Genomic DNA, 56,017 nt, shown 5'->3' on the forward strand with positions numbered 1-56,017 from the left:
CCGCTCGGCAGCCAGCTGTTCATGCCGCTGCAGGACCGGCCCTGGCTGGTGCTGGTCTGCGACGACCCGCGTGATCCCGCGAGCTACCATGCCTTCACGGCCAGCGGACGCCAGGGCGTCAATTACGCCCGCAACGTCTGGCACCATCCGCTGCTGGTGTTCGATGAGGCCTCGCGCTTCATGGTGGTCGACCGCATCAGCCCCGACAATCTCGAGGAGCTGTGGCTCGAGCAGCCGCTGTTTCTAAGCATCCCCTGAATGGTGGCGCGCGCAGGCTGATCCGTGCGCAGGAGAGACGACGATGGACAAGCCGAACTACTTCGTGCCGCAGGGCGGCCACCCGCCGCAGACCGACCTGCTCACCGGGCGCGCCGTGTTCACTGAAGCTTACGCGGTCATCCCCAAGGGCGTGATGCGCGACATCGTCACCTCGGCGCTGCCGTTCTGGGACAAGACGCGGACCTGGGTGATCGCGCGCCCCCTGTCGGGCTTCTCGGAGACGTTCTCGCAATACATCGTCGAGGTCTCGCCCGGCGGCGGCAGCGCCCAGCCCGAGCCGGATCCGGAGGCCGAGGGCGTGCTGTTCGTGGTCGGCGGCGAGATCCTGCTCACCATCGCCGGCAAAGAGCATCGCCTGGGCCATGGCGGCTACGCCTTCCTGCCGCCGTTCTGCGAATGGACGCTGCGCAACGACAGCCAGGCGCCCGCGACCTTCCACTGGATCCGCAAGGCCTATGAGGCCGTCCCCGGCATCGCCGTGCCCGAGGCTTTCGTCACCAACGAGGCGACGATCGCCCCTGCCGCGATGCCGGAGACGCAGGGCCGCTGGGCCACCACGCGCTTCGTCGATCCGCTCGACGTCCGCCACGACATGCACGTCAACATCGTCACCTTCGAGCCCGGCGCCGTGATCCCGTTCCTGGAGACGCATGTGATGGAGCACGGGCTCTATGTGCTCGAGGGCAAGGCGGTCTACAAGCTCAACCGCGACTGGGTCGAGGTCGAGGCCGGCGACTTCATGTGGCTGCGCGCCTTCTGCCCGCAGGCCTGCTACGCCGGCGGCCCCGGCCGCTTCCGCTATCTGCTCTACAAGGACGCCAACCGGCACATGAAGCTGCGACCGTTCAGGTGAGAGGCGCGGTCGCGCAATCGGACCCGGACTTCGATCTCAACTCTAACGTCTCACGTCCCCGACACGACCTTCGCCGGCGCGTCGTCATCCTCCTCATCCGCCTCGCGCACCACGTGGCGTGTGCGCACCACCGTGACGGTGCAGCCCGCCTCCGCGGCGACCTTCGCCGAGACGCTGCCGAGCAGTGAGCGCAGTACGGAATCGCGGCGGGCGCCGATGATGATGTGGTCGACCTGGTTGGCCTCGGCGAACTCGATGATGGCGGCGGCCGGATCGACGGCCTCCAGCACGTGCACCGTCAGCCGGCTCGTGTCGAGCTTGAGCGGCGTCGCCCAGTGCTTCAGCGCGACCATGCGGTCGATGTGCTTGTTGTTGCCCTCCTCGTCCAGGGTGCGGTCGATGGTGAGGCGCCCGAGCTTCAGCACGTTGACGCAGGCGAGCCGCGCCGCGGGCAAGGTGGCGAGGATGCGCTGCGCGGTCAGCCGCAGCGCGCCGTTGAGCTCCTCGCCGCCTTCCACGGTGTCGATCGCGACCGCCACGATCGGGCTGGAGGCGATCTGCACCGCGACGTCGGATGATTTCTGTTCCGGCTGCACCAGGCCGCGGTTGAAGCGGCGGCGCCACACCGTGGTGATCGGATCGCGCGTCACCTTCGCCGAACGCGCCGTGAGCTTGACCTGGTCGGGATGGCCGAGATCGAAGGCGAGTTGCGCCGCGGTCGGATAACGCCACACCGGCTCGATCTCCAGGCAGCGCAGCACGATCTCCTGCAGCCAGGGCGGATAGTCCGGCTTCAATTGTCGCGGCGGATAGGGATCGCGCCAGAGACGCCGGCGCATGCCGCGCAGGGTCTCGCTCTCGCCGAACGGCCGCACGCCGGTGGTGAAGAAATAGAGCAGCACGCCGAGTGAAAAAATGTCGCTGCGCGGATCGCTGCGCGTCCCCATCATGCGCTCGGGCGCCATGTAGGGCGCGGTGCCGTAAGGCAGGCGGAATTCCTCCTGCAAGAGATCCGGCAGGTGCCTATGGCAGGACAGGCCGTAGTCGATCAGCACCGCCTCCCCTGACGGCCGGAACATGATGCTCGATGGCTTGATGTCGTGATGGATCACGTGCTGCCGGTGAATGTCGGCGAGCGCAGTCGCGATCTTCGCGACCAGCACCCGCACCTCCTCGTAGGCCAGCGGCAGCTCGGGCAGCCGCTTGTACAGCGTCTCGCCCGGAATCTGCTCGATCACGACATAGGCCTGGGTAGCGAAATCGCCGGTGCCGAAACATGCCGGGACGTGCGGTCCCGACAGTCTTGGCAGGATCATCTGCTCCATCTCGAAGCTGACGATCGCCGCGGGGTCCTCGCCCTCGGAGACGCGCGGCACCTTCATCAGGATCGGCCGGTCGATATCCGGACGCGTGACGCTCCACAACGTCGCCATGCCGCCGGAATGCACGCATTCGCCGACCGTGAAGCCGTCGATCACGACGCCCGGCTGGAGCTTTGATCTCGGCATGTTCTATCGCCCCATCGAGAGCCGCTGCGCCAGCCAGGGCGGCAGGCCGTTGTCGCGAATGCGCTGCGCCGCCGCCTCGACGTCATAGGGCACACGGCAATAGGTCAGCTCGCGGGTCTTGGTGTCGAAGGTCACGAACGACGCGGCAGGATCACCGTCGCGCGGCTGGCCGACCGAGCCGACCACGGCCAGCCATTGCCGGCCGCGCAACAGCTGAATGGGCATGTTGGCGGTCGGGGTGAAGCTCGTCATCTTCGCGGTCGCGGACATCGAATACAGCGCGGGACGATGGATGTGGCCGCAGAACGTCACCTGCGCCTCGGTCGCGATCATGCTGCGGGCCGCGTCGGCCGACGACTGCACATAGCGCCAGCGCGGCGGGCTCGAGGCCTCCGCATGCACGAACAACCGGTCGTCGTCACCGATGCTCATCGGCAGCTCGGCGAGAAAGCGGCGCTGCTCGGCGCTGAGCCGGCCGCGCGTCCACTCCATCGCAGCCTGCGCCTCGGCATTCATGCTCTCGCTCGCGGTCGAAACGGCATTGTCGTGATTGCCGCGCACCGCCAGCCCGCCACCGGCGACGATCTCCATGACGGTGTCGACCGACCATTCCGGATCGGCGCCATAGCCGACGATGTCGCCGAGACAGATGAGACGATCCGCGCCACGCGCACGCGCCGCCTCCAAGCAGGCCGCAAAGGCCTGCCGATTGGCATGGATGTCGGTCAAAATCGCCAGCAGCACCCGTTTCCTCCGGTTCTCAAGGCTAGCGGCCGTGGTCGCACAAGACTTGAGGAACATCAAACAAGATAGGCGGAGAGATGCGGAATGTCAGCGTTGCAGGTCCCCTGCGATGCGCCGGTGCGGCTTTCTTCCCTGGGTAAAGCTGAAGCCCAGGAAGTTGCGGTGGTTCGGTCTGGCGACCGCACTCTTGGCCTTGTTGACCTTGAGCTCGAGGCGCCGTGCCAGGAACGTCCCGATGCTCGCCATCATTCGCGCGCTCGCTTCACGCGGGAGGATACGGCTGCAGCCGCCTACTGCTCGTCCTTCGGCGGCATGCGCGGCGGCAGCAGTGGCGTGAACGAGACGCCGTCGCCGGCGGTCTTGGCGGCCTTGAACTCGCCAGTGGAGGGATCGCCGCCGGCGGTCTCGATGATCGTCTTCGGCAGAATGTATTCGCGCGCGGCATCGATGACCCCGCCGTCGCCGGTGCCGAAATCGGCGGCGCGGCCGCCCTGCGGATGGCCGGCCGCGATCTGGTCGGCGGCGTGCTGGGCCTTGTCGGCAAGTGTGTCGCTGTAGGGGATACGATAGGCGCGCGGCACGCCGCTCGGACGGTTGTCGTCGTCGAGCGCCTCGACCCACAGATAGACCGTGCCGGGATCGCCCTCGACGGAGTGCGGATCGACGATCCGCGCCTGCAGCACCTTGAAGCTCCTCGGCAGCCGGTCGACGCTGGCCCAGCCGAGCAGGCCGCGGGCGCCGACGAAGCTGCCGACATAGAACGCGCTGGTGATGACCACGGCGACCGCCTTGGCCTGCCACGGCAGCCGGGCATAGACCAGCACCAGCAGCAGCAGCGCGCCGATCAGCGCGTAGCACACGGACAGGGTGACGATGACGGTCTGCAGATTGCTCGTCATGGCCTGAGCATCCTGACGCCGGTCTTGGGATCGATATCGGCGCCGTTGCGCCAATTGCTGCGGAACGTCTCCAAGAGCGATTTCGGCCGGCGCTGCACGTCGATCACCTTGCCCTCGGCATTGAGCTTGAAGCGCAGCGCCGTCTTCTCGTCGCCGGAATGGTCGAGCACGACCTTGTCGTCGAAGATCACCTGCGCAGTCGGGTTGAGCTTCTGCACCTTCACGGTGGCCTCGACCGGCGCACCGCTAACGTTCTGGAAATGCGAGATGTTGACGGTGTATTCGCCGGCGACGATGCCTCTGACGGTGACGATCTCCTCGCGGATCGGCGACTGGATCTTCAGACCGTTGACCAGGATGAAATCGTTGGCGCCGCCGCGGTCGTCGCGGTCGAGCGTGAGGAAGCCGGCCTCGCGATGCCGGTACCAGGCGATGTTGCCGACGGGGTCCTGCACGAACAGGTCGAGATCATCCGGGTGATTGTCCGGCCAATCCATCGTGATCAGGAACTCGGCTTTCGAGTCGACCTTACCGTCCTTGGCGTCCGGCGAGATCGCGAGCACCGCGATGAAGAAGAAGAACGCGACGATCTGCAGCGCCTTGAACAGCATCACGCTGAACGGGTCGAACTGCTCCTCGCGCGGATAGAGTCCGAAATCGTCCATCATGCGACCTGCTCCGGCGCGCGATCCATCGCGCGCTCGAGCCGCGGCGTCACCCGCGTCTCCGTCAGCATGACGGCGTCCGAGAACATCCGTCCCGTCGCCGCATCGAGCATGTAGTACTGGATGCGCACCAGAATCGAGCCGACGAGCCCGGCGAGCGTCGTGTACATGGCAATCGCCATGCCGTCGCTCATCAGCCCCATCGACGATTTCATCGCGAGCTTATCGTTGACGTCGAGGCCGGCGATCGGCGCCAGCATGATGATGAAGCCGATGATGGTGCCGAGCAGGCCGAGCTTCATCAGCGTGTCGGAGGCGAAGCCACCGAAGCCGTTGGAGCCGCGCAGGCGGTCGGCCAAGGTGCGCAGTAGCAGCGTCTGGTCGAGCCGCCCTGCCCCTTGCGTTTGCGCCTTGGTGACGAGGCTGCGGATGTGGTTGGTGACGAGCCCCTTGGGGAGCAGTTGTGCATCAGGTTCGAGCGCGCGCGCCGCGTCGGGTCCGATCAGCACGGCGCGGCAGCGCCGCGCTGCATCCGCCTCGCGCGCGATCGCTCTGGTGCGCCAGAAGCAATGGCAGCACGTGGCGACGTAGAGCACGGCGATGACGCTGGAGATGTAGGTGCGGTCGGAGGCGACCATCAGGTGGAAATAGCCGTAGCGGGCGAGCACCACGGCGGCGAATATCGTGAGGCCGGTGAAGATCATCCAGAGCAGCAGCGGCCCGCGCTCGGCTGCGTCGCGCGCAGGTTCCACTCGTTCGGCACTGCTGACCACGCTCATGCATGAACTCCCGATGCGCGCCGTTTCGTTCGGCGCTTCGCAGAGGAGTTAAGCAGAGCGGCGGAACAGCGTCCAAAGACATCTGCCTCGAGGCTCTCGGGAAAATTTCCCAACCTGCCGCTTGCTGCAGTGCATTTGCTTGGCGGAGCACCATCCCATTGTTACGCTGCGGCAAAAGCCGTGGAGAGGATCGCATGCGTCTCGTGCTCCAACTCATTGCGCGCCTCGCGCTGATCGTGCTGCTGTGTCTGGCCGCCGCGGCCGTATGGGTCACCGTCGACGCCTATCGCAGCGTCGATCGCGCCACCGCGGCCTCGGCCGACCGGGTCTCGCAGGCGCTGGAGGCGTTGTATTGGCGTGAGCTGCTGCTGCGCAGCAACCGGTCGCGGGAGCGGCTGCTGCCGCTGCCCGACTGGCGCACGACCGAGACCATGAAGCTGATCGCGCCCGGCATCTGCGTCCAGCTCAAGCCCGAGGCAGCGTTCGAGAAGCCGCTGTGCGGCCAGAGCAAGGGCCTCGGCGCCGCGCCGCCGCGCTGGTTCTCAGGCGCCGTGGAAGCCATCCTCGGCGATCACGCGGCGGTCGCGCAGCCGATCAGCGCGCGCGCCACCACGGCGGGAACCGTCTCGGCGATCGCCGATCCCGATGCAGCGATCCAGCTCGCCTGGCTGCGCATCCAGGACAGCTTTGGTGTGGCGCTGGCGATGGCGATCGCGATCGGCGTGCTGGCCTCGCTGGCGATCGCGCATGCGCTGGCGCCGGCGCGCAGCATCGTCCAGGCGCTGCAGCGGATGGCCGAGGGCGACCACCGCCCTGCGCTGCCGCGCTTCCGCTCGATGGAGCTCGCCATGATCGGCCGCGCCGTCGGCGAGCTCGGCGACCGGCTGGCGCAGGCCAACGAGCAGCGCGCCGCGCTGACCGAGCGCCTGCTCGACATCCGCGACGAGGAGCGACGGGCGCTGGCGCGCGAGCTGCACGACGAGTTCGGGCAGAACCTCACGGCGATCCTCGCCTTTGCCTCGACGATCGAGAGCGCCGGCAGCGGCCGCAACGATCAGGTCGCCCAGGATGCACGGATGATTACGCAGTCCGTCAGCCATCTGATGGCGTGCCTGCGCGGCACCTTGAGCCGGCTGCGCCGTCCGCTCACCGAGGAGCTCGGCCTCGCCGCAGGCCTGATCGCGCTGACCGAGAACTATCAACATGCCGCGCGGCCCGCGATCCGGCTCGACCTCCACGGCGATCTCGCCGACATCCAGGGCCCGGTCGCGGTCACCGCCTATCGCATGGCGCAGGAATGCCTGACCAACGCGCTGCGCCACACCAGTGCGAGCGAGGTGTCGTTGCGGGTCGAGCGCCGTCAGGGTCCAGACAGTGCGCTCGTGATCTCGGTCGAGGACGACGGCGGCGGCGATGCGACCCTGCTGGCGCAATCGAGCGGCTTCGGCCTGACCGGAATCCGCGAGCGCATCGCCGCGGTCGGCGGCTCGCTGTCGATCGGGCCGGCCGCGCGCGGGCTCAGCGTCTCCGCGACAATTCCACTGGCCGCCTGAGACAACCGGGATGCCCGAGCGCACAGGCATTTCGATCCTGCTGGTCGACGACCACCCGGTGGTCCGGCAAGGCTATCGCCGCGTGCTGGAGAGCCAGGACGGGTTTCGAGTCATCGCAGAGGCCGACAGCGCCGCGGCGGCCTATGCCGCGTTCAAGGCGCATGCGCCCGACGTGGTCGTGCTCGACATCTCGATGAAGGGTGCCAGCGGGCTGGAGGCGATCCGCAACATCCGCGCCCGCGACAACCGCGCCTGCATCCTCGTGTTCTCGATGCATGGCGAGGCGCCGCTGGTGAAGGCGGCGTTCGCCGCTGGCGCGAGCGGCTTCGTCACCAAGAGCAGCGAGCCGTCGGCGCTGGTCCGCGCCATCCGCATGGTCATCAACGGCGAGCGCGCGCTCAGCGACGACGTCGCCCACGTGCTGGCCGCTGACAGTCTTGATCCGCAGCAGACCGTGCTCGACCGGCTCGGCGAGCGTGAGATCGAAATCCTGCGCCAGTTCGCGTCGGGCCTGACCACCGAGCAGATCGCCGCCAACCTGCACCTCAGCGTCAAGACGGTGCAGAACTATCATTATCTGGTGAAGGCCAAGACGGGATTGCAGACGGATGCGCAGCTGGTGCGTCTGGCGGTGACCAGCGGGCTGACGAATCTGTAGGCTGCCGTAGGGTGGGCAAAGGCGCTGCCGTGCTGTCGCCGCATGCGAGCCAGCAGTGGCGCCGTGCCCACCATCAAACTGATGAGTTCGCTGATCGACGGTGGGCACGGCGCGCGCGATCTCGGCCCAAGCCGATGTCGTGCAACGCGCCTTTGCCCACCTACGAGCTGTGTGAACCCGCATGTCGCTGCGCTCATGCGGGCTAGGCGCGCCTAGCGCGCCTGAAGTCCACGGAGCAGCAGGGTCAGCACGGCATCGACCCGGGCCTGACAGGTGCATTCGCCCCATTCGTCGGCATGGGCGGGATGGTGAAAACTTCTCGTCGCGTCGAAGATCGCCGCGGCCGCGGTCTTGGGATCAGTGACGTGGAACGTCCCCTGCGCGACCCCCTCCGCGATCATGCCCTCGACCTGGGCGATCAGGTGCTGCTTGTGCGCCTTGACCACCGAGCACGCCTCGCGCGCCAGGGTGAGATAGGTCGCGAACATCTCCGGATCTTCACAGACCCGCTTCTGCTTGGCGCCGAACAGCTCGCGCAGCCAGCGCTCCAGTTTCGCCGGCGCGGGTCCCGGCTCGGCCGCGATCTGCGCCAGCGGCGCGCTGACCCGCTCGAGCCAGCGCCTGGCAACCGCCTCGCGCAGCGACGCCTTGCTGGGGAAGTGACGATAAACGGAGCCGTGGCTGACATCGAGCGCTCTCGCGACGTCGACGACCGTCGCTTTGGCGAGCCCGTAACGGCGCAACACGTCCTCGGTGACTTCGAGGATGCGCTCGGATGTCAGAACCACGGCCTCATTCATGCGTGCACCATATCGGTGTCGGACGTATGCGCCTTGATCTGGATCGTCTCGGCCCGATCGGCGGACGACGGCGCGCGGAATTTGGCTGCCTGGGTCTCCAGGTGACGCGCGACCTGGTGATTCAGCCAGTCCTGAAATTGTGAGTGCAACAATCGCTTTTCAATCTTCATCGAAGCGGTCCTTCGCAGTTGAAACCGCTGAACCCATGGTCAGACAGTGCAAGTTGATCTTCAGCATGACAGCGGCAGAGACATACACCATCGCGCTGACAGATTTCAATATCTGTCAGCGCGATTTTTTCGAGCGGTATCATAATCCACCTCGATCGCACCGGCCGAGCGGAAAGACCGCCGTTTGTGTCGATCCGGCCGCTCTGGTAAAGCGCGGCGTAAAATGCTGGCGTGGACGCCCGGTCCCGCCCACCTTCCCTCCCGCCTCGGAGCGCCGTCGATGATCCCCCGCTATACCCGTCCCGAAATGGCCTCGATCTGGGAGCCGCAGACCCGGTTCAAGATCTGGTTCGAGATCGAGGCGCATGCGGCGGACGCGCTGGCGCAGCTCGGCGTGATCCCGAAGGACGCGGCCAAGACGATCTGGGCCAAGGCCAAGGACGCCACCTTCGACGTCGCCCGCATCGACGAGATCGAGCGCGAGACCAAGCACGACGTCATCGCCTTCCTGACCCATCTCGCCGAGATCGTCGGCCCCGAGGCGCGCTTCGTGCACCAGGGCATGACGTCATCGGACGTGCTCGACACCTGCCTCAACGTCCAGCTCACCCGCGCCGCCGACCTGCTGCTCGTCGATCTCGACCGCGTGCTGGCGGCGCTGAAGACGCGCGCCTTCGAGCACAAGATGACGCCGACCATCGGCCGCTCGCACGGCATCCATGCCGAGCCGGTGACGTTCGGCCTCAAGCTCGCTTATGCCTATGCGGAATTCTCCCGCGCGCGTGAGCGCCTGGTCGCCGCCCGGAAGGAGGTCGCGACCTGCGCGATTTCCGGCGCTGTCGGCACCTTCGCCCAGATCGATCCGCGGGTGGAGGAGCACGTCGCCAAGGCGATGGGCCTGTCGCCCGAGCCGATCTCCACCCAGGTGATTCCGCGTGACCGCCACGCGATGTTCTTTGCCACCCTCGGCGTGATCGCCTCCTCGGTCGAACGCTTTGCGACCGAAGTCCGCCACCTGCAGCGCACCGAGGTGCTGGAAGCCGAGGAATTCTTCTCGGAGGGACAGAAGGGCTCCTCCGCAATGCCGCACAAGCGCAACCCGGTGCTGTCGGAAAACCTCACCGGCCTCGCCCGCATGGTGCGCGCCTATGTGACGCCGTCGATGGAGAATGTCGTGCTCTGGCACGAGCGCGACATCTCGCACTCCTCGGTCGAGCGCATGATCGGTCCCGACGCCACCGTGACGCTCGACTTCGCGCTGGTGCGCCTCGCCGGCCTGGTCGAGAAGCTGCTGGTCTATCCCGCCAACATGGAAAAGAACCTCGACCGCCTCGGCGGCCTCGTGCACTCGCAGCGCGTGCTGATCGCGCTGACCCAGAAGGGGGCGAGCCGCGAGGACTCCTACAAGCTGGTCCAGCGCAACGCGATGCCGGTATGGCGCGGCGAAGGCGACTTCCGCACCCTGCTCAAGGCGGACGCCGAGGTGAAGAAGTATCTCACCGACGCCGAGATCGACGAGCAATTCGACCTCGGCTACCACCTCAAGCACGTCGACACGATCTTCCGGCGCGTGTTCGGCAGCGCCGAGTGACGGCGCGCGCCGTCACAGCTTCTTCAGCGAGACGGCCGCATTGCCCTTGTTGTTGAAATAGAATCGATACAACAACCAAGGAAACAGGATGGAGGTGTCGTTGACGTAGACGAACACCTCCCCATCGCTGCGTGCGGTGAACTCGGCCGTCCAGCGGCTACTGCCGGGGGCTTCGGGTCGGAAGGTGGGGAGATGCTCCTCCAATCCCGTGCTGCCCACCCGCACGATGGGCGCGAACCAGTTCGACCAGATCAGCCGCTTGAACGGCAGGCCCGGTAGCTGCGTCCAGGTCCCGTAACCGAAGCCGGCCGGGGATGCAGGGATGCTGCCGTCGCTCCATCCCTCTCCGACATCGAGCGTGATCTGATACGTCTCGTCCTGCGCCACGCTAAGCGCTGTCGGATAGCAATGGTGGCGCGTCTCGAACAACGGCCGGATACTTCCATTATGCCATGCCCCGATCTCTGTCTCGTTGACCTCGGTCGGCCTCAGTGTTGCCTTGCAGAACAGACCGGCCGTGTTGGCCGCGCCGAACGCCAGCCACCAGAACAGCCAGAACATGATGCCGGTCGGGAAGATCCACGATTTCAGGACGTAGAAACCGGCGATGTACCAGCCCTGGCGTCGCAGCGAATAAACCGTCGCGCGCCAGCCGGTCACCGGCTTGTGCCGGGATGGATCGTTCCAGGCGATGCGTGCGGCGTCGCGGATCGTTCGCTGCAGTGAGGTGCCCCACGCCGTCAAGCCGAGCGCCACGGCTGCCCCGATCAGCAGGAAGCCGGGCGAATCCCGGAACGCTACGAACCAGGGATCGAGAAATCTTGGCAGGAACGCAGCCGCCGCGTTGACCAGGGGATCGCCCACCACACGCAGGGGGTCATAGAGGAAGCGCGGCCGATAGATGACGGCGTACGGGATCGCCGCGACGAACAGCAGCGCGAACATGGTGGCGAAATAGACCACGCGGCGCAGCCAGACCCAGTTCCAGACATCGTCCTGCACCCGCGTCCGCGCGTGCCCGCGATCGAGCGGATGCGGCGCATCGACCGGCGTATCGGTCTCATCCGTGACGCGGTAGCTGGCGGGTACGACCACCGGTGCATAATGATCGGGACCCGACTGGATGCGCTCGAACACCGTGCGGTGAATGGTCGGCTTCACCGGCGGCAAGGGCGGCTGCGGAAGGCTCGGATGCAGATCGTCCTTCAGAAGTTCGGTCTGGGCCTTGAACGGCGAATGCAGCAGCCACTTGATGCGACTGACATCGTACCGGAGCGATAGCTTGTAGGGCGGCGCTTCATAGATTTCGCGCAGATTGCGCGGCTTGTAGCGGTAATAGGCAGCCAACCCCTTGCGTGAGTCGTTCAGCGTATCGAGCGGATCGATCTCGGGATCGTAGAGCAGCCTGCGCCGCCCGTCGAGATAGACGAGACCATAGGCCTGGGCGCGGTCGAGCATCCAATCGAGCGTCACATAGGAAAGGCCATCCTGCGGATAGCCGCCGCCGATGTCGGAATGCACGCCTGTAAACCACACCTGGCTGATGCGCTCGCGGTCACGTGGCGGCAGGTCGGTGCGCAGATGCGGCGGCGGGTCGGCGAGTTTCGCAGCTTCGCTGCGCGGATCGCGATCGATGCCGAACAGCCAGTCCTTCTTGTCACTGCGGCCCGGGACGGCATCGTCCCGTCCCCACACATAGCGCTCGTCCCAGATCACCGGGCGGAAGGCGTCACGCTCCTCCTCGATCGCGAGCGCGTGGCAGGCGCGATGGATCTTGGAATTCATGAACTGGTCCGGCATCGACAGCGGCCAGATCCAATAGTCGATGGCGCGGGTCATCTCCTCGATCGGCCCGCCATAGGCGTCGACGGTGTCCCAAATGCCGACGAAATGCACGCTCTCGACCTCGATCGACGGCGGCGCCTCGGGCGCAACGCCCTGCAGCCTGCGCAGCAGCTTGATCCCCCCATCGCGCCATTTACGGAGGTCCAGGCCGATCTTGCCGAGATATCTGAGAAGTCCGGTGTTGTAGCGGCGACGATAGCGGCGATAGGCGTCCGCAGCGAAGCGCGCGAGGTCGGCCTCATTGTTGTTGTAAGCGACGAGGCCCTGCCCCGCGATCATCGCCGCCACGATGCGGATCGTGAACGCGCCGCGGCTGAAGCCGAAGCAGTAAATGCGGTCGCCCGGCTTGTAGTTGCGACAGCAAAAGATGTAGATCGCAATCGCATTCCGCTTCAGGCCGAAGCCGAAGATGCCGCCGAGGGCTGCGAACAGCTTGAAGGAGGACGTGCCGACGCCATCGTCATAGAAGGCGACCTGCCGACGCGGATCGCGCAGGTCCAGCAGCTGGAACAGCCGCCAGACATTGGTCTTGAACACGGCCTTGGCGCTGTTGCCGGTCCCGTCCGACAACAGCACGATGTTCTTTGCAACAGGATTGGACACGAGGCCCCCCGACCAGAATGCCGGCAGGGAGATTGGTCCGCAATTGCAAGAAAATCAAGGCGCAATCCCTGCGCGAGCCTGCAGGACACCCGCTCAGTTCTCAGCACCGCCCGTCATCCGCAAGGCAACATCGTCGCTTGATCCAATGCAGACATCGAACGGGGGACGGCGTATCGAGCCCCCCGCAGGCCGGGTCGGCGCGCCCGAGGGATCACCGGAGGCGCGACTGACAGAGCGGCACGCATGGAATCACTCAAAAATGATCAGCAGATACCTTTGTGCGGTTGTCCGACATCTCGTCGTCGACCTCTGATCCTTCGACACCGACCAGACGAGCGCCTATGCAGGTCGTCCTGCTCCCCCATCGACGAGACACCCACATGCCGGCGACCTATGATCCTCTGCTGCGACGGATCCATTGGGCAACGGCGCTGCTGTTCATTGCAGCCATGCTGATCGGACTCTATTGCGGCCTGCAGCCGGCTGGGACATCGCCGCGGCGCGAGTTGCTGGAAATCCACAAGTCGCTCGGCGTCACGCTGTTTCTGCTCGCCATTCTCCGTCTGATCGTGCGGGCAAGCACGACGGCGCCAGCGGCACCTGCTGCGTTCAGCCCGCTGGTCCGCGCGATGTCACGGCTCAATCATTGGATGCTCTACGCGCTGCTGCTGGTCATGCCGGTGACGGGCTACATGTTCTCGTCGGCCGGCGGCTACTCGCTGCGCTACTTCTGGACGTTCAGCTGGCCGCGCCTGTTCGCCGGCGACAAGACGATCGCGCAGGCCGGCGAGATCACGCACGACGCGCTGGCCTATGTGGTCTATCTCGTCGTCGGCCTGCACATCGCCGCCACGCTCTGGCATGAGTTCGTCAAGAAGGACGAGACATTGGCCCGGATGTGGCCGCGACGGTAACCTCGTAGCCCGGATGAGCGCAGCGACATCCGGGTTCATCGCAGGCAGCGTTGGAGACCCCGGATATCGCTCCGCTCATCCGGGCGACGAGGTCAACGCGCTGCGCCTTCGTAGGGTGGGCAAAGCAGTCGCCGTCAGGCGGCAGCGTGCCCACCGTCGTGCGGCAGAGCAAGCGATCAGATGGTGGGCACGGCGCCTTCACGATCTCGCTCGTAGAATGAGCACGGCTGCGCCTTTGCCCACCCTACACAGCACCAACTACATCGGCTTCGCCGCCGCAACCAGATCGCCGGCGCGCTGGTCCTGTTTCATCAGCGAGGCCAGCTCGGTCTCGTCGAGCGTCTCCTTGACCAGCAGGCGGCGGGCGGCGCGCTCCAGCACGTCGCGCTTGTCCTGCAGCAGCTTGCGGGTCCGCTCCAACGCTGATGTCACGATCGCACGCACCTCGGCGTCGATCGCATCCCCTGCGGCCTCGCCATACTCGGCGCTGCGTGAGACGCCCGGCGCAAGAAACGACTGGTTGTCGCGCTCGTAGGCGACCGAGCCCAACTGCTCCGACATGCCGTAGCGGGTCACCATCGAGCGCGCGATGTCGGTGACGCGGCGCAGATCGTCGGCGGCGCCGGTCGACAGATGGCCGTAGACCACGAGCTCCGCGGCGCGGCCGCCGAGCAGCACCGCCATCTTGTTCTCCAGCTCCTCGCGCGTCATCAGGAAGCGATCTTCGGTCGGACGCTGGATGGTATAGCCGAGCGCGCCGACGCCGCGCGGAATGATCGAGACCTTGTGCACGGGATCGGTGCCCGGCAGGCTCATCGCGACGATCGCATGCCCCATTTCGTGATAGGCGACGATCTCGCGCTCCTTCGGGTTGAGCAGCCGGTTGCGCTTCTCCAGGCCGGCGACGATGCGCTCGATGGCGTTGTTGAAATCGTCGAGCCTGACCTCGTCGCCGCCGCGCCGCGTTGCCAGCAAGGTCGCCTCGTTGACGAGGTTGGCGAGATCGGCGCCGGTGAAGCCGGGCGTCAGCGCGGCCACCTTCTCCGGATCAACGTCGACAGCGAGCTTGGCCTTCTTCAGATGCACCTGCAGGATCTGGATGCGGCCCGGCTTGTCCGGGCGATCGACCAGCACCTGGCGGTCGAAGCGGCCGGCGCGCAGCAGCGCCGGATCGAGAATCTCGGGCCGGTTGGTCGCCGCCAGCAGCACCAGACCCGTCGAGGAATCGAAGCCGTCGAGCTCGACCAGCAGCTGGTTGAGCGTCTGCTCCTTCTCGTCATGGCCGCCGGCGAACGGGCCCATGCCGCGGGCGCGGCCGAGCGCATCGAGCTCGTCGATGAAGATGATGGCGGGCGCCTTGGCGCGGGCCTGCTCGAACAGGTCGCGCACGCGCGCCGCACCGACGCCGACGAACATTTCGACGAACTCCGAGCCGGAGATCGAGAAGAACGGCACGCCGGCCTCGCCGGCCACCGCCTTGGCGAGCAGCGTCTTGCCAGTGCCGGGCGGGCCGACCAGCAGCACGCCCTTCGGCATGCGGCCGCCGAGACGGCCGTAGGATTTCGGATCCTTCAGGAACGAGACGATCTCGCGCAGCTCGTCCTTGGCCTCGTCGACGCCGGCGACGTCGTCGAAGCGGACGCCGGTGTTGGATTCGACGTAGACCTTGGCCTTGCTCTTGCCGATCTGCATCAGGCCGCCGCCGAGCCCGCCGGCGCCGCCCATCATCCGGCGCGACAGCCAGTACCAGACGCCGAAGAACAGTGCGATCGGCATCACCAGCGAGAGAATGTCGCCGAGGATGTTGCTCTCGACGCGGCCGGTGAACGTCACGTTGGCCTTGCTGAGCTCCTTGGCGAACTCCTGGTCGACGCGCGTCGTCGCGAAGCGCGACTGGCCGCTGGGCAGCGGCTCCTTCAGCGTGCCTTCCAGATAGTTCTCGGAGACGCCGACCTCCTTCACCTTGCCGGCGGACAGGAGATCCTGGAATTGACTGTAGGGAATGACGGCGACCTGGCGATAGCTCGTCCACGCATTGTGGATCATCATCGCGACGAAGATCGCGACGATCGCGTACCAGAAATTGAAGCGGGTCTGCTTGGTCATGGGTCTCTCAATCGGGTGATCAGTCGAAAACGAGCGGCCGCAAACGGCGGATCAAGCGCCATCGCGTCAGGCGCGATCCTGCCCTCCGGCCTTGGGGACGAATACGGAGACGGCGCGCGGCAGCACGCCGAAGCGCGCCGGCGTGAAGGTGACGAGCTCGCCATCGGCATTGATCGGGCGCGGACGCCGCGTGCGGATCTCGAAGGATGTGTCGCGCGTGGCCCGCACCTCCTGCCACAGGCCGTGGCGACCCTTGCGGAAGTCATAGGCCATCGCCAGCAGCTTCCAGACGCGGCCGATCTCCAGCGAATAGAGATCCAGATGGGAATCGTCGATCTCCGCGCTGTCCTGGACGGCCATGCCGCCACCGTAATAGCGGCCGTTGCCGACCGCGATCTGCAAGGTCTTGACGCGCGCCGCGCCGTCGGACGACACGATCATGGCCCGGAACGGCCGCGCATTGGTGAGCACCTTGAGCGCCGTGATCGCGTAGCCGAGCCGGCCGAACCGGCGCTTGGTCTCCTTGGTCAACTGACGCGCGAGGTCGGCGCTCAAGCCGAGGCTTGCGACGTTGAAGAATGGATGACCATTGACCTCGCCGAGATCGATCTGGCGGCGATGGCCGGCGGCGATCACGTCGACCGCGGCCTCCATGTCATCAGGCAGGCCGAGCGTGCGGGCAAGGTCATTGGCGGTGCCGGCTGGAATAATGCCGAGCGGCAGGCCGGTCCTGACCAGTGCGGGCGCAGCCGCGTTCAGGCTGCCGTCCCCCCCGGCGACGACGACCGCCTCCGCATCGTCGGCATGGGCTTCGATCCACGGCGCCACCTCGCGCGGACTATGCGGCGCCGAGATCACGAGATCATAGCCGGCCGCACTCAGCCGCGACACGGCAGTGCCCGCGGCCTCGCCGCCGGAGCGGCTGCCGCGGTTGATGATCATCAAGAGACGGCGCGTTGCGACGGCCGATCGCGACGGCGGCGCCTTCGCGATCGATATCTGGTCACCCCCCGTGGTCACGATTGTCTCCCGTACACGAGATGCCCGTGCGCATCAGCGCACCGGTTCCATACAAAGTGACGAGCACGCGCTCCGGTTCCATCACGATCAGGGCCGCCATCCGAGGGATTGCGGGAGGTATGAGCGGGGTCATGATTGTTGGGGTGGTGATGTGGGGGGCGAGAGCCCCAAGGGCTTGATCGCAACAAGGGCTGATAGCAACAAGCGACGCGTGTGGCCGCATCTGGTCAAACTCCTCAGGAATACCGCCGGCATCGGTCATGAAAGAGAGTCCGACATCATAGTCGCATGGACTATCAGAGGGGCCCGGATCTCCGGCCCTCTGGAATTAGTTTGGAGCCGCACGCCCGCAAGACGGCTGCCGCGGCAGCAGACACTCTGTCGCACCTTCACGTTCATCTTGCTGAACGTGGACGCAAGGCGCTGGCTCTTGAAAACCGATCGGGACACACATACGTCCGTTCCCTACCCCTGGTCCGGGCCCCTCTGGTGAACCTGCCGGTGCGCTCACGATGTCGGACCTGACATCAATTTCACCGGCTAGATAAGAGGACCCGTCGTGGAATTCCTGTTCATCGCGTTTGCCGGCAAGCCCGTCTGGATGTGGCTCGCCTTCCTCGCAATCGTGCTCGCCCTCCTCGTCTTCGATCTCGGCATCCTCCATCGCAAGACGCGCGAGATCTCGGTGCGCGAGAGCCTCGTCATGAGCGCCATCTACATCATGCTCGCCCTGGCCTTCGGCGGCTGGGTATGGTGGCAGCTCGGCGGCGAGGCCGGCACCGCCTATCTCACCGCGTTCACGATCGAGAAGGCGCTGGCGATGGACAACGTCTTCGTCATCGCCATGATCTTCAGCTACTTCTCGATCCCGCGCGCCTATCAGCACCGCGTGCTGTTCTGGGGCATCGTCGGCGTCATCGTGCTGCGCGCGATCATGATCGGCCTTGGCGCCGTGATCGTCGCCCAGGCGAGTTGGGTGCTCTATCTGTTCGCGCTGTTCCTGGTCGCGACCGGCATCAAGATGCTGGTGTTCAAGGACAAGCCGCACGACATCGGCTCCAACCCGGCACTGGCCTGGGTGCGCCGTCGCTTCGACGTCACCGACCGCCTGCACGAGGAGCGTTTCTTCGTTCGCCAGCCGGATGCAAGCGGCAGGCCGACCTGGTTCATGACGCCGCTGTTCCTGGCGCTGATCCTGATCGAGTTCGCCGACGTCGTCTTCGCCGTCGACTCCGTGCCCGCGATCTTCACGATCTCGACCGACCCGTTCGTGGTCTACACCTCGAACATCTTCGCGATCCTCGGCCTGCGCGCGCTCTATTTCGCGCTTGCCGCGATGGTCGATCGCTTCCAGTATTTGAAGCTGGCGCTGGCGGCAGCGCTGATCTTCATCGGCTCGAAGATCTTCCTTGCCGACCTGCTCGGGCTCGAGAAGTTTCCGCCCGCCCTCTCGCTCGGCATCACCTTCGGTCTGCTCGGCGCGGGTATCGCCTATTCGCTGTGGAAGACGCGGCCTGCCGTCGAGCAGATGAAGTGACGCAGGCCAGAGGACATGAGGTTGCCGCGTGGTGATGAATGATGTCGCATCCAACGATGAGGACTCGTCGGCGCCGCGCCGTCACAACGGGCCGATCAGCCGCCGTCTGCTCGCGATCGCCCGCACGGTGCGGTCCGAGGAGCCGTCCATCGGCGAATTGTTCGACCGACTGGAGTCGGAAGGTCTCGGCCTGACGTTGCTGCTGCTGACCTTACCGGCGTTGATCCCATTGCCCGGCCCGTTCGGCATGGTGTTCGGCACCTTGGTGGCTCTCGTCGCACTGCAGATCCTGCTCGGCGCCGAGCGGCTATGGCTGCCCGAGCCGCTGCGCCGCCGGCCGGTGCCGCAGCGGCTGCTGCGCAAGGTGATCCGTGCCGGACTCGATTGGGCGGGCTTTGCCGAGCGCGGCCTGCGTGAGGACCGGCTGGTCTGGCTGACCGGCCGGCCGGCGCGGATGCTGCTCGCGCTGCCCCTGCTGCTGATGGCCGTCACCATCATCCTTCCGATCCCCATGGGCAACGTGATGCCGGCGTTGGCGCTGATCGCCGCCTCGATCGGCTTCATGGCCGGCGACGGGCTCGCAGTCCTGCTGTCGATCCTGATTGCGATGGCCGCGGTCGTGTGGACGGCGGTTCTGCTCTATACGGGTGCCGCGGCCGCCGATTATGCCGCAACTCTCCTGGCACGCTTTGCGGTGCATCTGCGGGCCATGCTGGAGAGCGTCGGTGTCGATCTCGGCTTTGCCGCCGGCGTGACGACCGTGTTTGCGGTCGCAACGGGCATCGCCGCGCTTGCCTTCTGGGTGCAGGCGGTGCGCCACCGGCGCAGCCGGCGCATACCCATCGATCCGACGCAGGATCCGCGCGAACGCTCCCGCGCGCTGGCGCGACGCGGCCGCGGTCTCGTGGCCGCCGCGAGCATTGCGACCACCGCAGCCGCCGTCTTCATCGCCACGCGTTTCATGCTGATCGGCTCGATCTGAGTTCCCGCTGTGGCAGCGCGGCCGGGCGACGGTGCATTGCGCGGCTACGAGGGACATATCTTCGTGAGCGCCCGCCGGCCGCAAGCGCGAGCACTTGTCATTGAAGTAGCAACAAAAAATGCGACCGATAAGCGCCGGCGCGTCGAGCATCGTCAGCCGCCTGCGAGAAATGCCACTGTCCCTTTGTGCCGGCTGCAGCTATACGAGAGATGACTGTCACTAAACGGTTACAGAATCGACACATGCCCGATTCGAACGCAACGGCGTCGATCCACGGCGGTGGCCATGCGGTCGGCGTGCGGGATAGTGGTGACTCGGCGAGCAGCGATCCCGCTGGCGCCGTCGATAGCTTGACTGCACAGCACCTTGCCGATCACGCGGTCACACGGGGGGATGCCGTGGCGCCGGGCGTGGAGGTCGTGACGCCGTCCTTGCCGGATCCCGCGGCCGGCGCCGGCCATGAGATCGAGCTGAAGCTCCTCGTCGCGCCCGATCAACTCGCCGGCTTCAACAACGCACCGGTCGTCACCGCGCATGCGCGCAACAAGGGTTCGCGCAAGCATCTGACATCGGTCTACTACGACACGCCGAAGCGCATGCTGTGGAAGAACGGCTTCACCTTGCGGGTGCGCCAGAGCGGCTCGCGCTTCGTGCAGACCGTGAAAGAGCAGCACAGCGACGACCCGCTCAAGCGCGGAGAGTGGGAGGCCAGCGTCAGCTCGCTGGCGCCCGATCCGGTGCTGGCGGCCGCGCTGCTGCCGGAGGAGCTTCGCTCCGCGCTGGCCGATGCAACGCTCGAGGCGGTGTTCACGGCCGACGTGCATCGTCACGCGCGCATGCTCGACGTGCCCGGCGCGACCATCGAGATCGCGTTCGACAGCGGTGTCATCAAGGCCGGCGAGCACAGTGAGATCGTGAGCGAGATCGAGCTGGAGCTCAAAAGCGGCAACCCCGCCGCCATCTACGAGATCGCGCAGCGCATCGCCGATCACGGACCGATCAGACCTTCGATCCGCAGCAAATCCGCCCGCGGTTTCGACCTCGCAGCCGGAGCAGCGCCGGGGGCCGAAAAGCCGCGCAAGCTGCGCCTCGATCCGGCGGTGTCTCTCGACGAGAGCTTCGCCGTCGTCCTGCGCGGCAGCCTGCGTCATCTGCTGCAGGCAATGCCTGCAGCAGACGACGGACGCGATACAGAAGGCGTGCATCAGTTGCGGGTAGCGCTGCGCCGCCTGCGCGCCGCGTTGCACCTGATGCGGCCGCTCGGGACCTCGGCGACGCTCGACGGTCTCGAGGCGGATGCGCGCTGGCTGGCACAGAGCCTCTCGGCGGCGCGCGACCTCGACGTGTTCCTGACCGATACGCTGCCCGAGATCGCCGAGGCGTGCCCCACGGTTGCAGGCTTCGACTCGCTCCGGTCGCTCGCCGAGCGGCGGCGCGAACTCGCCTATCGCACGCTGCGCATCGCGCTTGCCGAGCGCCGCTGCGCCGCTTTCGTGCTCGGCCTCGGCGAATGGATCGAGACCCGCGGCTGGCGCAACGACGTCTCCCCCGACGATCTCCGACGCCTCGCGGCGCCCGCGATCGATTTCGCCGGGCCTGTCTTGTCGGAGCGCCACCAGAAGGTGCTCAAGCGCGGCCGCCGCTTCAAGAAGCTGCCGGCCGAGCAGCGCCACCGGCTGCGTCTCGCGCTGAAGAAGCTGCGCTACAGCATCGACTTCCTGCTGCCGCTCTACGGCGCGAGCAAATCGGCGAAGAAATATGCCCGGACGCTCGCCGGTTTCCAGGAACAGCTTGGCCACTACAACGACATGGCGGTCACCGCCGGCGTGATCGAGACCCTCGGCACCACCTCCACCGACGCGGCGATCGCGGCCGCCGCGATCACCGGCTGGCAGACGCATGCCATGGCCGGCGTGGAGCAGCCGTTGCGCGAGGCGTGGCGCGCCTTCACCAAGGCGCCGACGCCGTGGCAGGCCGAGGAGGCGTGACGATCGGACGCGATGACGTCGGTTCATGGAGCGCATTGATCCGGTTCAAGGTGTCTGGTCGAGATGTGTGGGAGCGTGATCTCATGAAGATATCCAGCGTGACGTGTCCGCATTGCCGTGCCGCCTACGAGATCGCGGAATCGACATCCGCCGTTGGCTCTGCCGGGCGGTTCGACTGCGGCGTCTGCGGCACGCCGTTGGCAGCGTGGGACGAGCCGAAGCTGCGGGCCTTCCGCCTGGAGGTGCCGCCCGAGCGCAAATACCCCCGCGTGCCCGCCCCCGCCCCGCTCGCCTGAATCCCGTTCCGTAATCCGGAACGCCCGGCATCGTCCGTCGAGGTGACCGCGCATCCGCGCATGGCGCCATGGCCGGCCGCAACTTGCCTCGCTTTTTTGACCGGGTCATAGTCGGTCGTTGCGCGGTGCTGTCGGCTGGCCTGGCCGCATCACTGCAGCGTTCCGATTCACTTCAGCGAGTCATCCGGTCCTCATGCCCATCCTCAACAGCATCGCCGCGCTCTCCGACAAAATGGCCGCCTGGCGCCACGATTTCCACGAACATCCCGAGCTGCTGTACGAAGTCCATCGCACCGCCGGCATCGTCGCCGACCGCTTGCGCGAATTCGGCTGCGACGAGGTCGTGACCGGCATCGGCCGCACCGGCGTGGTCGGCGTGATCCGCGGCCGCAAGTCCGGCTCCGGCAGGACCATCGGCCTGCGCGCCGACATGGATGCGTTGCCGATCGAGGAAACCTCCGGCGTTCCCTATGCCTCGAAGACGCCGGGCCTGATGCATGCCTGCGGCCATGACGGCCACACCGCGATGCTGCTGGGCGCTGCGAAATATCTCGCCGAGACCCGCAATTTCGACGGCACCGCTGTCGTCATCTTCCAGCCGGCCGAGGAAGGCGGCGCCGGCGGCAAGGCGATGGTCGACGACGGCCTGATGACGCGCTGGGGCATCCAGGAGGTTTATGGCATGCACAACATGCCGGGCGTCCCCGAAGGCCATTTCGAAATCTCGCCGGGCGCGATGCTGGCCTCGGCCGATGCGATCCACATCAAGGTCACCGGCAAGGGCGGCCATGGCGGCGCCGGCCCGCACCGGGCCGTCGACAGCATCCTGATTGCCTCGCAGATCGTCAACGCACTGCAGTCGATCGTCGCGCGCAACGTCGATCCCTTGAAATCCGCGGTGATCTCGATCTGCTCGATCCATGGCGGCACCACCTTCAACGTGATCCCCGAGACCGTCGAGATGCTCGGCACCGTCCGCACGCTCGATCCGGAGATCCGCGACCTCGTCGAGAAGCGCATCGTCGAGGTCACCGAGGCCACCGCCCGTGCCTATGGCGGCTCGGCCGAGGCGATCTACGAGCGCAAATATCCGGTGACGATGAACCACCCGGCCCAGGCCGCCTTCGCCGCCGACGTCGCCCGCGACGTCGCCGGTGACGAGCGCGTCAACGACCGCGCCATTCCCCTGATGGGCGGCGAGGACTTCGCCTTCATGCTGGAGGCCCGCCCCGGCGCGTTCGTGTTCCTCGGCATGGGCCCCGGCAACGAGTGCCACCACCCGGCCTATCGCTTCAACGACAACATCCTCAGCGCCGGCGCATCGTACTGGGTGAAGCTGGTCGAGAAGAGCATGCCGGCGAACTGATCGGAGCGACCGCGCAAGCTCGCAACGGCGTCATTGCGAGGAGCCGTAGGCGACGAAGCAATCCAGGATCTTCATCGGATCGCCAGTCTGGATTGCTTCGCTCCGCTCGCAATGACGGGTGTGGCTGACATCGCCGGCCTCACAGACTCCGTCATCGCGAGCGCCAGCGAAGCGATCCAGGGACGCAATCCACCGATTGGAATGGCTTCGGCTTCCTTCCACGAACAGTTCGCCCCGTATCGAAACATCACGCGCCGCCGCCCGGCTAGGAGAAGCCACTCTCCCGCCCGCGAGGCACCATGCAGAGCCGCTCCGATCTCACGACAGAATTCGCCCTCCTGCTCGTTCTCTCCACCTTGTGGGGCGCCTCCTACACCTTCATCAAGATCGGCGTCGAGACCATCCCGCCGCTGACCCTGATCGCGGCACGCACGCTGATCGCGGGCTTGCTGCTGGCCGCGATCATCCGCAGCCGCGGCCTCGCTTGGCCGCGTGACCGGACGATATGGCGTCGCTTCATGATCCAGGCCGGCCTCAACAGCGTCGTGCCGTTCACGCTGATCGCCTGGGCCGAGCGCACCGTCGAGGCGGGCCTTGCGACGATCCTCAACGCTACCTCGCCGATCTTCACCTTCCTGCTGACCGCGCTGGTGACGCACCACGAGCCCGTCACCCTGCGCAAGCTGGTCGGCGTCGCCGCCGGACTCGCCGGCACCTGCCTCATCGTCGGCACCGAGGCGCTGGGCGGGCTTGGCCGCGAGTTGTGGGCGCAGATTGCGATCGTCGCCGCCACCATCTGCTATGCTGGCGCCGCGATCATGGTAAAGAGCTTCAAGGGGCTCAACCCTATGCTGCCGGCGGCGGGATCGCTGTTGTCTGGCGCCTTGGTCCTGATCCCGCTTGCGCTGGTCGTCGACCATCCGTGGACGCTGGCACCGTCGCTGCGCTCGGTGTTGGCGCTGGCCGCGCTCGCGACCGTCTCGACCGCGGCCGCGATGGTGATCTATTTCCGCCTGGTGCAGACGCTCGGCTCGATCGGCGCCACCGCGCAATCCTATCTGCGCGTGCCGATCGGCGTTGCAATTGCCGTTGCCGGCCTCGGCGAGCGCCTCGCGCCGAGCGCCTGGATCGGCCTCGCCAGCATCGTCCTCGGCGTGATCGCGATGACGCTGCCCGCGCGCAAGGGCATGATGGATGGCAGAGAGACGGTCCGCTGACCGCATATCCCGGCAGGGCTCAAAACAAGCGCAACTCACGCCGTCATTGCGAGCGCAGCGAAGCAATCCAGGGCGGCGAGCAAACAAGTCTGGATTGCTTCGTCGCCTTCGGCTCCTCGCAATGACGAGAAAATTGATGCAGCGCCCTTACCCGATCGCGATCGCCACCTTTCCGACATGCGCGCCACTCGCCATGTAGTGGAACGCCTCGCGCGCCTCGCCGAACGCAAACACGCGATCGACCACCGGCTTCACCTGATGCAGCGTCAGCGCGTTCGCCAGCGCCTGGAGATCGTCGACCGAGCCGACCGTGACGCCCTGCAGCCGCTGCTGCTGCATCACCATCAGCGGCAGCCGCAGCTCTGAGGCCGGCGCGCCGGCGAGCACGCCGATGAAGGCGATGGTGCCGCCGATCCGGGTGGCGCGGATCGATTCATTCAGCGTACCGACGCCGCCGACCTCGACCACGAGATCGACGCCCTGCCCGGTGATCTCGCGCGCCTTCTTGCCCCAGTCCGGCACCTGCTTGTAGTTCAGCGTGACATCGGCGCCGAGCGCCTTCAGCCGCGCGATCTTGGCCTCGCTCGACGACGTCGCGATCACCCGCGCGCCCGCGATTTTCGCGATCAGCAGCGCAAAGATCGAGACGCCGCCGGTGCCTTGCGTCAGCACGGTGTGGCCCGGCCTGATGCCGCCGAGCTTGATCACGGCACTCCAGGCGGTGACGCCGGCGCAGGGCAAGGTCGCGGCCTCGACATCGCTGAGATGCGCGGGCGTCCTGATCAGCGCCTGCACCGGAAAGACACGATACTCGGTCAACGTGCCGTCGACGCCGCCGCCGAGCGCCCCACGCATCTTCGCTTCGCTCGGCTCGCCGCCCGTCCAGCTCTCGAAGAAGCTGCCGACGACACGATCGCCGGCTGCGAACGCCGACACGCCATCGCCGACCGCCTCGACCACGCCTGCGCCGTCGGACAGCGGCACCAGCGGAAATTTCTGCCGTGAGCCGTAGCCGCCCCTCACGGTCAGGAGATCGCGGTAGTTGATGCTCGCTGCCGTCAGCCGCACCAGCACCTCGCCCCTGCCCGGCTGCGGCACGGGCTTGTCGACCAGCGCCAGCGCATCGATTCCGCCGGGCCCCTGCAGCTCGTAGCATTGCATCCGATGTCTCCCGCCCCTGCGGCGCCGCCGCTTCATTGTTCTGCCGGGAATGGTGAAGCGTTTCGTGCCGGCGATCAAGCCGACCGTCGTTCCATGCGACGGACAAACAACGCAAACACGCGCATGCTCCGCGCTGGAGTCCGGAGATCACCGCGACCGCGCGTACCGACCGCCGACACGCCGTCACATCGCCGCTTCGAACCTGATCCGACAGACCAGACCCTCGTCGCGAAAATCCTGCTCGATGCTGCCGCCGATCGCCGCAAGGCTCGCCCGGATCATGCGCGCGCCAAATCCCTCGCTCCCAGGCGGCTCGATCGCGTGCGGACAGAGCTCGCGCCAGGCCACGGTGCCGCGGCCGCCTTCCTGCGCGATCTGGACCTCGAGCCGTCCGCCCTGACCGCGCAGCGCGCCGTATTTGACGGCGTTGGTCGCGAGTTCGTGGAACACCAGCGCGAGATTGCGCACCGCTTCCGGCCCCAACGGCATGTCCGGCCCGTCCACCGTCACGGCGCCGGAGGCGCGATACGGCTGCAGCTCGACGTCGAGCAGCATGCGCAAGGTCATCAGGCGGTGGTCCGACCAGGCGAGACTGTTGGCGCGCGCGACGGCGTCGAGCCGCAGCGCGATCGCCTCCCCTTTGGCGCGATCCTCGCCCGACAGGCTCGATCTGACGATCGCCTGAAACAACGCGAGCTGATTGTTCACGCGATGCCTCAGCTCGCCGAGCAGCAATTCGCGCGCATGCTCGCTGCGCTTCAGCTCCACGAGCGCGCCGCGACAGAGATGCCCGAGCCAGATGATCAGCGCCGCGGTGCTCAGGAATCCAACGAGGTTGATCGCCTCGGCATGATCAGGACGATCGGTGAAGCCGACGAGCACCACGGTGGCGGACAGCCAGGCGGCAAAAATGGCCGCGGGAATGCCGCCGAGCAGTGCTGCGAACACCACCGCCGGGTAGAAGGTCGCGTAGGGCAGCGTCGCGCCGGCATAATCCAGCCCGATCCGGCCCGCGGTCGAAATCGCGACGGCGAGCATGGTGAGCAGAAACGTGGTCGCCGACCACCGTCTGCTCCGAACGATCCAATCTGAGAAACTCCGACCCGCGCGCACGATTGACCCCGAAGGCAAGGTCTATCGCCGGACGCCGGCTGGAACAAGCTGAAGGAACTGCCACCGGGGCGCAAATATTTTAGGAACCTTTGCCGCGCCGTTGCGTTTGGCTACCCCTGTTGCGCCAGACGGAACGCATCATGCCGCGCGGTGGGAGAAGCCACCGCTCCGCCGCCACGAGCACGCACTCCGCGTCGCGTCTGCGCCGGCACGAATGCCGGACGTTGCACGATGAGTTCGTCGCAGGCTCGCCGACGAACTGAAAAGACAACGGTATCGGAACGCTGCACGCGAAAGAGCTTGTATCCGGCGCTTCTCGCTGCGCTAACCCTAGCGGCTTGCCGCTGAGCGCCGCAGCGTCGATCATCGCGGCCATGACGACGAAATCGCGCGAGAGACTCTACGGTGCCGGCATCCGCATCGCGCAGGAGCAGGCCGCGCGTGCGCGTAAGGAAGCGGATCGTCTGGCCTGCGACGCTTGGAACAAGCGCATGCTCGGCTACAAGGGGCCGGCGCAGCCGTCACCGCTGCTCGGCGATGCGCTCAACGCCGGCTATTACTATCTCGAAGTGCGCTGCCTCGGCTGCGACACCAATCAGACCGTCGCGCTCGACATCATCAGGCGCGCCAAGACGACGCCAATCCATGAGCTCGAGCGCTACATGCGCTGCCAGGATTGCTCGCGGCTTCGCGGTCATCCCTACAAGCGCAGCGCGCTGGTGGCGTTGCGCGAGACCAAGATCTCGGCCGCGCATCCGGCCTCGACATGGTGGCCCGGTGAGCGATAGGCGGTCGAATACCCAGCGTCGCGTCCCCTCGGATCCGGGCAGAGGTACTCCGATCAGGCGCTGACTGCGCCCGCTCGAAAAATACGTGGATACTCGGAACAATCATGACGATCCGTTGTTTCGAAAACTTGCCGGCGCGGCAGGGAAGCGGAACATGTCAGAGTTGATGACTCAGCCGGACAAGCTGCGGGCCGACGCGGCGGAATGCGCCCTCATTCGTGATCTCGCCACCGACCGCGACAAGCGCGAGCTGTTCGCGCGTCTGGCCGAGCATCTGAGCATGCTCGCCGCCGAGGTCGAGCGCGCGGCCCGCGCGCAGGATGGGCGCACAGAGAAAGCGAGCCTTCGCTGAACCGCGAAGCTCTCTGGACGAACTGCGCGGATTCACGCTCCCCTGCTGTCGCTGCGCTTGCCACACAATCGCGCAACTCCACTTCGCTATAGATCGGGATGATCCGCGATCGATTCGCGCAGCGAGCGATCACGCCCCTCTCAGCGTCAGGTGCCGATCTTGCGACGTTTCCTCCCCTGCCTCGTTCTGCCGCTTCTCCTCGCTTTCCCCGCCGCAGCGGCTGAGCTCGTTGGCCGCGTCAGCATCGTGGACGGCGACACGCTGGACATTCACGGCGAGCGGATTCGCCTGTGGGGCATCGACGCGCCCGAAAGCGCACAGCTCTGCCGCGGCCGCGACCGCCGGCCGTATCGCTGCGGCGCGCTGGCGGCCAACACGCTGGACGCCTTCACGCGCGGCAAGGTTCTGCGCTGCATGCCGGTCGACGGCGATCGCTACGGCCGCATCGTCGCGCGTTGCGCAGCCGGCGCGACGGATGTCGGCCAGTTCATGGTGTCGCGCGGGCTCGCGGTCGAGGAGCCGCAATATTCGCGCGGCGTTTACACCGCCGATCAGCGCGCCGCCCGCCGCGCCGGCCGCGGCATCTGGTCCGGCCGCTTCATCGAGCCGCCGCTCTATCGCGGCTGCATGCATGCCGGCGGGACGACGTCGGTGTGCTCGGACGGAGGGATCGGCTGGCGGTGAGCGCGGCCGCATGACGGCGTCGCCTTGTCCACCACACCGGCCACAACACCTCAATTGCCACGCGTCGCCCTCTGGCTGTACGGTCGCGCACCGCAAAGACCAGGCTGGATGAGGACGATGACAGAGACAAAGACGCGCGTGGCGATCCTGTTCGGCGGGCGCTCGGCGGAGCACGACGTCTCGCGGGCCTCGGCGGCCAACATCTTCCGCTCCCTCGATGCCGGCCGCTACGCCGTCACGCTGATCGGCATCACCACCGACGGACGCTGGGTGCTCGCCGACGCTGCGAATGACGGCACAGGCGCGGCGCTGACCGTACCCGCTGACGGCCCGCAGATCGTGCTGCTGCCGGCCGGCCAGGGCCGCGCGCTGGTCATCGGCGACGGCGCCCCGCGCGAGCTCGCCTTCGACGTCGTGTTTCCGGTGCTGCACGGTCCGAACGGCGAGGACGGCACCGTGCAGGGCGCGCTGGAGCTCGCCGATGTCGCCTATGTCGGCGGCCGCGTGATGGGATCGGCGGCGGCGATGGACAAGGACGTCGCCAAGCGCCTGCTCCGCGATGCCGGCCTGCCGATCGTGCCGTTCGTCACCATGACGGAAGCGTCGCCGGTGACCTATGAGGCGGCGGTCGACGCCGTCGGGTCGTCCGAGCTGTTCGTCAAGCCGGCCAATCTCGGCTCCTCCGTCGGCATCTCCAAGGCGCGCAGTGCCGAGGAGTTCGCCGCCGCCTGCCGCCTGGCGCTGCGCTTCGACCTGAAGATCCTGATCGAGCGCTGCATCAGCCCGGTGCGCGAGATCGAATGCGCGGTGCTGGAGCATCCCGACGGCAAGGTCGCCGCGTCCGAGCTCGGCGAGATCGTGCCGGCCGACAGCCACGGCTTCTATTCCTACGAGGCCAAATACACCGACGCATCGGGTGCCTCGCTGCACGTCCCGGCACAGGTCGAGCCGGGTCTCGCCGCGCGCATCCGCAAAATGGCGACCGAGGTGTTCGGCGTGCTCTGTTGCGAGAGTCTCGCGCGCGTCGATTTCTTCGTCCGCGGCGAGGAGGTCTACGTCAACGAGGTGAACACCCTGCCGGGCTTCACCAACATCAGCATGTACCCGAAGATGTGGGAGGCCACCGGCCTGCCCCAGCCGGCGCTGATGGACAGTCTGATCGCGCATGCGCTGGCGCGTCATGCGCGGCTCAGGGAGTTGGCGTCGCAGCGCTGACGACGATCGCCGGCCGCTCCTCGGGCCCGACGGCGCCGCAAGTCAGCGCGGCGCGACCTTGACGCCGTCGGCCACCCGGTCGCTAGGATAGATGATCACGACATCGCCGCTGGCGACGCCGTCGGCCACGGCGGCGAACCGGCCTGAGCGCCGGATGAGCCGGACGGTGCGCAACTCGGCGCGCCCATCCTTCAGCGCGAACACCGACCAGTCGTCACCGCGCTTGAACAGCGCGCCGGTCGGAACGATGGTCGCATCCTCCTGCGTGAAGACGACGATCTGCGCATCGAGCTGATAGGCATCGCCGAGCCGCTGCCATTGCTCGGCCGGCGAGACGATGTCGATCAGCACGTTGACCCTCTGCTCCTCGATTCCGAGCGTCGATATCTTGGTGAACGCCGCCGGCTCGACCCGGCGAACCCGCCCAGAGAGTCGGCCGGCGCCGCCCCAGCGATCGATCGTGACATCAGCGCCGGGACGGATCTCGACCGCATCGGTGCTGAGCACGTCGACGACCACTTCGAGATCGTGGGGATCGCCGAGGTCGAGCAATGCCGCACCCGGCTGCACCGTCGTTTCGCTTTCCTGGGTCACCTTCAGCACAAGCCCGCCGACCGGCGCGGTCACGCTCCAACTATCCGCCGGCGCATCGGCATCGGTCTTGCTCCCGTAGCGCACCAGCATCGCTCTGAGCTGGCTCAGCTCGTGCTCGGCTGCATGGTCGACATATTCGGCTGCGCGCAGGTCACGCTCGGCGATCCGCATCGCGAGCTCGGCACGCTCCCGCGCCTGCGCGGTCGCCGCTCCGCTGGCGGCCAGGGCCGTGGTACGCGCCAGATCGGCGCTTGCCTGCGCGCTCTGCGCCTGCGCTCGGGCCACGACCGCCTTGGCCCGCTCGACGTTGGCCTCTGCCGCGCCGAGCAGCTCCTCGGTCTCGCGGCGGGCGCGCGGATCGAGCAGCGGCGCTGGCGCCGGCGTGATGGTGGCAACCACATCGTCCGCCTTGACCTGGTCGCCGGCCTTGAAGCGGATGCGCCCCAGCCTGCCGGCGAGCGGCGCGGCCACGACGTAGCGCTGGCGCACCCGCGTCTTGCCGTCGTCATCGACGGTGGCAACGAACCGCCCCTTGGTCACCACGGCCGTCTCCACCGGAACTGCGCCCGGCATCGCCATCCAGGCGATGACGGCGGCGGCCGCCAGGAACGCTGACACAATGCCGAGGCGGCGCAACACGGGACGCATGCTCATTCCCTGGTCTTGAGGGCCGCGACCAGATCGAGCCGATCGACCCTCCTGCGAACGATGATGGCGCTGATCGCAGCGCTGGCCAAGACCACCGCGGTGGCGATCAGGTAGGTCTGCAGCGCGATCACGCCCGGAATCTGGAAGCTTTCGCTGGAATGCAGCTGCGCGATCAGCGCAATGACGCCGCGCGACAGCAAGAGGCCGAGCGGAATCCCGACCGCGATGTCCAGCGCAAACTCGCCGAACAGGATGCCGGCGACCTCGCTGCGGGTGAAGCCGAGCACCCGCAGGCTGGCGAGCTCCCAGGCCCGCTCCTGCAGGCTGATGCGTGCGCTGTTGTAGACCACGCCCACGGTGATGATCGCGGCGAAGCCGGTCAGGATGCCGGCGACGACGAACACGAGGCCCGCGATCTTCTCCATGAACGATGCGATGACATAGGCCTTCATGGTCACCGATTCGATCGCCGGCATGGTCTTGAAGCTCGCACCGAGCGCAGCCAGCGCCGCCGGCTCGACATGGAGGCTCGCCGCCGAGACCGCCGCGCCTTCGCCGGTGAAGCGATTGAGCGTGTCGATATCCATGTAGGACGCCATGCCGACCGCCTCGTCGACGATGGCGCTGACCGGAATGTCGCGCCGCCGGCGACGGCCTTCCATCGCCTCCACCGTGACGATCTGCCCTGCGTTCAGCGCCAGGCGCTCCGCAAGGCGTCGGGTCAGCGTAATGCCATCAGGCGCCGCCACGATCGGACGGCGCGCGGAATCGTGCGGCCGGCGCAGTTCGTCCGTCGCGGCCAGCCCGATCACCGAGGTCAGGTAGCTCTGATGCCCGGCGCGCAGGCGCACCGGAACGATGCGCTGACCTTCGACCGCGAGCACACCGGGCTGGCGCGCCAGATCACGCAGGACCGCACGGTCGACCGGGTGGACAAAGGTGATCATGGCGTTGCCGCGCTCGACCAGGTTGAACTGCAGCTCGATCATGTCGCCGATCGCATCGCGCCAGAAGATCCCGAGGACCATCATCGGCACCGCGAAGGCGATGCCGATGATGGTGAACAGCGAGCGGAACGGCCGCCCCGCGACGTTGCGCAGCATCATCATCCGCCGCGCGCCAAACGCCCTGCCCGGCACGATGCGTTCGATCCAGGAGCGGCGGAACCCCAGCGGCATCGCCGGCCGCATGGCTTCCGCCGGCGCAAGGCCGACGACCTCCTGAAGCGCCGTGATGACCCCGAACGCGCCGGCCGCGACGCTGATCGCGACGCCGGCGACCGCCGCCCATGGCGCCAGCCGGAATGGCAGCTCGGGCAGACGGAAGAACCCCTGATAGCTCGCAATCATGGCATGGCCAAAGCCGAAGCCGCCGGCGATGCCGAGCGCCGATCCGATCAGCACGATGACCAGCATCAGCTTGAGATAGTGCAAGGTGAGCAGCAGCGTCGGAAAGCCGAGCGCCTTCAGCGCCGCAATCTGCTCGCGCTGCGCGGCGACCAGCCGCCCGAGCGCGCCGTTGAGCAGGAATGTGGCGACACCGAAGAAGATGATGGGAATGGTGATCGACATCACCTTCTGCTGGTTCAGCTCGTCCTCGAGAAAGCGGTTCGACGGCTGGTCCCGCCGCGCGATCGCGCCGATCGACCCATAGGGCTCGAGCAGCCGGTCGAGCTCCTCGATGACGGGCTTGGGATCGACGCCCGGGGCGAGCGCGATCACGGCGTCGTTGAATGCGCCCTTCATGTCGAAGGCAGCCTCGGCCGCGCTCCGGTCGACCCACAGAATGGCATAGAGGCGATCGTCGGGAATCGGCAATCCAGGCTTCACCGCGTAGACATATTCCGGCGACAGGGCGATGCCGGAGATCCGGAAGCCCTGCACCCGGCCATTGAGCAGCACGCGGATCTCGCCGCCCGGCCTGACGCCGTTGGCGTCGGCAAACGCCTCGTTGACCGCGGCGCTGCGCGCGGCGCCCGGCTCGGGCGCGGTGCCGCGGCGCAGATGCAACCGCGCCAGGGGCTCGTCGCCGGCATGGGTCAGCGACACCAGGCGGGCCGAGACCGGTTGCGAGACGGCAGGCCAATCGACGATGACCTCGCGCACGATGCGCGGCTCGACCGCGACCACGCCAGGAATGGAATTGAGCCGCGGCACCAGCGCGAGCGGCGCCCGCTTCAGCGTGACGAAGATCTGCGGAAACCGGCCGTCGGCATAGAACTGCTCGCAGCCGCCGCGCAGGGACAAATAGGTCGAGACCGAGCCGACGAACACGGCGACACCAGCCGCCACCAGCAGCGCGATCGTGACCACCTGTCCGCGCATCGCGCCGATGTCGCGCCACAGCTTGCGGTCCAGCAGGCTCACCAGCGCACCTCATCGGCCGAGAGGCGCCGCGCATTGCGCGTCTCGCCGACGATGCGCCCGCCGCCGAGCCGCAGCACGCGATCGGCCATGCCGGCGATCGCCGCATTGTGCGTGATGATGATCGTGGTCGTCCCGAGCTGCGCGTTGGCGCGGGCGATCGCGGCGAGCACGACCTTCCCCGTCTCATAATCCAGCGCGCCGGTCGGCTCGTCGCACAACAGCACGTCGGGCGCCTTGACCATGGCGCGGGCCACCGCGACGCGCTGCTGCTCGCCGCCGGACAGCTGCGAGGGAAAGTGGTCGATCCGCCGCTCGAGGCCGACGAGCTTGAGCACCTCGAGCGGATCGAGCGGCTTGTCGGCGATCTCGGTGACCAGCGCGACGTTCTCGAGGACCGTGAGGCTCGGGATCAGGTTGTAGAACTGAAACACGAAGCCGACATGCTCGCGCCGGTAGCGCGTCAGCTCGGCATCGCCGGCGCCGACCAGCTGATGATCGCGCCACTGCGCCTCGCCCGAGGTCGGGCTGTCCAGCCCGCCGAGAATGTTGAGCAAGGTCGACTTGCCCGATCCCGACGGCCCGAGCAGCACCACGAGCTCGCCTTCGTAGATGTCGAGGTCGACGTCGCGCAGCGCGTGCACCTCGACCTCGCCCATCCGATAGGTCTTCGAGAGCTTGCGGGCGCGGAACACCGGGGTGGCGCCGGACCGATCAGGAGGCGCGGCGGGGCCCCCGTCGTTGGTGACGGCCGAACTCATCGGGCTGCGGCTCCTGCACCAAAGGCCCGCATCGAACGTGCGAGACGTCTCACGCCTGAATCTTCCACATCGGATGACATCCCACCGACCATCGGTCGGTAGCCATCGTCATCCGTTGATGCATGTCAAGCGGGCACATCATCACGTGGCCAACGCGCTGATGTCCACTAAACCGCGGTCGCGATCACATACGCCAGCACGGCTGCGCCGAGGCAGCGCCGCCAGGGATTGACGCCGCGCAGGAGTTCGTCGAACGCCCAGACGAAGAGACTGGCTTTGACGAGACAATCCAGATTGGCGCCTGCCTGACCCGGCGGATGCCAAACCCAGCCCACGAGGCTGCCCACCAGCACGATCCACAGAGCGGGGTTCGGCATCTGGGCGATCGTGATCTCGCCGGTCGCGCGATTTCGGAAGAACCAATTCAGAAATCGCGACATCGTACCGCCAGTGGGGGATGATCTTGCGATCCTAGAGCTCAACTGCAGCCGAGTACAACCCGGTGGCACGGCTCAGGTTCTGGTGAATCGACGACCGATTTTCTAGATCGGCGGCGGGTGCTGGGTCGAGATATCACGATCTCCATGGCTGTCATGCTCCGCGAAAGCGGAGCATCCAGTACTCCGCAGCAGAAGATATTGGACCGAGACGTCACCGCGCACTGGATCGTCGGCCTTCGCGGACGAAGACACGGGCGGTCTACAATGTCGATAGTCAACCCTCCTACGCCCCAACGACCGAACTCACCTGGGCGGCATCTTCTCGAATTTCGGCAGCGCCGGATCGAGGTGATCCCAGGCCTGTCCCGCCGCAGTCCACGACACCAGTTGCGGCTTGTAGCGGCTGGGATCGTCGAGGCTCGCCGGCGGAACGATGAACACATCGGGCATCGCGGGAAATGTCAGGTGAACGTGCGAGCCGCAGGTCGGGCAGAACGCGCGCCGCTTGACGGTGCCGCCGTCGCCGATGCTCTGCCAATGCGACACCTCGCCGTCGACCTTCACCTCCGCCGCGACGAAGGTCAAATGCGATTGATGCCCGGTGCCGCTGTCGCGCTGACATTGCCGGCACTGGCAGTCCAGCATCACGGCCGGCTCGCCCGTGATCTCATAGCGTACCGCGCCACAGGCGCAGCCGCCGGCATAGGATTTCGTCATGTCGCTCTCCTCGTTCAATGCGGCCGCTGCGATGACGCCTGCTCGGCGGCGACCTGGTCGAGCTTCTCGACCACCTTCTTCCAACCCTCGCCCATCTTGCGATACGCCGTCTCGTTGGTCGGCAGCACGAAGCCGGAATGCACGAGGCGAAGGCGCGTGCCCGTGTCAGCCTTGGAAAGATTGAAGGTGACGACCGTCTCCAGTGGCGCGCCATAGCCGACGTTGCCGCCGTGGCCGCCCTTCCACGCATAGGACAGCCGCTCGTTCGGCACGACCTCCAGCACCTCGCAATGAATGGTGCCATCCCATTCGCCCGCCGGTGTGGTCTGAAAGGTGAACCGAGTGCCGACGACGGCCTCAAATCCCTTCGGCGCCATCAGCCAGCAACCGATCAGTTCGCCGCTGGTCAGGGCTCTCCAGATGACCTCGGGCGCATGAGGGAAGGTGTCCTCGACCACAATGGCCTGCGTGTCCGCATTCACGGCTTGGTTCATGGATCGATGTCCTTCAGCAGGTTTTTCAGCTTGGCGAAACGGTCACGCCAGAACACGCCGTAGTGGCTCATCCAGTCGGCCAGCGGCTCCAGGCCGCGCGGCTCGGCGCGATAAAACACATTGCGCCCCTCGGGGCGCTCGCAGACCAGGCCGGCCTGTTTCAGGGTTTTCAGATGCTGCGAGATGGCGCCCTGCGTGACGGTACTGCCGCGGGTCAACTCGACGACGGTGATCTCGTCGGCCTCGACGATGCGCTCGAACACCGCGCGCCGCGTGGGGTCGGCCAACGCACGCATGACGGTGGTGATGGTCTCAGGCTGGATCATGCAAAACCAATAGCCGCCACTAATCAATTAGTCAATACTAATGTTATTATTCTGCCTGGTCTTTCGCCCTGGCGGGACGACTCCAGCGTGAGAGACCACCCCGGAAAATCCGAATTTTCTTCTTCCGTTTTTCGGAATTCGATGCTATGATGTCGCATCCCGCCTCGATTGAGGGGCGTTTCGCGATCGTCACGAGCGTTGGTGCGGGATGCGGTGGGCGTGTCGGGTTGCAGCGTGAGCGATCATGCCGACGAACGATCCGATGCGCACGGCGAAATCGTGCGGTCCTGGCATCCCGGTGCTGATGCCAAGTCCGATGCGCAAGTTCGACGAGCGCGCGGGCGACGGGGGCAAGAAAGCCGATCCCCGGGGAGATCACGTATAAGCCGTAACGCCATCGCGCGGGGAAGGCCGGATGATCCGGCCCGTACCTGTGGTTCCTGCCGCCTGCATTTTTTTCGCAGGCGGGCCATGGGTGCGACCGGCACCCGGCCTTCCCCGCGCCCTCATTCTCGAGAGGGTGATCAGACGAGCAACACTCGGACGCAAGATGCGGGCGCGAGGATGAGAGCGCATGTTTCACGGTCTTCATGTCTCGGCGTCATTGCGAGCGAAGCGAAGCAATCCAGAGTCCCGCGCCGACTCTGGATTGCTTCGTCGCTGCGCTCCTCGCAATGACGCCTCCGTCTCCGCTGTCGTCCCGGACAAGCTGCGCCAACGCGTCAGCGTGGGCGTGGCGCCGCGCCCCGCGACTATCTGGCAGCCACGGCGGCTCGTATTGCGGATGTTTGAACCTCTCAGCTCGCAACCGGAACACACCCAGACGCCTCATTCCTGCCAAACCCCGCAGAAAAACCGACTGAATCACCCCTCCCATTCCGGTAGACTCGCCACGTGACCCACCGCCCTACGATTCTCGTCTTCGACTCAGGCCTCGGCGGCCTGTCCGTGCTGCGCGAGGTGGTGCGCGCCCGGCCGGACGCGCATTACGTCTATGTCGCCGATGACGCCTTCTTCCCCTACGGCCATCACAGCGAGCAGGCGCTGATCGCCCGCGTGGTGCCGCTGATGGGCGAGCTGATCGCCGCGCACCGGCCCGACCTGATCGTGATCGCCTGCAACACCGCCTCGGTGCAGACGCTGGCGCCGCTGCGGGCCGCCTACTCCACGCCCTTCGTCGGCACGGTGCCGGCGATCAAGCCGGCCTGCGCGCAGTCAAAGACTAGGCGCGTCTCCGTGCTCGGCACCAAGGCGACGGTCCAGCGCGAATACACCCACGCGCTCATTCGCGATTTTGCGCAAGGCTGCAACGTCACCCTGGTCGGCTCGCCGGAACTCGCGTCACTGGCGGAGGCCGCGCTCGGCGGAACGCAGGTCAGCGACGCGGCCATCGCCGCCGAAATCGCGCCTTGCTTCGTGGGCGACGCCGCCGATCCCGCAGGCCGGACCGACACGGTCGTGCTGGCCTGCACGCATTATCCGCTGCTGCTCGACCGGCTCGAACGCCTCGCGCCCTGGCCGGTCGCCTGGATTGATCCGGCGCCGGCCATCGCGCGCCGCGTCGTGGAGCTGCTGGGCCCAGCATCCGGCCATGCCGACGACGGCGACTCCGCGATGATCTTCACCTCGAACAAGCCACATCAGCTCGGCCGCGCGCTCACGCCCTATTTCGGCGGCCGCGTCCCGGCCTGACGGAGACCGTCCGATGTCCACAGCGCCCCAACCGCTCAACCGCCTCAAGCAGGCCTGGCGCGACGGGAGGCCGACCTTCGGCGCCATCGCCACCATCCCGAGCATCCAGACCGTGCGCATCATGGCGCAGTCGCTCGACTGGATCATCGTCGATCTCGAGCATGGCCCGATCGACCTCTCGACGGCGCATGCGATGATCACCGCCACGGCAGGCACGCCCTGCGTGCCGCTGGTGCGCATTGCCGCCAACGAGCCGCATCTGGCGAAAGCGCCGATGGACCTCGGCGCGCTCGGCATCAACTTCCCGATGATCTCGAGCCGCACTGAGGCCGAGAAGGCGGTGCGCAGCGTGCGCTATCCGCCCCGCGGCGACCGGTTGTGGGGTCCGTTCCACGCGCCGTTCCACTGGAATGTGTCGATGGCCGAGTACATGGCGACCGCCGACGACGACATGGTCTGCATGGTGACGATCGAGCATGTCGAGGCGGTCGAGCGCATCGACGAGATCATGGCCACCCCCGGCATCGACATTGCCGTGATCGGTCCCGGCGACTTGGCGACCTCGATCAACAAGCGCGGCCAGCTCGATGACCCCGAAGTGAAATCCCTGATCGCCCGCGCCGAGGCCGGCATCCTCAGATCGGGCGTGCCGATCGGCGGCGCGGCGCGCTCGGCTGAGCAGGCCAATGCAATGATTGAGCGCGGCTACCTGGCGCTGGCGCTCGGCTTCGACTGGTCCTTGTTCCAGCGCGGCATTGCCGCGAGCTTCGAGGGGATCAAGCGCTAGAGTCGGCGGCCGGCTTGGGCCGGTCCTTCACGTTCCAAACAAAGAACAAGAGTTGGGGGGAACACCATGATGAAGAAGACGATTTTCGGCCTGTCGCCGGCCCTGCCCGGGCTCGGGGTGGTCGACAAGACCAAGCCGCTCGCCTCGCCGGCGCCCTGACGCCCAAACGAGGCGTTTGCTGCACGGCGCCCCGGTGCTAACAGAGGCCCGCCACCGGCCCAGGCCGGGAGCCACCAAGCAACGGCCACGCGAGACGGCCAAGACAGAAACCAGCGGGAGCGATCGATCTCACGATGCGCGGAACAACCAAGCCGATCTCGCTGCACCGCCGTCTGATCATCGATCTGATGCATGCCTCGCGTGACGTGCCGTTCGTGTCGCTGGCGCGTACGATCCATATCGGCCCGCTGCTCGAGGCCCGCGCCGCGGCCGTCCGTCCGCCCGGTTTCGCCGCGATCTTCGTCAAGGCGTTCGCCCTGGTCGCCCGCGACGAGCCGGTGCTGCGCACGCTCTACGTCAAATGGCCCTGGCCCTGCTTCTACGAGCTGCCGCGCAGCGTCGCCACCGTCACCATCGCCCGGGTCGAACATGGTGAGGATTGCGTGCTGCCGCAGCGCATCTCCGGGCCGGAGACCATGACCCTGGCCGAGATCGATGCCGTAATCCGGCAGGGCAAGGAGGCGCCGGTCGAGGACGTCGCCATGTTCCGCAAGATCATGCGGGCGACCCGGCTGCCGTTGCCGCTGCGCCGGTTCGCCTGGTGGGTCGGGCTCCGCTTCGGCCGGCAGCGGGCCAACTGGTTCGGCAATTTCTCCGTGACCAGCGTCGCCGCCTGCGGTGGCGGCCAGCTGCTGGCCCTGAGCCCGGGACCGTTCATCGTCAATTACGACGTCATCCAGCCCGACCAGACCCTGGCCATCCTGATCCGCTGGGACCACCGGGTCACCGACGGCGCCATGATGGCCAGGACCGCAATCCGGCTCGAGCAGGTGCTGAACGGGGAGATCGCGGCCGAGCTGAAGGCCGGAACCCCGTGCGGCCGTGGGCCGGCGGAGGCCGTACCCGGATTCCCGGCTGCGCGGCAGAAATTTACCGTTGCGGGAGAGCCGCAGCGGTGATTCGCCGGCAAAAGCGCCGGTTGCGGTTTGACAAGTCGGCAGGTTCTCCCGTAGAACCCGCCTGCTCGCGGGCCGGTTTCGGCCCGCGTTGCGTTTCGCGACCCGTGGCCTTCATCCCTTCATGCTTTGGGGATGGGCCTGTCGGTGGACCGGGCTTCCGGACACACAGGAGGGCGCGTTTCCTCAAACCCTAACTTGATCGAAGAGGACGCGATGACTAAGCGCAGTGAGGCGAAGTACAAGATCGATCGCCGCATGGGCCAGAACATCTGGGGCCGCCCGAAGAGCCCCGTCAACCGCCGCGAATACGGCCCCGGCCAGCACGGCCAGCGCCGCAAGGGCAAGCTCTCGGACTTCGGCGTGCAGCTGCGCGCCAAGCAGAAGCTGAAGGGCTATTACGCCAACATCTCCGAGCGCCAGTTCCACGGCATCTATGTTGAGGCCGGCCGTCTCAAGGGTGACACCGGCGAGAACCTGATCGGCATTCTCGAGCGCCGTCTCGACACCGTCGTTTTCCGCGCCAAGTTCGTCTCGACCATGTTCGCGGCGCGCCAGTTCATCAACCACGGCCACATCAAGGTGAACGGCCGCAAGGTCAACATTGCGAGCTACCAGGTCAAGCCGGGCGACGTGATCGAGGTCAAGGAAGCCTCCAAGCAGCTCGCCGTGGTGCTGGAAGCGACCCAGCTCGCCGAGCGTGACGTGCCCGACTACATCGAGGCCGATCACTCCAAGATGACCGCGAAGTTCATCCGCATCCCCGCGCTGTCGGACGTGCCGTTCGCGGTGCAGATGGAGCCGCATCTGATCGTTGAGTTCTACTCGCGCTGATCTTGACCGGACCGCGGTCCGATCCCATCTGATAATCCGAAGGCCCTGGCACGCGCCGGGGCCTTTCTTTTTTGGGCTTCTTTTCGGATGAGACGAACCGATTCCCGAATGCCACACCTGCCACGAAATCGCCCCAACCTGGGCTGACAGCGAATCCGTCCCGTGATTCACTGTCTGCAGTTGTAAAGTAGCGGGGCGTTCGCCATGGAGTTCAACAGGCGCAATATCATCTTCGGTGCGTTGCCGACCGATGCGGTCGGTGCCCCGCCTCTGCCGCCGTTGCGGGCGTCGCCCCTCAGCGCTTCACCGTTACGCGCACGGCCCTCGGGGATCCGTTACCGATTCAATGACGGCCTCTACCCTTCGACGGTCTTCGACATTCTCGAACGCTCCTGCTGGCACGTCCAGTCCGATGCGACAGCCCATGTGGTCCGCCATCTCGGCACCGGGCTCACCTTTGCCGACGCGCAGCTTCGCTATGATCCGTTCGCGCTCGAGCTTCTGCACTGTTTCGACGATTCCCGCGAGCTCGTCGACGAATGGCACACCATGCTGGTCGGCTGGGCCGCGGTGAACATGGGCTGGAACATCCGGCGGCAGCGGCCGGGCGCCGCGCTGCTTCTTTCACCGTCACGGCAGAGCCCGCTCGACTCCTGGGTGTTCGATTGCACCGAGGCGCCGCCGCTGGTGGCCGAGCCGATCGAGACCCGGCCGTTGCGACGGCCGGACATCTGGCTCAACCCGCCGCGCGCGGCGTAATCGAGGAGGCGTTTTGCGGGGGCGATGCGAGTTGGGTAAGGTCGGGTCGTGATGAGCCGAACGAGGACTGCCGATGTATTACACCCCGCCCCCGCGCGATCCCAAGGCGCCGCCCGTGCGCGTCAACCTGTTGTCGGACACGCAGACCCGCCCGACAGCCGCGATGCGCGAGGCCATCGCGCGCGCCGAGGTCGGCGACGAGCAGATCGGCGACGATCCGACCGTGCATGAATTGTGCGGCCGCGTCGCCGCGCTGCTCGGCAAGGAGGCCGCGGTGCTGATGCCGTCGGGCACGATGTGCAACGTCGCGGCGACGCTGGTGCATTGCCGGCCGGGCGACGAGATCCTCGCGCATGAGACCGCGCACATCATCTCGCGCGAGGGCGGCGCCCATGCCGCGCTCGGCGGCTTTCAGGTCACGCAGTTGAAGGGGCCCGACGGCCAGTTCACGCCGGAGACATTCCGCGCCGCGCTGCATCCGCGCTCGCGCTACCAGCCGCCGCAGACCGTCGTCAGCGTCGAGCAGACCGCCAATATCGGCGGCGGCACGATCTGGAAGAAGGCTGATCTCGACGAGATCGTCGAGATCGCCAAGGCGAACGGCATGGCGACGCACATGGACGGCGCGCGGCTGCTCAACGCGACGGTTGCCACCGGCATTCCGGCCGCCGAGATGACCGCGGGCTGGGATTCGGCCTGGATCGATTTCTCCAAGGGGCTGGGCGCGCCGATCGGCGGCGCGCTCGCCGGCAGCGCCGCCTTCATCGACGAGGTGTGGCGCTGGAAGCAGCGGCTCGGCGGGTCGATGCGCCAGGCCGGAATCGTCGCGGCAGCCTGCATCTACGCGCTCGATCACCATGTCGACCGGCTCGCCGAGGACCACGCCAATGCACGGGCGCTGGCGCGCGGGCTGTCGCAGATCCAGGGCGTCGAAGTGCAGGAGCCCGAGACCAATCTCGTGTTCTTCAAGCCCGACGGCGCCGGTGTGCCCGGCGACAAGATGGTGGCCGAGCTGCGCAAGCGCGGCGTGCTGCTCGCGATGATGGACGGCCGCATCCGCGCCTGCACCCATCTCGACGTGACCGCAGCCATGATCGAGGAGACCATCGGCCATGTCCGGGAGATCGTGCGCGGAGCATGAGGATCATGGTGCGAGCGCCGCATAGACCAGCCGCCGCACATCGCTCGCGATGCGGCCGCGCTGCGAGGGCGCCTGCATCATGACGATGACGAACAGGTCGTCGGCGGGATCGATGAAGAAGAACGTCCCGCCGACGCCGTCCCAGCCATATTCGCCTGATGGCACCGGAGGCTTCTCCGTGATGCGCACGGAGAAACCCAAGCCGAAGCCGCTGTCGGCGCCGGGAAAATAGAGGTCGTCACGACGAATTCCCGCCCCAACGACATGATCCCGCGTCATGACCGCGACGGTCTCAGGCTTGAGATAATAGCTGCCGTCAAGCTCACCGCCGTTCAGCAGCATCTGAGCGAACCGCGCGTAGTCGGAGATGGTGCTGATCATTCCCGCCCCACCCGACTCCCAGCGTCTGGGCCGAATGGGATCGTCGATGCCGGCGATCGGATGATCGAACCAGTCGCGCGGCGACGGTTCGGCAACGCGGCTACGCTGGCTCGGGTCGGCGAGGAAGAACGCCGTCTCGCGCATGCCGAGCGGCCCGAGCAGCCGCTCCTGCTCGAACTCATAGAGCGAGCGGCCGGAGACGATTTCGATCACCCGCCCGAGCACGTCGGTCGAGTGGCCGTAGTCCCACACCGTGCCAGGCTGCTCGGCCAGCGGCAGCCTGGCGAGGCGCTCGACGAAGGTGGCGTTGTCGATGTCGCCGTCAAACAGAGGCGCCTTCGCATAGAGCCGGCGCACGGCCGTCTCGCCATAAAAGCCGTAGGTGATGCCGGAGGTATGGCGCAGCAGATCGCGGATGGTGATCGGGCGCGCCACCGGAGCAGCGCCGACCCTCACGTCAGCGAAGGCGGGAATGTAGCTCGCCAGCGCATCATCGAGCTTCAGCCTGCCGTCATCGACCAGCATCATCGCCGCCACCGACGTGACCGGTTTCGACATCGAGTAGATGCGGAAGATCGCATCCTCCGTCATCGGCGCGCGCGTCGCGGGATCGCGAACACCGAAACTCTGCAGCAGGACAGGGCTGTCGTGCTGCTGAATCAGCACGACCGCGCCCGGAATGTTGCCGGCGGAGACTTCGTCGCGGAAATAGGTCGGGACCGCCTCGAGGCGCCGCCGGTCGAGATCGCGCGGCGACTGTGCGCCTGCGCGGGCCAGAGCAGGCAGCATGGGCATCGCGAGCAACGCGCCGAGCAGCGTCCGTCGCGAGACCAGCCGGTCCATCCTAACGGCACCGCCGCGTGTCGATGGCTGTCACCTCACCGAGCCCGCGCGAGCGCGGCTGGCGAGCGCCTCATCGTGCAGCCCGGCGCTCTGTTCGGAGAAGCAGCAGAACACGATCTGGGAGAGCGACGTCTCCGTGCTGATCGCCTCGATCGAGGTTGCGACCGCGATCGACGCCGCACGATCGGCGGGGAAGCGAAAGATGCCGGTCGAGATCGCGGGAAACGCGACGGAGTTCAAGACATGCTTGTGACACAGCTCGATCGAGCGGCGGTAGCACGAGGCCAGCAAATCCGGCTCGCCGCGGTCGCCGCCCTGCCAGACTGGGCCAACGGTGTGGATCACGTGGCGGGCCGGCAGCCGGTAGCCTTTGGTGATCTTGGCCTCACCGGTCTTGCAGCCATGGAGCATGCGGCATTCCATGACGAGGTCCGGCCCCGCCGCACGGTGGATCGCACCGTCGACGCCGCCACCGCCGAGCAAAGACGAGTTCGCGGCGTTGACGATGGCGTCAACGCCGAGCTTGGTGATGTCGGCAACGATGACCTCGAATCGGGTCGCGCCGATCTTTCGGACTGGATAGCTCAGGCCGAGGCCGCCGTGCCGACCGGGATGCCCTTGTCGGTGAACAGCTGCTGCAGTTCGCCGCTCTGGAACATCTCGCGGACGATATCGCAGCCGCCGACGAACTCGCCCTTCACATAGAGCTGCGGAATCGTCGGCCAGTTCGAGAACGTCTTGATGCCGTTGCGCAGCTCGGCAGATTCGAGAACGTTGAGGCCCTTATAGCCGACGCCGACGTGGTCGAGGATCTGCACGACCTGGCCGGAAAATCCGCACTGCGGAAACTGCGGTGTCCCCTTCATGAACAGGACGACGTCGTTCGACTTCACTTCGTTGTCAATGAATTGCTCAATGCTCATCTTCGCTTCCTCTAGGGCGCCTCAAGGAACGCCTGGGGCTCGGTGCCGCGCGGGTCGCCGCCGGACAGATTTCGTCCAGAGCCGACCGTCACTGTCTTATATGTAGCGCAAACCGTTGTTCAGCCAAAGTAAAATGCCGAGGATCAGTCCGCAACACAGTCACCCGGCCGGACCATAGGCTGATGGCAGCAATATTATAGCCGCCACGAGGGTTTCATCCCGTAACCAAGCCCCTATCTAGGACGAACCGCCCAAAAGGAACTTGTTCCGTCGAACATCGTTTTCTCCCGGCAAACGGAGACCCTCGTGACCAGTTCAGCGTCCGCCACGGCCCCGCATCAGATCACCGCTGCGCAAACCCCTGGGCCGGGTCGCCTGGCCGGCAGTCTGATCGAGGCGTATCTCGCGGTCCGGAACGAGACCGAAGCCCGGGCGGCCCCGCTGACCCCGGAAGACCAGGTCATCCAATCGATGCCGGACGCCAGTCCGGCCAAATGGCATCGCGCCCATACCACTTGGTTCTTCGAGCAATTTGTGCTCGGCGCGCACTGCCGAGGATATGCCCCTTTTCACCCCGATTATGCCTTCCTGTTCAACTCCTATTACGTCAGTGCGGGCCCGCGCCACACGCGGGGCGAGCGGGGCCTGATCACCCGCCCGGGGGTGGCCGAGATCACGGCGTACCGCCGGCATGTCGACGCGGCCATGGTCGACTTCCTGGGCCAAGCCGATGCCGCGACCTTGGCAGCCGTGGCGCCGCTCGTGGAGGTCGGCCTCAATCACGAGCAGCAGCACCAGGAGCTGATGCTGACCGACATCCTGCATGCGTTCGCGCAGAATCCGACGGCGCCGGCCTACGATCCATCGTGGACATTTCCGTCCCCAACGGACCGGGGCAAGGATTGGGTCCACCTCCCCGAAGGCATCCACACCGTCGGGCACGCCGGCGATGGTTACCATTTCGACAATGAGGGGCCGGCGCATCGGGCGCTCGTCGGGCCGGTCGGGATCGCGCGCAATCTCGTCACCAATGCCGAGTGGCTCGCCTTCATGGATGACGGCGGCTACCGGACCGCCACGCTCTGGCTCATGGACGGCTTCGCTGCCGCCAGCCGCGAGGGCTGGCAGGCTCCCGGTCATTGGTACAAGGTCGAGGGCGAGTGGCGCATCATGACGCTGGGCGGATTGACGACCGTCGATCCCGACGCAGCCGTCTGCCACGTCAGCTACTACGAGGCTGATGCGTTCGCGCGCTGGCGCGGCAAGCACCTACCGACCGAGATGGAATGGGAGGTCGCCGCGCGTGGCAACCAGCTCAACGATGCCTTCGGCACCGTGTGGCAATGGACCCGCAGCGCCTACAGCCCCTATCCCGGCTATCGTGCCATCGAAGGCGCGCTCGGCGAGTACAACGGCAAATTCATGGTCAATCAGCTGGTGCTGCGCGGCTCATCGCTCGCGACGCCGGCAGGCCACAGCCGCGTCACCTATCGCAACTTCTTCTATCCGCATCATCGCTGGCAATTCACCGGGCTCCGGCTCGCCGACTACGCCTGATCAACCCACATTCGCTTCCCGACAGTCGCGCCCGTGCGCGTCCAGGAGAGTATCATGAACGTGCACGTCAACACGTTGTCCAACGCTCACCTTCCCGACGCCGAGACGTCGGCATTCGCGCGCGATGCGGTCGCAGGCCTCGCGCAGCAGCCCAAGCAGCTGTCGCCGAAGTATTTCTATGACGCGGCGGGATCGGATCTGTTCGAGCAGATCACGCGGCTGCCGGAGTACTATCCGACCCGCACCGAGCTCGGCATTCTCAGGGATCGCGGCGCCGAGATCGCTGCGATCATTCCCGATGAGGCGGCCTTGGTGGAGTTCGGCGCCGGCGCCACCACCAAGGTGCGGCTGCTGCTGGAAAGCTGCCGCTTCGCGGCCTATGTGCCGGTCGATATCTCCGGCGAGTTCCTGACCGCACAGGCCGACAGCCTGCGCCGCGACTTCCCGCAGCTCGCCGTGCACCCGGTCGTCGCCGACTTCACCACGGCGTTCAAACTGCCCGAGGCCATCGAAGGCAAGCCGAAGGTCGGCTTCTTTCCGGGATCGACGATCGGCAATTTCGAGCCGCACGAGGCCTGCCGCTTCCTGCGCTCGGCGCGCGAGATCTTAGGGACCGGCGCGCTGATGATCGTCGGTGTCGACCTGGAGAAGGACGAGCGCGTCCTGCATGCCGCCTACAACGACGCGGCCGGCGTGACCGCGCGCTTCAATCTCAATCTGCTGTTGCGGATGAACCGCGAGCTCGGCGGCAATTTCGACCTGTCCGCCTTCGTCCACCGGGCGATCTACAATCGCGAGCAGCACCGCATCGAGATGCATCTGGTGGCGCGGAAGCCGCAAACTGTACGGCTGCTCGGCACCACCCTCTCGTTCCGCGCCGGTGAGAGCATCCACACCGAGAACAGCTACAAATACAGCATCGAGCGCTTCGGCGCGCTGGCCCGTGGTTCTGGCTGGAAAGTCCGGACCGTGTGGACGGATGCCGAGAAGATGTTCTCGGTTCAGGCGCTCGTCGCCGAGGCGTGAGGCTCTGGCTTCGATCGCAGCGACAGCGTCTCCCACAAGGCGACGATCGCCAGCAACGCGCTCGTCAGGGCCGAGAGCACGAGAGGCGACAGTTCGGTCGCGAACCAGCCGAGCCCGATCAGCGCCAGCAGTCCAGCGCCGTGCGACAATTGCAGGAAACCGCGGATGTTGAACTTGAAGAGGATGGTCCCGAGCAGAAACACGAACGGACCGCCGATCGTTGTCGCCGCCGTATTCAAGTCGGCATGCCCGAGCGGGTGCTTCAGGACGATCTCGTCCGACACGGCCGACACGATGATGCCGGCGACGATCGGCATGTGCAAGTAGGTGTAAGCCGAGCGCGCCATCAGCCCGGATTGCGCCGACTGCGAAATCACCTCCGATCCCGCCTCGGCGCCGCGGTTGAAATACACCGCCCACATCGCCACCGTGCCGATGAAGGCGCTGGCGAAGGCGGCAATGTTGGCTCCGGTCCAGTCGAGCTCGGCAAAGGTCGCGCCGGTGACGACGATGGATTCGCCGAGCGCGATGATGATGAACAGCGCACAGCGCTCCGCCATGTGGCCGCCTTCGACCATCCAGTCCTCCACGGTGGATGCACCCAGCCCGGGGACCCAGAAGCGGACGGCCGGCGAAACATATTCCAGGGTGAGCGCCGCCCCCCACAGCCCCATCCGCGCCGGGCCCTCGGCAAGGCCGCCGAGCAGCCAGAGCACGGCGGAGGCACTGAGCCAGGAGAGGATGCGGGCGGCGTTGCGGCGGACGGCAGATCGCTGAGGCGGCGTCGCGGTCAACCAGAACGCGGTCCGGCCGACCTGCATGGCGGCGTAGGCCATCGCGAACCACAGGCCGCGATCGTCGAACGCCCGCGGGATCGACATCGACAGCACGAGGCCCGCCAGCATCAGCGCGAACAAGAGACCTCGGACCAGCGCCTTCTCGGGATCGAGCCAGTTGGTGACCCAGGCGGTGTAGACCCACACCCACCAGACCGCGAGAAACAGGACGGCTGTCTGGGCGGCGCCGAGCGGCGAGAAATGGCCGATCAGATAGTGCGAGATCTGCGTCACCGCGTAGACGAAGACGAGATCGAAGAACAGCTCGACGAACGTGACCCGGCTGTGCCGGTTCGGCTCAATGACGCGAAACAGCGCACCACGCGGATCGTCCACCGCCATCTCCCCCGGATGCGTGCTGCGCGATCTGCAATGAACGGTCAGCGCTGCTCAGGCACGCCGGTCTGCAGCGCCAGAGCGTGCAGCACGTCACCCATCTGGCCGCGCAGCGATTGATAGACGAGCTGATGCTGCTGCACGCGGGATTTGCCGCGGAACGATTCCGAGATCACCGTCGCGGCGTAATGGTCGCCGTCGCCGGCGAGATCGCGAATCGTCACCTGGGCGTCAGGGATGGCAGACTTGATCATCTGCTCGATATCGTGGGCATCCATGGGCATCCCGGTGCATCTCCTTATGTCAGGCAGGCGCCGCATCCCGTGGACGATGTGGCCCGCAGGGCCCGCGGCTTGGCTGCACTCCCATCAGTGGCCCGCCGAGCACGGCGAATCAAGGCGTTCTCGCGGGACCGTGATGGTGAAATCTAGCGCGAACCGCTTTCGAGGTCACGCGCGGAACCACTATATACCGGGATCAAACGAGATACGTCGGACCGGGTGACGCACCCAAAAGGCTGAATCGTGAGGGCGACATGAAGCTTCCAGGACCGGATCACCCGATCACCATCACCCCCAATCCGAAACGTGTGCGGGTGATCGCCGACGGCGCCGTGATTGCCGACACCACCCGCGCGTTGACGCTGAAGGAAGCGAGCTACCCCGCGGTTCAATACGTGCCGCGGGCCGACGTCGACATGGCGGCCCTGCAGAAGACCGATCGTGTCACCCATTGTCCGTACAAGGGGGATGCGAGCTATTTCAGCGTCGTCGCCAACGGCAAGACATTGGACAATGCGATCTGGAGCTACGAGGCGCCCTTCCCGGCGATGACCGAGATCTCGGGCCACCTGGCGTTCTATCCGGACAAGCTGCGGATCGAGGAGATCGCAGTTGATTGAACTGCGGTGACAGCCCGCCGCGCGGCCGGCGCGAGGCCATACCGGCGCGGCGGTCGTTTCGGTCACTGACCTGATGGCGTGCTACACTCTGAAAATCGTAAGCCCCAGAATCAGGAGCACGAGGAAGATCACCAGGAAGATGTAGAACAGGATCCGCGCAATGTCGGCGGAAGCTGCCGAAATGCCGGTGAAGCCGAGAATACCGGCCACCACCGAGATCACGAAGAACAGCAACGCCCATTTGAGAAGTGTCACGGTATGGTCCTCCGGTTCTGCGCCGTGCCGGCGCGGCGCCTCACTAACGATGCCGCGGGGAACCGGTTCCTTCGGCCATCGATCCCGTCGCCGAGAAGTGCGCAACCCACGGCAGTCCGGCCCGTAACTTCGTAGGTCGTCGGTTCGTAAGGATATCGGGAGCGGAAATCGGCAGAGGGTGTGAGAAACCGGCTTGCGGACCGCGGCACTTGCTGATTTGCAGCACCAACGACAACATCTGGTGGTCCGGCGCCGTCATTCGCTCGCTTGCGGGCGTCTCCAGCGAATGACGATGCCAGACAGTCACACGATCTCATTGAATCATTCCGGCTCGCGCAGCCTTGGACGGCGTTTGCGTGACGCCCCGCGGCGAAGGGGATGCGAACGTCACATCCGCTGCACGGGCCGGGCAGCAGCGACGCTTGGGGGGCATATGGTCATATCGGTTACACAATCGGCGGCGGCCGCAAAGGTCGAGCTTCAGGCCCGCCCGCGCGCCCGGGCGCGCAACGCCGCGCTCGATCATGCCCGGACATTCCTGACGCTGGTGGTGCTGCTCCACCACGCCGTGATTCCCTATACCTATTTCGGGCACACCGATCCGACGTCCTTCCTCGGCTTCGATGCCATCGTGCTGGCCACCGACAGCTTCTTCATGGCCATGTTCTTCTTCCTGTCGGGCCTGTTCGTGTGGTCGGGCCTTGCTCACAAGTCGACGCTGCAATTCCTGCGCGACCGGCTGTTGCGTCTTGGCCTGCCCTTCGCCATCGCGGCCCTGACCGTCATTCCGTTTGCCTATTACGCGATCGAGCTGCGCGCCAATCCCGAAGCCAGCTTCGCTGCCTTCTGGTGGAAGACGGTCACGGTCGGTCCATGGCCGAGCGGGCCGATCTGGTTCATCTGGGTGCTGCTGGCGTTCGACACCTCGGCGGCCCTGCTGTACCGCGTCTCGCCGCGCCTGCTGGATCCGATCAACCGGCTGTCGCAGCGCGCCTTCGAGAATCCGGGCAACTTCTTCTTCGTCTTCCTGCTGATCACTGGCGTGCTCTACATCCCGTCCCGGCTCTATTTCGGCCCGACCTTCTGGTTCGAGGCCGGACCGCTCTCGGTGCAAGCCAGCCGCGTCTTGCTCTACGCTGCCTATTTCTACGTCGGGGCTGGTATCGGCTCGGCCAATTTCGAACGCGGCCTGCTGGCCGCAGACGGGCAGATGTCGCAGCGCGGACTCGGGGCCTGGATCGTGGTCACGCTCGTGCCCTATGCGCTGCTCTGGGTGCTGATCACGATCAAGCGCCAGGTGCTGGGCAATCCGCCCGTGTTGCCGCAGTGGTACGAGGCTGCCTACGGCTTCTTGTTCGTCATCTTCAGCGCCGCGATCCTGTTCGCGATCCTGTCCTACTTCCTCAACAACCGCCGCTCGGAATTCTCCGTGCTCGATCGCATGCAGGCCGATGCCTATGGCATGTTCCTGGTGCACTATCCGATCGTGCTGTGGATCCAGTACTGGCTGTTCGACCTCAATCTGCCGGCCATTGCCAAGGCCACGATCGCCTTCGTCACCACCGTGCTCCTGAGCTGGGGTGCGACGTGGGTGCTGCGGCAGATTCGGGGCGCGAAGAACGTGTTGTAAGGACGATCCTGTCTCCTCCGTCATTGCGAGCAGCGAAGCGACGAAGCAATCCAGACTGCATCCGCCGATGGAATCCTGGATTGCTTCGCTCGCAATGACGCCGGGCAAGGCTGCGGCGCTCACGGCAAACTCCCCTGTCGTCCCTGCAAAAGCAGGGACCCAACCACAGGGCGTCGTTGTTGAAAGAGCTCAACGACCAGCGTGCGTGACAACCGCGGCCGCGGAGTCTGGGTCCCGGATCGGCGCCGCGACGGCGCCTTGCGCCGTCGTGGCTTGTCCGGGACGACAGGGGTGAGTTAGGCGGCCCCGCCCATGTAGCCGGGCAGCCAGCTCTCGAAGCGGGTCTTGAGCGCAGCGACCTCGACCGACGCCTCGCCAGCGATGGCAAGCGCTGTGCCGCCGGTGGTGCCGATGCGCGTGCACGACACGCCGGCGCCGCGCATCTTGGCGAGCACGCGGCCAGCCTCGGTCTCCGGCACCGTCACGAGATAGCGCGCCTGGTCCTCGCCGAACCAATAGGCATGCGGCACGATCGCCGCGGGCGCTGCCAGCAGCCGCGCGCCGATGCCGGAGGCCATCGCCATTTCGGCCAGCCCGACCAGAAGGCCGCCATCCGACAGGTCGTGCGCAGCCGTCGCCGTGCCCGCATGGATCATGCCGCGCACGACGTCACCGATGCGCTTCTCGGCGGCGAGATCAACCGGCGGCGGAGCGCCCTCCTCGCGGCCGCAGACGTCGCGCAGATAGGCCGACTGGCCGAGCCAGCCATGGGTCTCGCCGACCAGCAGGATCGCCTCGCCCTCGGCCTTGAAGGCGATGCTGGCCGACTTGGTGAAGTCGTCGAGCAGGCCGACGCCGCCGATCGAGGGCGTCGGCAGGATCGCGCGGCCGTTGGTCTCGTTGTAGAGCGAGACGTTGCCGGAGACGACCGGGAAGTCGAGCGCCCGGCACGCCTCCGAAATGCCCTTCAGGCAGCCGACGAACTGGCCCATGATCTCGGGCCGCTCCGGATTGCCGAAATTGAGATTGTCGGTGATCGCGAGCGGCCGGCCGCCGACCGCGGTGATGTTGCGCCAGGCTTCTGCCACGGCCTGCTTACCGCCTTCGAACGGATCAGCCTCGCAATAGCGCGGCGTGACGTCCACGGTCAGCGCCAGCCCCTTCGGCCCGTCCTGCACGCGCACCACGGCGGCATCGCCGCCGGGCCGCTGCACCGTGTTGCCGAGGATGACGTGGTCGTACTGCTCCCAGACCCAGCGCTTGGAGCACAGGTCGGGCGTTGCAATCAGCTTCTCCAGCGCCGCGATGATGTCGATCGGCGCCTTCACCTCGCGGGCATGGATCACTGGCAACGCCGGCGAGGGCACATGCGGCCGGTCGTAGAGCGGCGCCTCGTCGCCGAGCTCCTTGATCGGCAGGTCCGCCATCACGTCGCCGCCATGCTTGACGACGAAGCGCTTGCTCGGGGTGGTGTAGCCGACCACGGCGAAGTCGAGGCCCCATTTGCGGAAGATCGCTTCGGCTTCCTTTTCCTTCTCCGGCTTCAGCACCATGAGCATGCGCTCCTGGCTCTCGGAGAGCATCATCTCGTAGGCGCTCATGCCGGTCTCGCGGGTCGGCACCGCATCGAGATGGAGGTCGACGCCGAGATCGCCCTTGGCGCCCATCTCGACCGCCGAGCAGGTCAGCCCGGCCGCGCCCATGTCCTGGATCGCGATCACGCAATCCGCCGCCATGATCTCGAGGCAGGCCTCCAGCAGCAGCTTTTCGGCGAAGGGATCGCCGACCTGGACGGTCGGGCGCTTCTCCTCGGAGGCATCATCGAATTCGGCCGAGGCCATCGAGGCGCCGTGGATGCCGTCGCGCCCGGTTTTGGAGCCGAGATAGACGATCGGCATGTTCACGCCGGAGGCCGCCGCATAGAAGATCTTGTCGGCATCGGCGAGGCCAACCGCCATGGCGTTGACCAGGATGTTGCCGTCATAGCGGGTGTGGAAGCGGGTCTGGCCGCCGACCGTCGGCACGCCGAAGGAATTGCCGTAGCCGCCGACGCCGGCCACCACGCCCGACACCAGATGCCGGGTCTTGGGGTGCTCCGGCGCGCCGAACGACAGCGCATTCAGGCAGGCGATCGGGCGCGCGCCCATCGTGAACACGTCGCGCAGAATGCCACCCACGCCGGTCGTGGCACCCTGATACGGTTCGATGTAGCTCGGGTGATTATGGCTCTCCATCTTGAACACGACCGCCTGGCCGTCGCCGATGTCGATCACGCCGGCATTCTCGCCGGGGCCCTGGATCACCCAGGGCGCCTTGGTCGGCAGGCCGCGCAGATGGATGCGCGACGATTTGTACGAGCAATGCTCGTTCCACATCGCCGAGAAGATGCCGAGCTCGGTGAAGGTCGGCACCCGGCCGATCAGCTTCAGGATGCGCTCATATTCATCCGGCTTCAGGCCGTGGGCGGCGACGAGCTCGGGGGTGATCTGCGGTTCATTGCGCATGGAGAAATGCCTTTGCCCCGTGGGCCGCTGGTCCCTTGAGCCTGTTTCATAGAAAGATAGGCGGGAGGGGAAAAGGCCTTTTACGGCCCTATTCCGCCCTGTCCAGAGCTTTGGCCCGGACCCGCCAGCCGGGATATTTGCAGATTGGCGACCAATCGGATTTAAGACAGTAAATCAGCAGTTAAAGGCCTTCCAACGTGCACGATCTGTCCCGTTCCGCCTTCGAGAACCGCCCTGGCATCCACATCGCGACCGACGGCGAGTTCGCCGGCTGGCGGACCTGGATGCGCGACAGCTACGAATCCCATACCGGCCCGTTCTGGCACAGGATGGAGGACGACGGCTCGATCCGCTGCGCCTTCCGGGTCGAGAAGAAGCACCTCAACGGCGGCGGCAACGTCCATGGCGGCTGCCTGATGACCTTCGCCGACTACTGCCTGTTCGCCTTCGCCGCGCCGATCATGCAGGGCCCGGGTGTCACGGTGTCGTTCTCGTCCGAGTTCCTCGATGCCGCGCGTGAGGGCGAACTGATCGAGGCTACCGGCGAGGTCACCCGCGCCGGCGCCTCGCTGATCTTCCTGCGCGGCATGCTGCATTCCGGCCCGAGGCCGCTGTTCTCGTTCTCTGGGACCATCAAGCGGGTCAAGCGGCGGACGCCGGAGGCGGCGAACTCGCCGTAGCGGATGATGTCGTAGCCCGGATGAGCGCAGCGATATCCGGGGTCTCACGCGCGCTGTCCGTGAACCCGGATATCGCTGCACTCACCCGGGCTTCCGGCGTCACCCCGCGAGCTGCTTCTCGGCGAGGGCGATCCACTCGGCCTGCGCCTTGCGCACATGTCGTGGCGCGCGCTTCATCTGGATCAGCAGCTCGGTGAACACGACCTTGGCCTCATCGATCCGGCCGACCAGCTTGAGCAGCGTGCCGTAGCGGACCTTCGCCTCGCTGCCCGGCGCATAGTCCAGCAGCGCCTGGTACTCCTCGATAGCCTCGTCGGTGCGGCCGGCTTCCTGCAAAGCCCGCGCATAGAGCAGATGCGCCTCGGCCGAATTGTAGTCCGGCCAGGCCTTCTGCAGCTCATCGAGCGTCGCCAGCGCATCCGCGGGGCGGCGGCGCGCGAACTGCGCCTTGGCCTTGCCGAGCGCGAACAGCGGCTCGTGGCCCATCGGCAGGCTCAGGATATGATCGTAGTGCTGCTCGGCCTCGTCATAGCGACCGACGGCGACGCATTCCTCGGCCAGCGCCGCGCGGTTGGCGATCGTGTCCGTGATCGCGACACGATCGGACAACTCGCGGTAGTACTTCTCCGGGTCGAGCTTGTTGGCGACGCGCTTGCGCGCCTTCTGGACGTCGTGGCTGCCCAGCCATTCCGGCACCAGCTCGACCACGATGTAGGCGAGCGCGCCGATCAAGGGGACCAGCAAAATGATGAACGCCCAGGGCTGCATCCGCCCGGTACGCGAGGCGTGGTAGATCAGCGAGATCTGAAGAAGTATAATGACGAGTGCAACCGGCACGACGGTCCCCACGGCCAATCCCTACACGCCGACGTTGATAGCGTGGCCGAGCGCGGCCGACAATCCCGCATCCGCCGGCTCAATTGACGATGCCGGTTGGACGCATCGGGACAACGGCCGGTTCAAACAGCAGAGCAAGGCTTGTTCAATCGCCGTACGGAAGGCGATCCTGTCGCGCAAAAAGGGCGGAAGCGCGTCGCGCTCCCGCCCTCGAGCCGCCGTCGTATCGCCGCGCCGTTATTGCTGCTGGTCGATGACCTGCACCACCTTCTGATCGCGGGGGTCAACCAGCACGACCTGCTCGCCGATCGCCAGATACTGGTAGTTGGCGAGTTCCGGATTGCTGCGCGCGAGCTCATCGGGCACGCGGCGCAGGCTCAGGCAGCTCGGTCCGGACGAGGTCGATGGCGATGTCGTCGAGCCCACCGTGCCCGTCTCGGTGGCGGCGCGGCGCAGGATCTGGCGCTGATCGTCCGACAGCACGATGCGGGTCGAGCTTACGCCGTAGCCACCGCGGTCATAGCCGAGATCGGCGCGCATGCCGTTTTGCGGGATCACGTCGACGATCTCGCGGCTGCGCGGATCGATGATGGCGATCTCGTCATGCACAACCGTGTACTCGTAGCCGCGATATTGCGGAACGATGGTGACGATCTCCGACGGCAGCGGACGCGGCCGCACGCGCTCCGGCAGGCGCTCGCCGACATTGATGCGGATGTCGATATCGGTGCGGGCACGGTCGAAGTCGTGATCACGCTTGAGCTGGTCGACCACGCGGGTCTTCTGCTGCTCGTTGACCGAAACCTGCGTGCTGGAGCGGGTGCTGTTGGTCTGGGTCTGGTTGCTGGCCTGCCCGGTCGCTTCCGGCTTGCCCGCGGTGGCGCCGGCCGGACCGGTCTGCTGGTTCTGCTGCGCGGTCGTGCTCTTGCTGTCCATTGCGCCCGGCTGATT

Annotated in this window: 56 protein-coding genes (2 of these 56 only partly in view); 27 read left to right on the forward strand and 29 right to left on the reverse strand. The window is 66.4% G+C overall.

Annotated elements, in window-relative coordinates; all coding sequences use genetic code 11:
• Together QW868_RS27405 and QW868_RS27410 are read left to right on the forward strand one after the other, a co-directional pair.
• Window positions 1-258, forward strand: partial view of an ureidoglycolate lyase gene (locus QW868_RS27405; protein ID WP_316231981.1) — the 3' portion only. Its footprint begins 228 nt before the window's first position; the window shows 258 of its 486 coding nt (coding positions 229-486); the start codon falls outside the window, past its left edge; its stop codon occupies window positions 256-258.
• Window positions 259-301: 43 nt separating this feature from the next.
• Window positions 302-1,132: a bifunctional allantoicase/(S)-ureidoglycine aminohydrolase gene (locus QW868_RS27410; RefSeq protein WP_316231982.1), complete on the forward strand. Its 831-nt coding sequence runs from the start codon at window positions 302-304 to the stop codon at window positions 1,130-1,132.
• Window positions 1,133-1,182: 50 nt separating this feature from the next.
• Here the strand turns inward: QW868_RS27410 and QW868_RS27415 are convergent, their stop codons facing one another.
• The 6 genes from QW868_RS27415 to QW868_RS27440 form a co-directional block, all read right to left on the reverse strand.
• Window positions 1,183-2,640, reverse strand: coding sequence for a bifunctional serine/threonine-protein kinase/universal stress protein (locus QW868_RS27415; protein WP_316231983.1), 1,458 nt, complete (start codon window positions 2,638-2,640; stop codon window positions 1,183-1,185).
• A 3-nt stretch (window positions 2,641-2,643) separates the two neighbouring features.
• Complete coding sequence (locus QW868_RS27420) at window positions 2,644-3,384, reverse strand: metallophosphoesterase family protein (RefSeq protein ID WP_315776756.1); 741 nt, start codon at window positions 3,382-3,384, stop codon at window positions 2,644-2,646.
• Between the two features lie 87 nt (window positions 3,385-3,471).
• Window positions 3,472-3,633, reverse strand: a complete 162-nt coding sequence (locus QW868_RS27425; protein ID WP_315779797.1) for a hypothetical protein — start codon at window positions 3,631-3,633, stop codon at window positions 3,472-3,474.
• 41 nt (window positions 3,634-3,674) lie between these two features.
• Window positions 3,675-4,283 (reverse strand): hypothetical protein, encoded by a 609-nt coding sequence (locus tag QW868_RS27430; protein ID WP_316231984.1) that lies wholly within the window; start codon window positions 4,281-4,283, stop codon window positions 3,675-3,677.
• Entirely contained in the window at window positions 4,280-4,951 is a 672-nt protein-coding gene (locus QW868_RS27435) for a hypothetical protein (protein WP_315771066.1), read from the reverse strand. Before QW868_RS27435 ends, QW868_RS27430 begins: the two co-directional genes overlap by 4 nt.
• Window positions 4,948-5,727, reverse strand: a complete 780-nt coding sequence (locus QW868_RS27440; RefSeq protein WP_315737395.1) for a MotA/TolQ/ExbB proton channel family protein — start codon at window positions 5,725-5,727, stop codon at window positions 4,948-4,950. Before QW868_RS27440 ends, QW868_RS27435 begins: the two co-directional genes overlap by 4 nt.
• Window positions 5,728-5,921: 194 nt before the next feature.
• On the opposite strand from QW868_RS27440, the gene QW868_RS27445 reads away from it, so the two are divergent.
• Both QW868_RS27445 and QW868_RS27450 read left to right on the forward strand, forming a co-directional pair.
• A complete protein-coding gene (locus tag QW868_RS27445) occupies window positions 5,922-7,280 on the forward strand; it encodes a histidine kinase (RefSeq protein ID WP_316162286.1) in 1,359 nt (452 codons plus the stop codon).
• A gap of 10 nt (window positions 7,281-7,290) precedes the next feature.
• Window positions 7,291-7,938 (forward strand): response regulator transcription factor, encoded by a 648-nt coding sequence (locus QW868_RS27450; protein ID WP_315771064.1) that lies wholly within the window; start codon window positions 7,291-7,293, stop codon window positions 7,936-7,938.
• A 212-nt stretch (window positions 7,939-8,150) separates the two neighbouring features.
• Here the strand turns inward: QW868_RS27450 and QW868_RS27455 are convergent, their stop codons facing one another.
• Both QW868_RS27455 and QW868_RS27460 read right to left on the reverse strand, forming a co-directional pair.
• A complete protein-coding gene (locus QW868_RS27455) occupies window positions 8,151-8,738 on the reverse strand; it encodes a TetR family transcriptional regulator (RefSeq protein WP_315737392.1) in 588 nt (195 codons plus the stop codon).
• Window positions 8,735-8,908 carry a hypothetical protein gene (locus QW868_RS27460; protein ID WP_315737391.1) on the reverse strand — a complete coding sequence of 58 codons (174 nt, stop codon included), beginning with the start codon at window positions 8,906-8,908 and terminating at the stop codon, window positions 8,735-8,737. Before QW868_RS27460 ends, QW868_RS27455 begins: the two co-directional genes overlap by 4 nt.
• A gap of 280 nt (window positions 8,909-9,188) precedes the next feature.
• Here QW868_RS27460 and purB point away from each other — a divergent pair, with 280 nt between their 5' ends.
• A complete protein-coding gene (gene purB / locus QW868_RS27465; RefSeq protein WP_316231985.1) occupies window positions 9,189-10,499 on the forward strand; it encodes an adenylosuccinate lyase in 1,311 nt (436 codons plus the stop codon).
• 12 nt (window positions 10,500-10,511) lie between these two features.
• Here purB and QW868_RS27470 read toward each other — a convergent pair whose 3' ends face one another.
• Window positions 10,512-12,947: a DUF2235 domain-containing protein gene (locus QW868_RS27470; protein WP_316231986.1), complete on the reverse strand. Its 2,436-nt coding sequence runs from the start codon at window positions 12,945-12,947 to the stop codon at window positions 10,512-10,514.
• Between the two features lie 380 nt (window positions 12,948-13,327).
• On the opposite strand from QW868_RS27470, the gene QW868_RS27475 reads away from it, so the two are divergent.
• Window positions 13,328-13,861 carry a cytochrome b gene (locus QW868_RS27475; RefSeq protein ID WP_316231987.1) on the forward strand — a complete coding sequence of 178 codons (534 nt, stop codon included), beginning with the start codon at window positions 13,328-13,330 and terminating at the stop codon, window positions 13,859-13,861.
• A gap of 258 nt (window positions 13,862-14,119) precedes the next feature.
• Here the strand turns inward: QW868_RS27475 and ftsH are convergent, their stop codons facing one another.
• Together ftsH and QW868_RS27485 are read right to left on the reverse strand one after the other, a co-directional pair.
• Window positions 14,120-15,967 carry an ATP-dependent zinc metalloprotease FtsH gene (ftsH, locus tag QW868_RS27480; RefSeq protein WP_316231988.1) on the reverse strand — a complete coding sequence of 616 codons (1,848 nt, stop codon included), beginning with the start codon at window positions 15,965-15,967 and terminating at the stop codon, window positions 14,120-14,122.
• Between the two features lie 66 nt (window positions 15,968-16,033).
• Complete coding sequence (locus QW868_RS27485) at window positions 16,034-16,987, reverse strand: lipid kinase (protein WP_316231989.1); 954 nt, start codon at window positions 16,985-16,987, stop codon at window positions 16,034-16,036.
• 559 nt (window positions 16,988-17,546) lie between these two features.
• Here QW868_RS27485 and QW868_RS27490 point away from each other — a divergent pair.
• The 6 genes from QW868_RS27490 to QW868_RS27515 all read left to right on the forward strand — a co-directional run bounded on the left by QW868_RS27490 (window position 17,547) and on the right by QW868_RS27515 (window position 24,373).
• Entirely contained in the window at window positions 17,547-18,524 is a 978-nt protein-coding gene (locus QW868_RS27490; protein WP_316162278.1) for a TerC family protein, read from the forward strand.
• A 28-nt stretch (window positions 18,525-18,552) separates the two neighbouring features.
• Entirely contained in the window at window positions 18,553-19,506 is a 954-nt protein-coding gene (locus QW868_RS27495) for an exopolysaccharide biosynthesis protein (protein WP_316231990.1), read from the forward strand.
• Window positions 19,507-19,748: 242 nt separating this feature from the next.
• Window positions 19,749-21,494, forward strand: a complete 1,746-nt coding sequence (locus QW868_RS27500; protein ID WP_316231991.1) for a CHAD domain-containing protein — start codon at window positions 19,749-19,751, stop codon at window positions 21,492-21,494.
• A complete protein-coding gene (locus tag QW868_RS27505; protein ID WP_316231992.1) occupies window positions 21,491-21,790 on the forward strand; it encodes a hypothetical protein in 300 nt (99 codons plus the stop codon). The genes QW868_RS27500 and QW868_RS27505 overlap by 4 nt, the downstream gene beginning before the upstream one ends.
• A gap of 193 nt (window positions 21,791-21,983) precedes the next feature.
• Window positions 21,984-23,156 carry a M20 aminoacylase family protein gene (locus QW868_RS27510; protein ID WP_316231993.1) on the forward strand — a complete coding sequence of 391 codons (1,173 nt, stop codon included), beginning with the start codon at window positions 21,984-21,986 and terminating at the stop codon, window positions 23,154-23,156.
• Window positions 23,157-23,455: 299 nt separating this feature from the next.
• The gene (locus QW868_RS27515) at window positions 23,456-24,373 is read left to right on the forward strand and encodes a DMT family transporter (protein ID WP_316231994.1); all 918 of its coding nucleotides are present in this window, start codon (window positions 23,456-23,458) and stop codon (window positions 24,371-24,373) included.
• A 147-nt stretch (window positions 24,374-24,520) separates the two neighbouring features.
• Here the strand turns inward: QW868_RS27515 and QW868_RS27520 are convergent, their stop codons facing one another.
• Complete coding sequence (locus tag QW868_RS27520; protein WP_315737379.1) at window positions 24,521-25,534, reverse strand: NAD(P)-dependent alcohol dehydrogenase; 1,014 nt, start codon at window positions 25,532-25,534, stop codon at window positions 24,521-24,523.
• A 183-nt stretch (window positions 25,535-25,717) separates the two neighbouring features.
• The gene (locus tag QW868_RS27525; protein ID WP_315737378.1) at window positions 25,718-26,572 is read right to left on the reverse strand and encodes an HWE histidine kinase domain-containing protein; all 855 of its coding nucleotides are present in this window, start codon (window positions 26,570-26,572) and stop codon (window positions 25,718-25,720) included.
• Window positions 26,573-27,021: 449 nt separating this feature from the next.
• Between QW868_RS27525 and QW868_RS27530 the strand changes: the two genes are divergently transcribed.
• From QW868_RS27530 to QW868_RS27545, 4 genes are all read left to right on the forward strand, one after another.
• The gene (locus QW868_RS27530) at window positions 27,022-27,435 is read left to right on the forward strand and encodes a hypothetical protein (RefSeq protein ID WP_315759004.1); all 414 of its coding nucleotides are present in this window, start codon (window positions 27,022-27,024) and stop codon (window positions 27,433-27,435) included.
• Window positions 27,436-27,601: 166 nt separating this feature from the next.
• Window positions 27,602-27,787 carry a hypothetical protein gene (locus QW868_RS27535; RefSeq protein WP_315737722.1) on the forward strand — a complete coding sequence of 62 codons (186 nt, stop codon included), beginning with the start codon at window positions 27,602-27,604 and terminating at the stop codon, window positions 27,785-27,787.
• Window positions 27,788-27,946: 159 nt separating this feature from the next.
• Complete coding sequence (locus tag QW868_RS27540) at window positions 27,947-28,471, forward strand: thermonuclease family protein (RefSeq protein WP_409999163.1); 525 nt, start codon at window positions 27,947-27,949, stop codon at window positions 28,469-28,471.
• 117 nt (window positions 28,472-28,588) lie between these two features.
• Window positions 28,589-29,686, forward strand: coding sequence for a D-alanine--D-alanine ligase family protein (locus tag QW868_RS27545; RefSeq protein WP_316231995.1), 1,098 nt, complete (start codon window positions 28,589-28,591; stop codon window positions 29,684-29,686).
• 42 nt (window positions 29,687-29,728) lie between these two features.
• Here the strand turns inward: QW868_RS27545 and QW868_RS27550 are convergent, their stop codons facing one another.
• From QW868_RS27550 to QW868_RS27580, 7 genes are all read right to left on the reverse strand, one after another.
• A complete protein-coding gene (locus tag QW868_RS27550; RefSeq protein WP_409998105.1) occupies window positions 29,729-30,928 on the reverse strand; it encodes an efflux RND transporter periplasmic adaptor subunit in 1,200 nt (399 codons plus the stop codon).
• 2 nt (window positions 30,929-30,930) lie between these two features.
• On the reverse strand, window positions 30,931-33,297 hold the full coding sequence (locus QW868_RS27555) for an ABC transporter permease (protein ID WP_316232021.1): 2,367 nt from the start codon (window positions 33,295-33,297) through the stop codon (window positions 30,931-30,933).
• On the reverse strand, window positions 33,291-34,052 hold the full coding sequence (locus QW868_RS27560) for an ABC transporter ATP-binding protein (protein WP_315737374.1): 762 nt from the start codon (window positions 34,050-34,052) through the stop codon (window positions 33,291-33,293). The genes QW868_RS27555 and QW868_RS27560 overlap by 7 nt, the downstream gene beginning before the upstream one ends.
• A 167-nt stretch (window positions 34,053-34,219) precedes the next feature.
• The gene (locus QW868_RS27565) at window positions 34,220-34,492 is read right to left on the reverse strand and encodes a hypothetical protein (RefSeq protein ID WP_315776776.1); all 273 of its coding nucleotides are present in this window, start codon (window positions 34,490-34,492) and stop codon (window positions 34,220-34,222) included.
• Window positions 34,493-34,795: 303 nt separating this feature from the next.
• The gene (locus QW868_RS27570; protein WP_316231996.1) at window positions 34,796-35,209 is read right to left on the reverse strand and encodes a GFA family protein; all 414 of its coding nucleotides are present in this window, start codon (window positions 35,207-35,209) and stop codon (window positions 34,796-34,798) included.
• 14 nt (window positions 35,210-35,223) lie between these two features.
• Window positions 35,224-35,703: an SRPBCC domain-containing protein gene (locus tag QW868_RS27575; protein ID WP_316231997.1), complete on the reverse strand. Its 480-nt coding sequence runs from the start codon at window positions 35,701-35,703 to the stop codon at window positions 35,224-35,226.
• The gene (locus QW868_RS27580; protein ID WP_316231998.1) at window positions 35,700-36,029 is read right to left on the reverse strand and encodes a metalloregulator ArsR/SmtB family transcription factor; all 330 of its coding nucleotides are present in this window, start codon (window positions 36,027-36,029) and stop codon (window positions 35,700-35,702) included. Before QW868_RS27580 ends, QW868_RS27575 begins: the two co-directional genes overlap by 4 nt.
• A gap of 894 nt (window positions 36,030-36,923) precedes the next feature.
• On the opposite strand from QW868_RS27580, the gene murI reads away from it, so the two are divergent.
• From murI to QW868_RS27610, 6 genes are all read left to right on the forward strand, one after another.
• Window positions 36,924-37,721: a glutamate racemase gene (gene murI / locus QW868_RS27585; RefSeq protein WP_316162263.1), complete on the forward strand. Its 798-nt coding sequence runs from the start codon at window positions 36,924-36,926 to the stop codon at window positions 37,719-37,721.
• 13 nt (window positions 37,722-37,734) lie between these two features.
• Window positions 37,735-38,508: an HpcH/HpaI aldolase family protein gene (locus tag QW868_RS27590; RefSeq protein ID WP_316231999.1), complete on the forward strand. Its 774-nt coding sequence runs from the start codon at window positions 37,735-37,737 to the stop codon at window positions 38,506-38,508.
• 293 nt (window positions 38,509-38,801) lie between these two features.
• Window positions 38,802-39,626 (forward strand): acyltransferase, encoded by an 825-nt coding sequence (locus tag QW868_RS27595; RefSeq protein WP_316232000.1) that lies wholly within the window; start codon window positions 38,802-38,804, stop codon window positions 39,624-39,626.
• A 213-nt stretch (window positions 39,627-39,839) separates the two neighbouring features.
• Window positions 39,840-40,457 carry a 30S ribosomal protein S4 gene (gene rpsD / locus QW868_RS27600; RefSeq protein WP_011925811.1) on the forward strand — a complete coding sequence of 206 codons (618 nt, stop codon included), beginning with the start codon at window positions 39,840-39,842 and terminating at the stop codon, window positions 40,455-40,457.
• 204 nt (window positions 40,458-40,661) lie between these two features.
• A complete protein-coding gene (locus QW868_RS27605) occupies window positions 40,662-41,216 on the forward strand; it encodes a hypothetical protein (protein WP_316232001.1) in 555 nt (184 codons plus the stop codon).
• 73 nt (window positions 41,217-41,289) lie between these two features.
• Complete coding sequence (locus QW868_RS27610) at window positions 41,290-42,357, forward strand: threonine aldolase family protein (protein WP_316232002.1); 1,068 nt, start codon at window positions 41,290-41,292, stop codon at window positions 42,355-42,357.
• Window positions 42,358-42,360: 3 nt separating this feature from the next.
• On the opposite strand, the gene QW868_RS27615 is transcribed toward QW868_RS27610, so the two are convergent.
• From QW868_RS27615 to grxD, 3 genes are read right to left on the reverse strand one after another with little or no spacing between them, the layout of a single operon-like run.
• Window positions 42,361-43,581 carry a serine hydrolase domain-containing protein gene (locus QW868_RS27615; RefSeq protein WP_316232003.1) on the reverse strand — a complete coding sequence of 407 codons (1,221 nt, stop codon included), beginning with the start codon at window positions 43,579-43,581 and terminating at the stop codon, window positions 42,361-42,363.
• Window positions 43,582-43,611: 30 nt separating this feature from the next.
• Window positions 43,612-44,169, reverse strand: coding sequence for an O-acetyl-ADP-ribose deacetylase (locus tag QW868_RS27620; protein ID WP_316232022.1), 558 nt, complete (start codon window positions 44,167-44,169; stop codon window positions 43,612-43,614).
• Entirely contained in the window at window positions 44,166-44,504 is a 339-nt protein-coding gene (gene grxD, locus QW868_RS27625; RefSeq protein ID WP_006609190.1) for a Grx4 family monothiol glutaredoxin, read from the reverse strand. The genes QW868_RS27620 and grxD overlap by 4 nt, the downstream gene beginning before the upstream one ends.
• Window positions 44,505-44,810: 306 nt before the next feature.
• Between grxD and egtB the strand changes: the two genes are divergently transcribed.
• Together egtB and egtD are read left to right on the forward strand one after the other, a co-directional pair.
• Entirely contained in the window at window positions 44,811-46,061 is a 1,251-nt protein-coding gene (egtB, locus tag QW868_RS27630; RefSeq protein WP_316232004.1) for an ergothioneine biosynthesis protein EgtB, read from the forward strand.
• Between the two features lie 54 nt (window positions 46,062-46,115).
• Window positions 46,116-47,087 carry an L-histidine N(alpha)-methyltransferase gene (gene egtD, locus QW868_RS27635; RefSeq protein ID WP_315776529.1) on the forward strand — a complete coding sequence of 324 codons (972 nt, stop codon included), beginning with the start codon at window positions 46,116-46,118 and terminating at the stop codon, window positions 47,085-47,087.
• Here egtD and QW868_RS27640 read toward each other — a convergent pair.
• On the reverse strand, window positions 47,063-48,265 hold the full coding sequence (locus QW868_RS27640) for a low temperature requirement protein A (RefSeq protein ID WP_315774281.1): 1,203 nt from the start codon (window positions 48,263-48,265) through the stop codon (window positions 47,063-47,065). The genes egtD and QW868_RS27640 overlap by 25 nt on opposite strands.
• 38 nt (window positions 48,266-48,303) lie before the next feature.
• Window positions 48,304-48,543: a BolA family transcriptional regulator gene (locus tag QW868_RS27645; RefSeq protein ID WP_315737357.1), complete on the reverse strand. Its 240-nt coding sequence runs from the start codon at window positions 48,541-48,543 to the stop codon at window positions 48,304-48,306.
• A 251-nt stretch (window positions 48,544-48,794) separates the two neighbouring features.
• On the opposite strand from QW868_RS27645, the gene QW868_RS27650 reads away from it, so the two are divergent.
• Complete coding sequence (locus QW868_RS27650; protein WP_316232005.1) at window positions 48,795-49,160, forward strand: DUF427 domain-containing protein; 366 nt, start codon at window positions 48,795-48,797, stop codon at window positions 49,158-49,160.
• A gap of 81 nt (window positions 49,161-49,241) precedes the next feature.
• Here QW868_RS27650 and QW868_RS27655 read toward each other — a convergent pair whose 3' ends face one another.
• Window positions 49,242-49,415 (reverse strand): DUF1328 domain-containing protein, encoded by a 174-nt coding sequence (locus QW868_RS27655; RefSeq protein ID WP_009031962.1) that lies wholly within the window; start codon window positions 49,413-49,415, stop codon window positions 49,242-49,244.
• A gap of 433 nt (window positions 49,416-49,848) precedes the next feature.
• Here QW868_RS27655 and QW868_RS27660 point away from each other — a divergent pair, with 433 nt between their 5' ends.
• Window positions 49,849-51,045 carry an acyltransferase gene (locus tag QW868_RS27660; protein ID WP_316232006.1) on the forward strand — a complete coding sequence of 399 codons (1,197 nt, stop codon included), beginning with the start codon at window positions 49,849-49,851 and terminating at the stop codon, window positions 51,043-51,045.
• 296 nt (window positions 51,046-51,341) lie between these two features.
• Here QW868_RS27660 and purL read toward each other — a convergent pair whose 3' ends face one another.
• Window positions 51,342-53,549, reverse strand: a complete 2,208-nt coding sequence (gene purL, locus QW868_RS27665) for a phosphoribosylformylglycinamidine synthase subunit PurL (RefSeq protein ID WP_316232007.1) — start codon at window positions 53,547-53,549, stop codon at window positions 51,342-51,344.
• A 197-nt stretch (window positions 53,550-53,746) separates the two neighbouring features.
• On the opposite strand from purL, the gene QW868_RS27670 reads away from it, so the two are divergent.
• Window positions 53,747-54,229, forward strand: a complete 483-nt coding sequence (locus QW868_RS27670; RefSeq protein WP_315759029.1) for a PaaI family thioesterase — start codon at window positions 53,747-53,749, stop codon at window positions 54,227-54,229.
• 99 nt (window positions 54,230-54,328) lie between these two features.
• On the opposite strand, the gene QW868_RS27675 is transcribed toward QW868_RS27670, so the two are convergent.
• Together QW868_RS27675 and QW868_RS27680 are read right to left on the reverse strand one after the other, a co-directional pair.
• Window positions 54,329-55,066, reverse strand: a complete 738-nt coding sequence (locus tag QW868_RS27675; protein WP_315737718.1) for a tetratricopeptide repeat protein — start codon at window positions 55,064-55,066, stop codon at window positions 54,329-54,331.
• Between the two features lie 237 nt (window positions 55,067-55,303).
• Window positions 55,304-56,017, reverse strand: partial view of a DUF1236 domain-containing protein gene (locus tag QW868_RS27680; protein ID WP_316232023.1) — the 3' portion only. It continues 543 nt past the right edge of the window; the window shows 714 of its 1,257 coding nt (coding positions 544-1,257); the start codon falls outside the window, past its right edge — the gene reads right to left on this strand; the stop codon is at window positions 55,304-55,306.

The sequence above is a fragment of the Bradyrhizobium sp. SZCCHNR1051 genome (assembly GCF_032489615.1).
GTDB lineage: Bacteria > Pseudomonadota > Alphaproteobacteria > Rhizobiales > Xanthobacteraceae > Bradyrhizobium.

Bases quoted from the DNA above. Each gene is read 5' to 3' on its own strand.
- QW868_RS27410 (WP_316231982.1), top strand. From the start codon at position 302: ATGGACAAGCCGAACTACTTCGTGCCGCAGGGCGGCCACCCGCCGCAG.
- QW868_RS27415 (WP_316231983.1), bottom strand. From the start codon at position 2,640: ATGCCGAGATCAAAGCTCCAGCCGGGCGTCGTGATCGACGGCTTCACG.
- QW868_RS27425 (WP_315779797.1), bottom strand. From the start codon at position 3,633: ATGATGGCGAGCATCGGGACGTTCCTGGCACGGCGCCTCGAGCTCAAG.
- QW868_RS27430 (WP_316231984.1), bottom strand. From the start codon at position 4,283: ATGACGAGCAATCTGCAGACCGTCATCGTCACCCTGTCCGTGTGCTAC.
- QW868_RS27435 (WP_315771066.1), bottom strand. From the start codon at position 4,951: ATGATGGACGATTTCGGACTCTATCCGCGCGAGGAGCAGTTCGACCCG.
- QW868_RS27440 (WP_315737395.1), bottom strand. From the start codon at position 5,727: ATGAGCGTGGTCAGCAGTGCCGAACGAGTGGAACCTGCGCGCGACGCA.
- QW868_RS27445 (WP_316162286.1), top strand. From the start codon at position 5,922: ATGCGTCTCGTGCTCCAACTCATTGCGCGCCTCGCGCTGATCGTGCTG.
- QW868_RS27450 (WP_315771064.1), top strand. From the start codon at position 7,291: ATGCCCGAGCGCACAGGCATTTCGATCCTGCTGGTCGACGACCACCCG.
- QW868_RS27455 (WP_315737392.1), bottom strand. From the start codon at position 8,738: ATGAATGAGGCCGTGGTTCTGACATCCGAGCGCATCCTCGAAGTCACC.
- QW868_RS27460 (WP_315737391.1), bottom strand. From the start codon at position 8,908: ATGAAGATTGAAAAGCGATTGTTGCACTCACAATTTCAGGACTGGCTG.
- purB (WP_316231985.1), top strand. From the start codon at position 9,189: ATGATCCCCCGCTATACCCGTCCCGAAATGGCCTCGATCTGGGAGCCG.
- QW868_RS27475 (WP_316231987.1), top strand. From the start codon at position 13,328: ATGCCGGCGACCTATGATCCTCTGCTGCGACGGATCCATTGGGCAACG.
- ftsH (WP_316231988.1), bottom strand. From the start codon at position 15,967: ATGACCAAGCAGACCCGCTTCAATTTCTGGTACGCGATCGTCGCGATC.
- QW868_RS27500 (WP_316231991.1), top strand. From the start codon at position 19,749: ATGCCCGATTCGAACGCAACGGCGTCGATCCACGGCGGTGGCCATGCG.
- QW868_RS27510 (WP_316231993.1), top strand. From the start codon at position 21,984: ATGCCCATCCTCAACAGCATCGCCGCGCTCTCCGACAAAATGGCCGCC.
- QW868_RS27515 (WP_316231994.1), top strand. From the start codon at position 23,456: ATGCAGAGCCGCTCCGATCTCACGACAGAATTCGCCCTCCTGCTCGTT.
- QW868_RS27520 (WP_315737379.1), bottom strand. From the start codon at position 25,534: ATGCAATGCTACGAGCTGCAGGGGCCCGGCGGAATCGATGCGCTGGCG.
- QW868_RS27525 (WP_315737378.1), bottom strand. From the start codon at position 26,572: ATGCTCGCCGTCGCGATTTCGACCGCGGGCCGGATCGGGCTGGATTAT.
- QW868_RS27530 (WP_315759004.1), top strand. From the start codon at position 27,022: ATGACGACGAAATCGCGCGAGAGACTCTACGGTGCCGGCATCCGCATC.
- QW868_RS27535 (WP_315737722.1), top strand. From the start codon at position 27,602: ATGACTCAGCCGGACAAGCTGCGGGCCGACGCGGCGGAATGCGCCCTC.
- QW868_RS27545 (WP_316231995.1), top strand. From the start codon at position 28,589: ATGACAGAGACAAAGACGCGCGTGGCGATCCTGTTCGGCGGGCGCTCG.
- QW868_RS27550 (WP_409998105.1), bottom strand. From the start codon at position 30,928: ATGCGTCCCGTGTTGCGCCGCCTCGGCATTGTGTCAGCGTTCCTGGCG.
- QW868_RS27560 (WP_315737374.1), bottom strand. From the start codon at position 34,052: ATGAGTTCGGCCGTCACCAACGACGGGGGCCCCGCCGCGCCTCCTGAT.
- QW868_RS27565 (WP_315776776.1), bottom strand. From the start codon at position 34,492: ATGTCGCGATTTCTGAATTGGTTCTTCCGAAATCGCGCGACCGGCGAG.
- QW868_RS27570 (WP_316231996.1), bottom strand. From the start codon at position 35,209: ATGACGAAATCCTATGCCGGCGGCTGCGCCTGTGGCGCGGTACGCTAT.
- QW868_RS27575 (WP_316231997.1), bottom strand. From the start codon at position 35,703: ATGAACCAAGCCGTGAATGCGGACACGCAGGCCATTGTGGTCGAGGAC.
- QW868_RS27580 (WP_316231998.1), bottom strand. From the start codon at position 36,029: ATGATCCAGCCTGAGACCATCACCACCGTCATGCGTGCGTTGGCCGAC.
- QW868_RS27590 (WP_316231999.1), top strand. From the start codon at position 37,735: ATGTCCACAGCGCCCCAACCGCTCAACCGCCTCAAGCAGGCCTGGCGC.
- QW868_RS27595 (WP_316232000.1), top strand. From the start codon at position 38,802: ATGCGCGGAACAACCAAGCCGATCTCGCTGCACCGCCGTCTGATCATC.
- rpsD (WP_011925811.1), top strand. From the start codon at position 39,840: ATGACTAAGCGCAGTGAGGCGAAGTACAAGATCGATCGCCGCATGGGC.
- QW868_RS27605 (WP_316232001.1), top strand. From the start codon at position 40,662: ATGGAGTTCAACAGGCGCAATATCATCTTCGGTGCGTTGCCGACCGAT.
- QW868_RS27610 (WP_316232002.1), top strand. From the start codon at position 41,290: ATGTATTACACCCCGCCCCCGCGCGATCCCAAGGCGCCGCCCGTGCGC.
- QW868_RS27615 (WP_316232003.1), bottom strand. From the start codon at position 43,581: ATGGACCGGCTGGTCTCGCGACGGACGCTGCTCGGCGCGTTGCTCGCG.
- grxD (WP_006609190.1), bottom strand. From the start codon at position 44,504: ATGAGCATTGAGCAATTCATTGACAACGAAGTGAAGTCGAACGACGTC.
- egtD (WP_315776529.1), top strand. From the start codon at position 46,116: ATGAACGTGCACGTCAACACGTTGTCCAACGCTCACCTTCCCGACGCC.
- QW868_RS27640 (WP_315774281.1), bottom strand. From the start codon at position 48,265: ATGGCGGTGGACGATCCGCGTGGTGCGCTGTTTCGCGTCATTGAGCCG.
- QW868_RS27645 (WP_315737357.1), bottom strand. From the start codon at position 48,543: ATGCCCATGGATGCCCACGATATCGAGCAGATGATCAAGTCTGCCATC.
- QW868_RS27650 (WP_316232005.1), top strand. From the start codon at position 48,795: ATGAAGCTTCCAGGACCGGATCACCCGATCACCATCACCCCCAATCCG.
- QW868_RS27660 (WP_316232006.1), top strand. From the start codon at position 49,849: ATGGTCATATCGGTTACACAATCGGCGGCGGCCGCAAAGGTCGAGCTT.
- purL (WP_316232007.1), bottom strand. From the start codon at position 53,549: ATGCGCAATGAACCGCAGATCACCCCCGAGCTCGTCGCCGCCCACGGC.